The sequence below is a fragment of the Bradyrhizobium sp. BRP56 genome (assembly GCF_020194035.1).
Classification (GTDB): domain Bacteria; phylum Pseudomonadota; class Alphaproteobacteria; order Rhizobiales; family Xanthobacteraceae; genus Bradyrhizobium; species Bradyrhizobium australafricanum.
This window is the reverse complement of sequence record NZ_JADYVV010000009.1, coordinates 54598-112268: the sequence shown is the minus strand read 5'-3', so window position 1 is coordinate 112268 and position 57671 is coordinate 54598. Positions and strand designations below refer to the sequence as shown.

The window sequence follows — 57671 nt, the reverse complement described above, 5'->3', positions numbered from 1 at the left end:
GCGTCGGCGTCGCGCTGCAGCTCCTGCAGCTTGACCAGCGCCTGACCGTCGACAAGGATCTGCTGTTCGACCGCCTTCTGCTGATCCTCAAGCGCCTTCTGCTGATCGCGCTGCGCCTCATATTCCGACCTCGCGGTGTCGATGTTCTTCTTCCGCTCGATCTCGATCTGTCGGTTGAGATCGCTGAGCTGGCTGAGAGCCATCACGAGGTCTGGATGACGATCGCCCAGCACCCCGCGCTTCTGTGCGATCTGGTCGTTGAGCGCGGAGCGCTGGGCGCGCAGCGCACTCAGCAGGTCCTGCTTGACCGGCCCGTCGACATTGGCCTTCAGGTCGCGCTGCAGCTGCTCATAGCGGACCTTGGCCTCCTCGGTGCGGGCGCGCGCGGCGGCGACCTGCTGGGTCAGATCGGTGACGCGCAATTGCTGCGTCGTCGATTCCTTGCCGGCGTTGACGATCCGGTGCTCGAGCTTGAACTTCGCAACGGCATCTTCCGAAGACCGCAGGCGGTCGTTCAATGTCTTGAGCCGGCTCTTCAGCCAGTCGGCGGCTTCGTCGGTCGCCACGCTGCGCGTGCCACGCTGGCTGGCGACGAACGCCTCAGCCACCGCATTGGCGTAATAGGCCGCGCGCTGCGGGTTGTTGGACGTGAACTTGATGGCGATGACATAGGTCAATCCGCGCCGGGAGATGTCGAGCCGGTTGCGAAAGCGGTCGAGCAGGCGCGTGGGATCGGTCCTGCCGCCGGAGATGTCGCTGTCCTCGGCGACCTTGAGCTGCTCGATCAGCGGCCCGAGAAATCCGTCGGATTTGGCGATCTCGACATAGCTCTGCAGTGCTGCGGCATCCTGACCGATCCCCGGCAGGACGTCCTGATCGGTGGTGACGCGCTGCTCGCGCGGGTCGACCACGACGAGCGCGGTCGCGGCATAGCGCGCCGGAATCAACATCAGCAGAATGACGCCGACCGCGAAGATCACCGCGGCGAGCATCAGAATGCGTTGACCGTTCTCGCGGAAAAAGGCCACCACGCCGGGAATGCTAAGCACGCCCTTGGTGGTTTCCGCAGAGGATCGGCTGGTCGGCACGCCGGCAGCTTCCCACGACGCGGCGGGTTCCGTGGGTTCGGAACGTCTCGGGCCTACGCGGCTACCGAACTTCATGGGGCTGTTACTCGAATTCAACTGACAGTACTGCTCCAACGTAAATATCTATGGTTAATCCACGGTTACCCCCTCCTCATGCGGACGTAACCAATTAGTTAACGAGCCGGCTGTACCCTATGTGTGAAACAATGGCTCTCGATTGCTGGCAATGTCTGATCGCACTAAATGAGCAGTAACCTCAACACGCGCTACTCGGTCTACGAGCGCGCTTCGCGTGATAAGTACGCTCGCAATAGCGAGGGAGACGATTCCATTCCTTCGACGGGTGAGGAAGCCGTGCTCCATTACAGGCCAAGCACAGAATTGCGCGAGGCATCGACCGCATCACGCGATCAATCGAACGTGGGCAAGCCAAAGCTGCGTGTCGTCCTGGTGCAGACCCAGGCGGAGAACGCCGGCGCGCAGGAGATATCGCGGCTCGTCGGCGCGGGCCTCACCGCGCGCGGCTACGACGTCGCCAACCTGTTCTTCTACCGCAAATCAGATTCCTTCGACGAGCCGCCCAATACATTCTATTGCGCGCAGACCCGCCCGGGAAATCCCCTGGCGCTGCTGCGGATGCTGTGGACGCTCGCGGGTCATCTCAGGACCATCAGGCCCGATGTCGTGCTGACCTTCCAGCACTTCGGCAATCTGATCGGCGGAGGCGTGTCGCGGCTCGTCAGCCGCGCTCCTGTCATCGCCAATCAGGTGTCCTCGGCGATGTCGATGAGCATGCCGGTGCGCGCCGCCGACATCTTCATGGGCTCGACCGGCTTCTTCCAGTGCATCACGCTGAACTCGCGCGACATGGAACGCGAATACGCCCGCTACCCCGCGACCTATCGCGCGCGCATGACGCACGTCCCGCATGGCTTCGACGACAAGTCGCACAGCCTGCCGAAGAACGTCGCGCGGCAGCAATTCAAGCTGCCGCCGGATCGCACGCTGCTCGGCTGCGCAGCAAGGCTGCATCCGCACAAGCGGCTCGATGCGGCAATTCGCCTGCTGGCCGCCGACCAATCCTGGCATCTTGCCCTCGCCGGACAAGGCGCGGACGAGGAACGGCTGCGAGCCCTGGCGAGCGAGCTGAAAGTCGCGGACCGACTGCACTTCATCGGCGAGATCCCACCGCGCCAGATGGCCGAATTCCTGGCGTGCCTCGACGTCTTCGTATTTCCGACGCAGGCCGAAACCTTCGGCCTTGCCGCTGTTGAAGCCGCGAGCGCCGGCATTCCCTGCGTCGTCAACGGTCTTCCCGTGCTGCGCGAGGTGCTGTCCTACCAGGGACAGCCTGCCGCGGTGTTCGTTGACGCTGCGAACGAGGCCGAGTTTTCGGCCGCCGTGTCGAAAGTCCTGACCGATCGTTTGTTGAGCGACCAGCTGCGGCAAAGTGCCGTGGGCCTGAAGTCGCGTTATTCGTTGGATGCCATGATAGAGGAATACGTCCGCATTCTCGGCAACGCCGTAGGAGTGGACGCGCACTAGGAAATTGGGCTGGACATGATTATCGAGTTTCGCTGCGATCGCGCGCAGGCGCGACTCTGGATGCGTCGCGAGACGCTGCGCGTCAGCGATCAGGATATTCCCGTTCAAATCGCCTGGACGACGACGCCGGGGCCGAGCCCCGCCGGCCTCGACATGCTGTTCGAGCTCGAACGCATCGTGCTGCGCAAGGGCAAGGCGGGCGATGCCGACAGGCTGAAGACGATTGCGGAACGGCCGCGCATGGGCAACCCCGATGTGGTGGTCGACTTCACCACTGCCGAGCGGGACCCGAACTGCTCCGCCAGGCTCTATCTCCGTCCACGCTTCAACGGACAAGCGGGCGAAGCCGCCGCACTGGCCGCCATTCTCGCCGGCGACCTGCCGGTGATTGAAATCGTCAACGAGCTCGACGGCACGGTGATGGACCGCGGCCATCCCTCGGCGGAAATCGCCGCCGGCCTGAGCGGCGGGCTCGAAACGGTGATGGCGCGCACCTTGTCCATGCTGCCGCCGATCTTGTCGGGGGCTCCGCGGCTGGTGCCGCAATTGGCTGTGCCGGCGGCCAGCGCGCCGCGAAATCCCGCGCCCTTTGTCGTGCGCGGCGTCGCGACCTCGATCGCGAAGGAAATCTACCGTCTCTGCTGCTATGCGCCGCATTGGCATGTCGGTTGGCGCTACGCCGACAACGCGGATATCTGGCGGACCGGTGACCTGTCGGGACCTGCCTGGAACGTGCTCGGCGATCCCGGCAACCACTTCTATGCCGATCCCGTCCCGGTGAAATGGCAGGGCAGGACCTTCGTGTTCTTCGAAGACCTCGACCACCGCACCGGCAAGGGCATCATCTCCGCGATCGAATTCGACGGCAACGGTCCGGTCGGCACCGTGCTGCCGGTGCTCGAAGAGCCCTGGCACCTGTCCTACCCGTTCCTGATCGAGAACAACGGCGAACTGTGGATGATCCCGGAAAGCACCGCGCATCGGGACGTCCCGATCTACAAATGCGTCCGCTTTCCCGACAAGTGGGAACGGCAAGGCACGCTGCTGACCGGGCTCGAACTCGCCGACGCGACCATCACGCAGCATGACGGCCTCTACTACATGTTCGGAGCCTGGCGCGACGGCACCGGCGGCTATTCCGACACGCTCGCGATCTATTACGCCGAGCAGTTGTTCGGCCCCTGGCGGCCGCATGCGAGCAATCCGATCCTGATGGATCGCGCGACGACGCGGCCGGCTGGCAATTTCGTGACCATCAACGGCAGGCTGTGGCGGCCGGTGCAGGACTGCACCAACGGATACGGCGCGGCGCTCGGACTTGCGGAGGTGCTCGAACTGTCGCCGACCACCTACCGACAGGCCGTGCGCCATCTGCTCAAGCCCGGGCCGCTGTGGACCGGACGCAAGCTGCACACGCTCAACCGCTGCGGCCGGCTCGAGGTGATCGATGGCTCGCGGGTTCAGCCGAAGACCACCGCCTTGCTGAACAGCCTGCGGTCAAGCGACCAGTCGGCGCAGCGGGAATGGCAAGGCACGCTGGCGAAGCCGATCGCACGACGGCTCCACTAGCGCCTCGGTCGGCCCGGTTCAGTTCAGGTCGGCACTCAGCACGCCGCCGAACTGCTCCCATGAGCTTCCGGTCCAGCGTTGCAGTTGAAGCTGCGTATAGGCCATGCTGTTGTCCGGACCTGTGTTGATGGCGATGCCCGGCATCAGGGTCGGCAGCACGAGCCCCCTGATGTTGCGCGCCTGCTTCACGATGTTCTCGCGCGACAGGTCGTCGCCGCACTGCTTCAGCACCTGCTCCAGGATCTGGCCCTGCTGGGTGCCGAACAGATAATTGTTGTCGCCGATATCGGCGCCGGGAAGATACTTCTCGAAATGGGCGCGATACCATTTCATGCCGGGATCGTCGGCCCACTTCTTGTCGTTCGGATCCTTGGTGATGGTCGCCACCACAACGCCCACCGCCTTGTCCGCGCCCGCCGGCACGATGGTCGCGGACACCGAGCTCGACACATAGTTGACGATGGTTAGCGGCGACCAACCGATCTCGTTCGCCTTCTTGATCGCCTGGGCCGCGAATTTCGGCGTGCCGGCGATCAGGAACGCCTGCGCACCCGACGCCTTCAGCATCACCACGCGGGATTCGATGGTCGGCTCGGTGACCTCATAGGGAGACGTCACCACCTTCTTGTCGAAATCGGCCTTCAACACCTCCTTGAACGCGGCGACGAAATCGCGGCCGAGATCATCGTTCTGGTAGAGGATCGCGATCTTCGCGTCGGGCGCCGTCTGCGTGATGTATTTTGCGTAGATCTTGCCTTCGGTGTTGTAGCTCGGCAGTCCCGTGGTGGTCAGCGGAAATTCCGCGAAATTCGCAAACTTGGTCGCGCCGCTGACGACGAACAGATGCGGCACCTTCTTCGCGGTGACGTATTTGATGGTCGAGCCGATGCCGGGCGTGCCGAGCGGGCTGAACAGGAACGCCACCTCGTCGCTCTCGATCAGCTTGCGGGTCTGCTCCACGGCCTTGGGCGGCGTGTAGGCATCGTCATAGGTGATGAGGTTGACCTTGCGGCCGTTGATGCCGCCGCGGTCATTGACGGAATGGACGTAGGCGATCAGGCCCTTGCCGGTGTTGCTGAGCGGAGACGCCGGGCCGCTGAACGGGAACGTCGCCCCGACCTTGATCTCCGATTCCGAGACCCCCGGAGTTTCGGCGCGGACCGGAGCCGCGGCAAGCGCCGCGAGCATCGCAACGGACACGGTAAACGTCTTCAACAACATCAAATTCTCCCTGAGCGTTTATGAATTGACCAACTCGTGCGACCGGCGCGCGGCGCTACCAGGCTTCGCCGAACGGCCTGATCTCGACATTGAACGACCACGCGCTGCGATCCTGATGGGCGACGTGCCAGACCTCGTCGGCGATCGCCCGCGGCTTGATGAAGAAGTCGTCCGGCCGATCCGGCCAGCGCTTCCGCGTCCACTCCAGATCAATCACGGCATCGATCACGAGATAGGCGACGTGCACGCCTTGCGGCCCCAGATCGCGCGCCATCGCCTCGGCGAGAATTCGCTGCGCTGCCTTGGTCGGCGCGAACCCCGCGAAGCCAGCCTTGCCGCGCAACGCCGAGGTGTTGCCGGTCGCAACGATGGCGCCCTTGCCGGCAGCGATCATCGCCGGAGCAAATCGCCTTGCCAGGTACAACAGTCCCATCGTGTTGACCTGGAAGTTGCGATTGAGAATCTCCGGATCGATCTCGCGGAAGGTGCCGAACGCACCGCCGACGGCGTTGTGGATCGCGACGCCCGGGCTGCCGAGATCGCGCTCCACGGCCGAGGCCACCGCCTCGACCTGCGCGGGATCGGACACGTCGCATCGATAGGCCTTTGCGCCCGGCAGCTGCTGCTCGAGCGCGGCGAGACGCGCCTCGTTCCTCGCGAGCAGCGCGACACGATAGCCGCCCTCGGCAAACCTCCTGGCGAGCGCCGAACCGGTGCCGGGCCCAACGCCGGATATCAGACAGACAGGTGCGGTCATGTGATCAACCCTCCGCGTTGCGGCCTATGGCCTTCATGGTCAGGCGGCCGCCTTCGACAGCAGCTTCTCGACATAAGGCTTGAGGTCCGGCCTGACATGCTCGTGCGCGATCAGGCGATCAAAGTGAGCGAACATCAGCGGATACTCATCCTGCACGCCCGGGTGCAGGATTTTCGCCAATCCTTGCTTTTGCAGCTGTTCGGTCCGCGCATGTTCATTCATGAACAGCGCGAGTTCGGCGGCAAAGCAGATATCGGCAATCGAGATGCCGTTCCCGACCAGCGCCTCCCGCCGCGGCGACAGCGCCTGCTCGATGCCGGACGCATAGATCGCGAACGCATCCTTGGCGCGGGCATGAATGGCCGCATCGACGGTGCCGCCCGAGAGCGCCAGCAGATAGATCTGCGAGTCCCGCGCGAACACCAGGCTGACATCGAGAAAACTGTCGATTCGCGATGCCTCATAGGCGTCGCGCCCGTAGAGCGGGAACTTCGCCTCGCCGAGCCGCGCCACGGCGCGCATGATGCTGTTCGATTCGAAGATCCCGACCTTGCCGTCGGCGCCGAATGCAGCCGGCACATTGCCGAACGGCTGTGCCGCCATGAACGCATCGGTCTTGAAGAGCTGCGCGCCAGTCAGTCCGACCCGCCCGGTCCGGGCGAGCGCCGACAGCGAGGCGCGTTCGTCCTCTGCCAGCGGACGCGCGTCGTAATCCCACAGCCAGTCCCGCAATTCCTTGCCGGACGCGCCCCTGACCTCGACGTCGACGCCGCAGAACCGCGCCGCGATGGTCGCCTTCCAGACCCGTGGGTTCGGCAGATAGGAGAAGATGCGCAAGGCGGCCATCGTGGCTGCTCCTGATACTGTTGCCTCAGGCGGCTAGCTTGAGAATCTTGACGACGTCGCCGGGCTCGCGGATCGGCTGCGGATTGGCCCGGGTGAAGATCGACAGCATGGCGTTCTTACCGATCAGCTCGAACCGGTCCTCGCCGACGCCGACATCGGCAAGCCGCCGCGGCAGGCCGAGCTCCACGATGAACGCCGCAAACGCCTCGCCGGCATCGCGCCCCGGCGCGCCGAGCGCGGCGGCGATCGATTGCTGGGCTGCCTCCGTCGCCGGGCGGTTGTAGCGCAGCACGCTCGGCATCATCACCGCCGTGCAGAAATAATGCGGCACATCGCAGGTGCCACCGAGCACATGGCCGATGGCATGACTGGCGCCCATCGGCACCCGCGACCGCAATCCGAACGCCGACAGCCAGGAGCCGAGCTGGCAGCTCAGCCGCGCCGCCGCGTCGTCGGGGTGGGCCTTGGTGCGCAGCAGGCCGTCGTGCAGATAGCGCAGCCCCTGCTGGCACACCGCATCGACCAGCACGTTGGGGCGGCTGGAGCAGATCGCCTCGATGCCGTGATCCATCGCCCGCGTCCCGGAGCCGAGCCAGAGCTTCTCCGGAGTATATTTCGTGATCGCGGGATCGAGGATTATGCTGCGCGGCATCATCATTGGATGGTTGAAGATCTGCTTCAGCTTGCGGCTGGTATCGGTGACCAGCGCGCCGGAATTGTATTCGCCGCCGGACAGCGTGCTGGGGATCGCGATCATCCGGACCTTCGGCGAGCGGAACGGCCCGAAGCGCCGATCCGGCGTGGTCTCGAAGCCGTCGAGGCCATCAGGCTCGAAGATCTCGTGCTCCATGCACATCAGCACGATCTTCGCCGCATCGACCACCGAGCCGCCACCGATCGCGACGACGAGGTCCGCCCTGGCCTCGCTGGCCTGCCGCACGATCTGCGTCACAACGTCCCGCGTCGTGTGCTGCGGCACGCCGTCGAAGGTCGCGGCATGACGATCGCCGAGCGCTTTGCGGATCTTCTCGATCTCGTCGGTCGTGGTGTTCAACGTCCGGCTGGCGATGAGATAGACGCGCTTGGCGTCCATCCGCTCGACCTCCTCGCGCAGCGCCTCGGCCGCGGGTCTACCGTAAATCACGGATTCCATGGTGGGGTATTGATGGCTGCCGACGATGCGCATGCTTTCACTCCCTCGATGTATCCGTGAGCTCCTGGCTTCAGGCCGACAGCTTGGTGAAATCGGGCTGACGCCGTTCGGCGAAGGCGGCAAAGGCCTCGCGCGCTTCGGGCGTCGTCAGCCGCTCCTTGAACAGCAAGCCTTCCTCGGCGATCTGCGCCGCGATCCGCTGCTGCTCGCGCATCAGCTTCTTGGTCATGCTGAGCGAACCCGCCGGCCGCTTGGTCAGCGCGATCGCGGCGTCATGCGCCCTCTTGCGCAGATCGGCCTGCGGCACCACGGCATTGGCAAGGCCGGACGCCAGCGCGCCCTGCGCATCCATCGGCTCGCCAAGCGCAAACATCGCATAGGCACGCGCATGCCCGATCCGCAACGGCAGCAGCCAGCTCGACGCCGCTTCCGGAACCAGAGCGAGGTTGACGAAGGGCGTGATCAGCCGCGCGTTCTCCGCGAGATAGACCAGGTCGCAGTGCAGCAGCATGGTGGTACCGACGCCGACCGCATTGCCCTGCACGGCGGCGACGAGCGGCTTGCCGACCTTGCTGATGGTCTCGATGAAGCGATGCGCAGGGCTATCGACCGCGCTTTCGCCGCGTGCCTGGCTCGCGAAGTCGGCGAGGTCGTTGCCCGCGGTGAAGCTGTCGCCGTCGCCCTGGAACAGGATGACGCGGACGGCCGGATCCGCCTCCGCCTCTTTCAGCGCGTGCGACATGGCGTCATACATGGCGCCGGTCAGCGCGTTCTTCTTCTCGGGCCGCTGCAAGGTCAGCGTCATGACGCCGGCGGCGATCTCAACCTTGACATGCTCGGTCATGGCACTCTCCCGTCAGGCGACCGCGCGGGCCGGCATGGTTTCGAATTTGCCGTCGAGGAAGCCGGTCAACCGCTGCCGGATGATCGCTTCGGCCTCGGTCATGATGCGATCGATCAGCTCCTTGACGGTCGGGATGTCATTGATCAGGCCGACCACCATGCCGCAGCTCCAGGCGCCGGCATCCATCTCGCCGTCGATCATCACCTTCGGATAGACGCCGGCGACCTGCTCGTGGATATCCTCGATCTTCAGCCTGGCGCCCTTCTCGCGCTCGATCTCGAGCAGCTCATCGACGCCCTTGTTCTTCAGCACCCGCTCGGTGTTGCGTAGCGCGCGCATCACGAGGCGGGTGTCGAGCTCGTCGGCGTCGAGCAGCGCCTGCTTCACATTGGGATGAACCGGCGCTTCCTTCGTCGCGATGAAGCGCGTGCCCATGTTCATCCCGGCAGCGCCCATCGACAGCGCCGCGACAAGGCTGCGCGCGTCCGCCATGCCGCCCGAGGCGACGAACGGGATCTTCAATTCGTCCGCTGCGCGCGGCAGCAGGATCATGTTCGGGATGTCGTCCTCGCCGGGATGGCCACCGCACTCGAAACCGTCGACGCTGACCGCGTCGCAGCCGATCTTCTCGGCCTTCAGCGAATGCCGCACCGAGGTGCATTTGTGGATCACCTTGATGCCGGCCGCCTTCAGCGCCGGCATGTACTGCTCCGGGCTGCGGCCCGCGGTCTCCACTGCCTTGACGCCGGCCTCGCGGATAACAGCGATGTATTCGGGATAGGGCGGCGCGGTGAAGCTCGGCAGGAAGGTCAGGTTCACGCCGATCGGCTTGTCGGTCATGTCGCGGCAGCGCGCGATCTCCTTCGCCAGCAGCTCCGGCGTCTTCTGGGTCAGGCCGGTGATGATGCCGAGGCCGCCGGCGTTGGACACCGCGGCCGCCATCTCGGCGAAGCCGACAAAATGCATGCCGCCCTGGATGATCGGATGCTGGATGCCGAACAGTTCAGTGATTGCTGTCTTCACAAGTCTCTCCCGCGTTTCCGCTCAGTGGACGATTTCGAACAGGCCCGCCGCGCCCATGCCGCCGCCGATGCACATGGTCACCACGCCGTATTTCGCCTTGCGCCGCCGGCCCTCGATCAAGAGGTGACCGGTGAGCCGCGCCCCGGTCATGCCGTAGGGATGGCCGATCGCGATCGAGCCGCCATTGACGTTCAGCTTCTCCGGATCGATGCCGAGCTTGTCGCGGCAATAGATCACCTGCACCGCATAGGCCTCGTTGAGCTCCCAGAGATCGATGTCGTCGATCTTGAGGTTATGCCGCTTGAGGAGTCGCGGGATCGCGGCAACCGGGCCGACGCCCATCTCGTCCGGCTCGACGCCGGCGGCGACGAAGCCGCGGAAGATGCCGAGCGGCTTCAGCCCCTTCTGCGCGGCAACCTTGTCACTCATGATCACGCAGGCCGAAGCGCCGTCCGACAGTTGGCTGGCGTTGCCGGCGCTGATGGTCTTGCCCTCGAACACCGGCTTGATCTTGGCGAGCCCGTCCGCCGTGGTATCCGGCCGCGGCCCCTCATCCTTGGCCAGCGTCACCTGCTGATAGCTGACCTCCTTGGTGTCCTTGTTGACCACGGCCATTTTGGTCGTGATCGGCACGATCTCGTCGTTGAAGCGGCCGCCCTGCAACGCGGCGCCGACGCGGCGCTGGCATTCGAGGCTGTATTCGTCCTGCTTGTCGCGCCCGATTCCGTAGCGCTCGGCGACGACTTCCGCCGTCTCCAGCATCGACATGTACATCTCGGGCTTCATCGCCATCAGCTCGTCGTCGACGGCGTGGAACCTGTTCATGTGCTCGTTCTGCACTAGGCTGATCGACTCGATGCCACCACCGATCGCGATCTCGACGCCGTCGAGCATGACAGAGCGGGCGGCGACCGCGATCGCCTGCAGGCCGGAGGCGCATTGCCGGTCGATGGTGGTGCCGGCGACCGTCACCGGCAGCCCGGCGCGGATGGCGCCCTTGCGCGCGACGTTCATCACCATGGTGCCCTGCTGCATGGCGCAGCCCATCACCACGTCCTCGACCTCGCCGGGCGCGATGCCAGCGCGCTTCACCGCCTCGGCCATCACATGGCCGGCCAAAGTCGGGCCGTCGGTGTTGTTGAGCGCACCGCGATAGGCCTTGCCGACGCCAGTGCGCGCGGTGGAGACGATGACTGCATCTTGTGACATGCTTGCCTCTCTGAATCAGGCGACCGCGTCGAGCTGCGCGTAGCGCAGCACGTGATAGGCGGGATCGCCGAACTGGATGTTGATGGAGGAAATTCGCTTGAAGTAATGGCCGACATTGAGCTCGTCGGTCATGCCCATGCCGCCATGCAGCTGCACCGCCTGGTCGGCGACGAACTTGCCGGCATAACCGATCTTGGATTTGGCGCCGGAGGCGAGCCTGGACACGCCGGCCTCATCGTCGCTGAGACTGAGGCTGAGATGCTGCATCAGCGACAGCGCCTCCTGATGCGCGATGAACATGTCGACCATCCGATGCTGCAGCACCTGGAAGCTGCCGATCGTGACGCCGAACTGCTTTCGCGTCTTGGAATAGTCCAGGGTCGCCGCGTTCAGTTCGCCGATCGCGCCCACCGCCTCGGCGCAGAGCGCGCCGATGGCGCGGTTGCGGCAGGCCTCCAGCGCGGCGACGCCCTCGCCCTCGTTACCGAGCAATTCCGCGCGCACGCCGCGCAGGCTGATCTCGGCCGCCCTGCGGCCATCGATCGTCCTGAAGCTTAGCAGGTCGAGATTGGCGGCGCGGCGATCGACCACGAACAGGCTGACGCCGCCGCGATCGTGACGATGACCCGCGGTGCGCGCGGAGACGATCAGATAATCCGCCCATGGCGCGGCCAGCACCGCCGTCTTCTCGCCGGTGAGCACATAATCGTTGCCGTCGCGGCGCGCCGTGGTGGTGACGGTGGCGAGATCGAACCGCGAGCCCTTCTCGGTCCAGGCCAGCGCCCAAAGTTTCGTGCCTGCGATGATGTCGGCAATGAACGCTTGCTGCTGCGCGTCGGAACCTGCCTGTTCGATCAAGCCACCCGCAACGACGACCGTCTCGACGAAGGGCTCCACGACAAGATGCCGGCCGAACTCCTGCATGATGATCATGGTCGACAGCGGCCCGCCGCCGAGCCCTCCGACCGCTTCCGAGAACGGCGCGGCGAGCAGGCCGAGCTCGGCGAATTCAGCCCATTGCCTGCGGCCAAAACCCTCCTCGCTCGCGACGATCTTGCGGCGCGCGTCGAAATCATACTGGTCGCGCAGCAGCCGCTGGACGCTGGACCGCAACAATTCCTGCTCTTCCGTGAACTGGATATCCATCCGATCCTCGTTGCTTGTGGCTAGAGACCAAGCACCGCCTTCGCGATGATGTTGCGCTGGATCTCGTTCGATCCGCCGTAGATCGAGAGCTTGCGCGAGTTGAGGTATTTTTCCGACGCGGTGTGGCCGTAGTCCGGGCCCGGCATGAAGTGATTGGCGCTGACCGGATGCTCGCGGATCGCAAGCCCATAATTGCCGATCGCCCGATGCGTCAGCTCGGTGATATCCTGGAAGATTTCGGTGCCGCGGATCTTGAACAGCGAGGCCGCCGGTCCCGGGTCGATGCCGCGCGCCATCTGGGCGACGACGCGAAGCTCGGTCGCCTCCAGCGCCAGCACGTCGAGCTCGACGCGGGCAATGTCCCTGATGAATTCCAGATGCGCCGGATCGTCTTCCGGGATCTCTGCCTTCACGATCTTCTTCAGCCGCGCGATGTAGCGCGTCGAGCGGCCGATGCCGGCCATGCTGGTGCGCTCATTGCCGAGCAGGAATTTGGCGTAGGTCCAACCCTTGTTTTCCTCGCCGATCAGGTTCTCGGCGGGGACACGGACGTTCTCCAGGAAGACGTCGTTGACCTCGTGCGAGCCGTCGATGGTGATGATCGGGCGCACCGTGACGCCCGGCGACTTCATGTCGATCAAGAGGAACGAGATACCCGATTGCGGCTTGGCAGTGGGGTCGGTGCGGACCAGGCAAAAAATCCAGTCGGCGTGCTGCGCCAGCGTGGTCCATGTCTTGTGGCCGTTGACGATGTAATGATCGCCATCGCGCACCGCCTTGGTGCGCACGGTGGCGAGATCGGAGCCGGAGCCCGGCTCCGAATAACCCTGGCACCACCAATCCTCGCCGGACAGGATGCGCGGCAGGAACTTCTTCTTCTGCGCATCGTCGCCGAACGTGTAGATCACCGGGCCGACCATGGTGACGCTGAACGCCAGCGGCGGCATCGTGCCGGCGCGCGTCGTCTCCTGCTCGAAGATGAAGCGGCGGGTGATCGACCAGCCGGGCCCGCCATATTCCTTAGGCCAGAGCGGCGCGATCCAGCCCTTCTTGTGCAGGATGCGATGCCACAGCAGCATCTGCTCCTTGGAGAGATCGGTCTCCGGATTGGCGACGCGCATCTCCGCCGGGTAGTTGTCCTTGATGAAGGCGCGAACCTCATCGCGGAACGCCGCATCTTCAGGGGATAGCGCGAGCTCCATCTGCAGTGCTCCCTACCACTTCTCGCCGAAGGGCCGGATTTCCAGCTCGAAGGTCCAGGCGCTCTTCGGCTGCTGATAGAGCTGCCAATAGGCGCCCGCGACCGATGCCGGCGGCATCAAGAGATCGGGATTGTCGAGCGCGTTCGGGCCGAGCGCCTCGATGCGGCGCTGCCTCACCCATTCGGTATCGACGCCGGAATCGATGATCAGATGCGCGACATGGATGTTCTTCGGCCCCAACTCGCGGGCCATCGCCTGCGCCACGGCACGCAAGCCGAACTTGGCGCTGGCAAACGCGGCATAGCCGCTGCCGCCGCGGAGTGACGCGGTCGCGCCGGTGAAGAAGATGTTGCCCTCGCCGCGCGGCATCATCAGCCGCGCCGCCTCGCGCCCAGCCAGGAAGCCGGAGTAGCAGGCCATCTCCCAGACCTTGCGGAACACCCGCTCGGTGGTCTCGAGGATCGGGAAATTGACGTTGGCCCCGATGTTGAAGATGCAGACCTCAAGCGGCGCATGCTTGTCGGCGTCGTTGAGGAAGGCCGTGATCTCCTCCTCCTTACGCGCATCGAGCGAACGCGCATGGATCTCGCCGCCGGCAGCCTCGATCTCCTTGACCAGCGGCGCCAGCTTGTCGCCATTGCGGCGGCCGGCGAAGATCGTAAAGCCTTCGGAGGCGAACTTCTTGGCGATCTCGCCGCCGATGAAATCGCCGGCACCAATGACGGCCACCGTCCTGTTTCGCTTCTGCATGGTGTACTCCGGTCTTGTTTGAGTGAACTGGCTCGCGGCGACGGCTCAGTCTCAGCCGCGCAGCGATTCCGCCAGCTTGTGCTTCAGCAGCTTGCCCGTCGATGTCGCGGGCAGCGCGTCCATCAGGATAATCTCCGACGGACGCTTGTACGAGGTGAGTTGCGGGGCAATATGCGCCATCAGGTCCTGTACGGTGGCGGTCGAGCCCTTGATCAGCTGCACAAAGGCGACCACCTCCTCATTGCCCTCGACCGGCCGGCCGACCACGGCGCACTGCACCACAGCGTCGTGCGTGCTCAGCACCGCCTCGATCTCGGCCGGATAGACGTTGAACCCGGAGCGGATGATCATCTCCTTGGTCCGCCCGACGATATAGAGCGCATCATTCTCGAAGCGGGCCAGATCCCCGGTGTTGAACCAGCCGTCGGGATCGATCGCCTTGGCGGTCAAATCGGGCGCGCGGTAATAGCCGCGCATCACGTTCGGACCGCGGACGTGAAGCTCACCGACTTCCCCTGCCGCAACCGGCTTGAGGTCACGGCCGACCAGTTTTGCCTCGAGGCCCGGCATGACGGTGCCGACCGCATGATCCGCACGCGGATTGTCGGGCCGGACGCCGGAGATGCCCGGCGAGCATTCGGTGATGCCGTAACCGTTGAGCAGCGGCAGCCCGAGCTCCTGCTCGACCCGGGATTTGAGATCGAGGTCGAGCGGCGCGCCGGCCACCGAGATCACCCGCAACCGGCCGCGATCGAGCTTCGGCAGGCCGGCATTGCGCCGGTATTCGAGCAGACGCTGATAGGTCGCGGGCACGCCGTTCAGGATCGTGATGCCCTCTTCAGTCATCGCCTCGACCAGCGCGGCCGGATCGTATTTCGCCACCAGACGCACGGTGGCGCCGATCATCAGGGTCATGGTCAGCAACGAGATGCCGACGATATGCGAGATCGGCAGCACGCAATACTGCACGTCGTCGGCCGCCATCTTTCGGAAGCTTGCCGTCGCCCGGGCGCTGAACAAGAGATTGCGATGGGTCAGCATCACGCCCTTCGGCGTGCCCGTGGTGCCGGAGGTGTAGATGAGGACCGCGACCTGGTTGGCGCCGCCGGCCTCGACCGGCTCCGCCACGGTTGCCAGGTTCAAGCCGGTGACGGCGATGCCGCGGAGCGGCCCGACATCCTGCACGGCGGCCTCGTAACGCGCGGCATGCGTAGCCGCCTCCTGCGAGACCTCGGCGGTCAGCAGCACGCGGCGGGCGCCGCTGTGATCCCTGATCTGGTCGAGCTCACGCGGCGACAGCCGGGGATTGACCACGATGGACCAAGCATCGAGCCGGCTCGCCGCCAGCAGCAGGCAGGCGAGCGGGATCGAATTCTCGCTCACGATCATCATGCGGTCGCCGGCGCGGATGCCGAGCGCCCGCAGCGCCTCGGCGACGCGACTGACCGCCCGATCGAGCTCGCGGTAGGTCAGCCGCATCTTGTCGTCGATCAGCGCCGGATGATCCGGCGTCGCCCCGACGTGGTGATCGATCACCTCGTGGATGCGGTTCGGCAAGCCTTCCACACTTCCTTCAAACTGGGTCGACGCCTGCACTGAAACCTCCCTGTGACAGCCCTTTGGGCCTGATTTGTTGTATTGAGGAATTTTCCCGCTCAGGCGGTCTTGCGCCGCCCCGCGGCCAGCTGCGCGACGATCTCGTCCTCGACCTCGCGCAGCTTGTCCTTGCCGAAGAAGATCTCGTCGCCGACGAAGAAGGTCGGCGAGCCGAACGAGCCGCGCGCCACCGCGTTGCTGGTGTTGTCGATCAGCTTCTTCTTCACCTCGTCCTGCTGGGCGCGGGCGATGATGCGGTCGATATCGAGGCCGGAAGACAGGAACGCTTCGCGGAACACCTGCGGATCGTCCATCTTCTTGGGCTCGGACCACATGTGGTGATAGGCAGCGCGAAAGTACGGCTCGAACAGCCCTTCGAAATCGGCAGCGACGACGCCGCGCATCAGCATCAGCGTGTTGACCGGAAAGAACGGGTTGGTCTTGAACGTCGTGATGTTATGGCGGCGCAGGAAGCGCTCGGTCTCGAGCGCGTTGTACTCGGGCTTGTTCTTGATGCCGCGCAGCGACTCGCCGGGCGACATGTTGCCGGTCGCCTTGTAGACACCGCCGAGCAGCACCGGGATGTAGTCGAACTTCACGCCGGTGCGCTTCTCGATGTCGGGCAGCGCGAGTTCCGCGAGATAGGCGTTCGGACTTCCAAAATCGAAGTGGAATTCGACCTTGAGCGGAGCTGCCATGGAACGCCCTTCCCTTCGAGTGCCAGCAGCCGTCAGCCGCCGCGTTGATCGAGCCGAGACCTTAAGTTCTATTTTAGAACTGTCAATATGATATTTGTCATCCAATGACCAAGTCACGGCTGCAGGCGAGGCATCCTATTGAAATGACATTAGTTCTGTTTTAGAATTTAATCGGTGATGTCGGCGCAGACCGCAGGAGATGCTGATGAAATGGGATGCCCTCGAGGAGGAACCGTGCTCGGTGGCCCGCACGGTGGCTGTTATCGGCGACCGCTGGAGCCTGCTGGTCCTGCGCGAATGTTTCCTGCGCATCCGCAGGTTCGATGACTTCCAGGCGTCGCTCGGGATCACGCGGCATCTGCTCGCCGACCGGCTGAAGAAGCTGGTGCGGTTCGGCGTGCTGCGCAAGATCCCCTATCAGGAAGCGCCGAAGCGCTACGAATACATCCTGACGCAGAAGGGGCTCGACCTTTATCCGATCATCATGTCGATCGTGCACTGGGGCAACGTCCACATGGTCGATTCGCGCGGCCGGCCGATGCTGCACGAACACAAGACCTGCAAGAAGATGTTCGATCCCGTCATGGTCTGTTCGGAATGCGGCGAGCCGCTGAGCGCGAAGGCGGTCCACGTGCATCCGGGCCCCGGTGCGCGGAAATCATCACCGGTGCACGCCAAGGCGCAGGAGCGAGCCAAGCGCGCCGCTGACTAGACCTGGATGCTGTTCGCGAAGCCGGCGCCCCGCGCTCGCGGTTGCTCAGTGTGACGGCGCAGCCGTCAGCGCGACATTGCCGCCAAGCAGGCAGCCTACGGGGCGGCCGCCGGCGAAGCCGATGCGGACCCGGATCTCGGACAGCCGCCCCATCGCCCTGCCCTGTAGGATACGAATCTCGTCGTCATCAGGAGCGACCAGGCCGTAGTCGAGTAGGCCGAACGCCAGCGCCGCGGCCGCAATGCCGGTCGCGGCATCCTCACGATAGCCGGAGGAGCGCGGGAATTGCCGCGCCTCGAACAGGCGAGCTCTTCGGTCGATCACGGCGAATGGATAGAGCCCGGTCGATCCGATCCGGCCGCAGACGGCCTCGACGTCCCCTGTCGCGGGATCGAGGGCATTCAGCGCTTCGGGGGAGCGCATCGGAACGAGTGTCTTGATCCGCGATGTGACGGCATTGCACGGCGTCGCCGCGTCGATCGCCTCCAGCCCGACAGCGAGCGCCCGCAGCACGTCATCGCGTTGCGCCGTGGTGAGCGGAACGGTCTTCCCGACCGGCTGGGTGATCTGGACACTGGGCTCGCCGTGACGATCCCGGCTGATGAAGCCGGTGACCGGACCGCTGCGCGTCGAGATCCGGATGGTGTCGCCCGGCAACCTTCCCTGGCGCGCAAGCAGCCAGAGCGCACCGATGGTCGCGTGGCCGCACATTTCCATTTCGTGGTTCGGAACGAAGAAGCGGAACGTGGCGTCGAAGTCGTCGCTCTGTGCCGGCAGCACGAAGCCGGATTCGTGACCATGGCGGCGGGCAACATCCTGCATCTCGGACGCGCTCATGCCGCTTGCATCCACCACGATCGGACAGGGATTGCCGCCCCGCCCATCCACCGTGAACACGCTGACCAGTTCGGCTGTCGTCATGATGTCCCTCGCCTGTCTCGCCGTCCCTACTTGACCAGCGTCGCGCCGGTCTCCGGATGCTGCAGCCAGCCGAGCAGCGCCTCGTGGAAGCGCGCCGGCGCCTGGATCTGCGGCGAATGGCCGAGGTCGGGGAATTCGATCAGCTGCGCATGCGGAATCCGCTTCACGGCCTCCTTGCCCAGCACCGGATAATTGCCGAGCGTCTTGCGGATCTCCGGCGGCGCGGTGTCCTTGCCGATCGCGGTGGTGTCCTTGTCGCCGACAAAGAGCAGCGTCGGCGGCTTGATCTGCTCGAATTCGTAGAACACCGGCTGGGTCGCGATCATGTCGTAGAGCCGCGCCGAGCTCGACGCCACGGCGGCGCGGCCCTCTCCGCGATACATGCCGGCCAGCATCTGCACCCACGTCTCGTAGGACGCATCCCAGGTGTCGGCGTAATAGGTGGCGCGCTCATAGGCGCGGATGCTGTCCGCGGTGACGCGCGTCTCACGCTGCATCCAGCCGTCGAGGCTGAGCCACGGCACGCCCTTGGCCTTCCAGTCCTCCAGCCCGATCGGATCGACCAGCACCAGGCGGTCGGTGGCCTCCGGATACATCAGGGCATAGCGCATCGCCAGCATGCCGCCGGTCGAGTGGCCGACCATGATCGAATGCGCGATCCCGAGCGAGGCGAGCAGCGCGCGGCTGTTGCCGGCCAGCTGCTGGAAGGTGAACTGATAGCGTTCAGGCTTGCTGGATTTGCAGAAGCCGATCTGGTCCATCGCGATCACGCGATAGCCGGCGCCGCTGAGCGCCTTGATGGTGCCGTCCCAGGTCGCGGCACAGAAATTCTTGCCGTGCAGCAGCACCGCGGTCTGGCCGTTCGGCGTCGCCGGCTTGACGTCGAGATAGGCCATGTCGAGTTCCTGCCCCTGCGAGCTGAAGCGATAATGCTCGACCGGATAGGGATAGTCGAAGCCCTGCAGCTCCGGTCCATAGGCCGGCTCGGCGGCCGATTGCGCCCATGCGTTGGACGATCCGAGCGCAACGGTCGCGGCGACGGCAAGGTGAAACAGGGTTTTCAGGTGCATCTCGACAAATCCAGAACACGGGGACGACTTGGTGATGCCGTAGCCGAACGCGTGGGCGCCATCCAGCGCCCAGCGATGATTTGTTCGTGATCCCGCGTGAAACTACGCCGGATCGAACGCCCGGATCGGCGGCAGATTGCCGTTGAAACGCTCGACCTCGACGCTCGTCAGCTGGCCGGTGCAGCCCTGCGCGAAGGATGACGTGCCGATGTCGCGCGTCAGCACGTTCGGATTGCCGTGCACGCAGAGCGGCGCTTCCTCCTCGGGATCCATCGGATCGTACCAGGCGCCGGTCGGCAGCTGAACCACGCCGGGCGCGATGCCGTCGGTGACATGCACCGCGGCGAGGCAGGCGCCGCGCGCGTTGAAGATGCGGATGATGTCGCCGTCGGCGATGCCGCGCGGCTTGGCGTCGCGCGGGTTCATGCGCGCGACCTCGCGGCCGCGATGCTTGGCGTCAAGCGAGTGACCGCCGAAGTCGAGCTGGCTGTGCAGGCGCGTCACCGGCTGGTTGGCGACCAGGAAGCACGGCGCGCCTGATGTCGGCGTGTCGGTCTTCGCGAGCCAGACCGGATGGCCCGGACAGTCGGCATCGCCATGGCTAGCGATCTTCCGCGAGAAGATCTCGATGCGGCCGCTCGGCGTCGGCAGCGGGCGCGCGACGGGGTCCTCGCGGTATCGACGCAGCGAGCCGCCATCGTCGAGATGCTGCGGCACGACCAGGCTGCCGCGCGCCCAGAACTCCTCGAAGCTCGGCGCTTCGAGCCCGCGCGCGGCGAGCGCCTTGCGGGTCGGCTCAAAGAGATGTTCCAGCCATTGCCGCGAGGTGCGTCCTTCGGTGAAGGGCTCGCGGGCCCCGAGCCGCTCGGCGAGATCGGCGAAGATCTCGTAGTCGTCGCGCGCAAGGCCGAACGGCTCGGCGATCCGGTGCATCGCGACCATCAAGGGATCGTTGCTGGAATAGCCGATGTCCTCGCGCTCCAGCGTCATGGTCGAGGGCAGCACGATGTCGGCGTGACGCGCCGTGGCGGTCCAGGCGAGTTCGTGCACCACCAGCGTGTCGAGCCGCGCAAACGCCCTGCGCAGGCGGTTGAGGTCCTGGTGATGGTGGAACGGATTGCCGCCGGCCCAGTAGACGAGGCGGATGTCCGGATAAGTCCGCGTCTCGCCGTTGTAGCGATAGCTGGTGCCGGGATTGAGCAGCATGTCGGCGATGCGCGCCACCGGAATGAAGTCGGCGACGCCGTTGCGGCCCTGCCCGAGCGTCGGTCCGGGCACCGCGTTGACGCGGCGGCCGTAATAGCCGATCGCACCGAGCGAATAGGCGTAGCCGCCGCCGGGCAGGCCGATCTGGCCGAGCGCCGCCGCCAGCACCATGCCCATCCACACCGGCTGCTCGCCATGCTCGGCGCGCTGCAGCGAATGCGAGACGGTGATCAGCGCGCGACGGCCGGCAAGCCGGCGCGCGAGCGTCTTGATAGTGCCGGCATCGATGCCGCAGATCGCCGCGGCCCATTCGGCGCTCTTGGGCACACCGTCGCTCTCGCCGGTCAGATAGCGCAAAAACACCGGCCAGCCCTCGGTGTAGCGATCGAGGAAGGCCTGGTCGTGCAGGCCCTCACTGACGAGCGTATGGACGATGCCGAGCATCAGCGCGGTATCGGTGCCGGGTGTCGCCGTCAGCCATTCTGCGCCGGCCTCGACGGGCAGATCGTCGCGCAACGGACTGACCAGGACGAACGCGCAGCCGCGCCGGTGCGCGGCTTCCATCGCGCCGCGCTCGACATGCTTGCTGATCGAGCCGCCCGCCACCATCGAGTTCTTCAGTGCCATGCCGCCGAACGCCAGCACGATGTCGGTCTCGGCCGCGATCTGCTCCCAGGTGACATTGCGCTTGGTGATGTCCTCGTAGCCGGTCAGGATCTGCGGCAGCAGCACCGAGGACGCGCCCGAGGAATAGGTGTTCACCGAGCGGACATAGCCGCCCATGGCGATGTTGAGGAAGCGATGCACCTGGCTCTGCGCGTGATGGAAGCGGCCCGCGCTGGACCAGCCGTAGGAGCCGCCGAACACCGCGCCGGGGCCGATCGTGTCGCGGATCCGCGTCAGCTCGCCGCCGAGCAGGTCGAGCGCCTGCTCCCAGCTGACCGAGACGAAGTCGTCGCGGCCGCGGCGATCGTCCGGACCGGGCCCACGCTCGAGCCAGCCGCGGCGGATCGCGGGCTGCGCGATGCGCGCCTGATGGCGCAGTGCGCCGGGGAAATTGTTGATGATGCGGTTCGGATCGGGGTCGGCGGCATAGGGCCTGACTTCGAGACCCGCCTTGCCGAGCCGCGCCGAGAACACGCCCCAATGCGAGGTGTGCGGCTTGAAACCGTCGGACAAATCGAGGCCGGGATCGGGGTGGCCAATGGTCTCGCTCATCGATGCTCCTTCATCCCAGGCCGGCGCCGCGCCTGTAGCAACATTCCCGCCAGTATAATGATCCAATCGGCGCACGGTACCCGCTAACACGGACCGCACCGTGCCTTGCCGGCATGACTGCGGGCGACGGCGGCGGAACTCCCCGCCGGGGCCGCGCCGCCAAAATATCGAAAACAACCCCATGCAAAGGAGCCGACGGCCGCCGGCGCTCGAATGGCGACTTGACACGTCGGGCAAATCAGCGGCACACTTCCAATATTCCGAAATCGTGTAACCGCCCCCCTCGCCCGCAACAGCGGGCGCGCGGATGGCGCTTGCCGCCCAAAACCCTCCCCACAATTGACATCGCACCGGCTGCCGCAGCGAGCGATCGTCTGCGCGTTTGCCGCGCGCGTTCCAGGGACTATCGACATGACACCTGCACCCGAAATCACCGTGCCGACGATGCCCGCCGCCCCTGCGCAGACCCAGGCTGCCGCAGCCCCGCGGATCAAATTCTCCTCGCACGGCTTCTGTATCGACCATCCTGATCCCGAGCTCGGCGCACAGCTGATGGCGAACGCGCTGGGGGTCGCCGACCGCGACGCGATGGACGGCATCCTGCGGCAATTGGTCAAGGCCAGCGTGAGCGGCGGCAAGCCCTGCGAGGTCAACCTCGCCTTCATGATCTCGATGGTGAGAAGCATCGGTCCGCGGGATTCCGTCGAGGCCATGCTGGTGGCGCAGATGGTGTCGGTTCATGTGATGGCGATGCGATGCGCGCATCACCTCGCGCACGCGAAAGACCTCGCCCAGCACGACAGCGCCGCGCGCGCATTGGGCCGGCTCGCGCGCACCTTTCCCGCCCAGATCGAGGCGCTGAACCGCCACCGCAGCCATGGCGAGCCCGCCATCACCGTGCAGAACGTCAAGGTCGAGGACGGCGGCAACGCGATCGTCGGCAACGTCACGCAGCATGCGCGCGTGATCGTGTCCGACACCAGCCCGGCATCGGCGGCGCGGAATGCGCCGAGGGCCGCGGGTTCGAGGCGACGGCGGAATTCCGCCGATGCCGGGCGGGACGCTCAGGCATGAGCGGCCACATCCAAACGACCGGCCCGATGCTGGCGAGCCGGCGTTGCGGCGCCAGGACCCGCTGCGGCGGTTCTTGCCGCGCGCCGGCCGTGCGCGGCAAGACGCGCTGCCGCATGCACGGCGGCGCAAAGGGATCCGGCGCGCCACGGGCGAACCGGAACGCGCGCAAGCACGGCCGGTTCACGGGGGATGCGATCGCCGAGCGAAGGCAGATCCGGGCGTTGTTGGGAGACGTGCGGAGGATGCTGGAAGGGATGAAGTGATTGCGTTTCGCAAATGGCCGCACGCCTCAACGACCAATGGGCCGCCGGGCGCGAAATCCCGCTGGCCCATTCCCGCTAAAGCATGATCCGGAAAAGTGCGAAGCGGTTTTCCCTCGCGACAAACGCGGGACGCGTTTGCGCGGAGATCATGCTCGAACAAAGAGCTAAAGCGCGATGACGATTCAACCTAATCTCATCGCGCTTTAATGGATCATGAGGGCTGCGGCGATGCCGAACGCCGTGAGCGTTGCAACGGCCAAACTCATCAGGGTTATCGCTACAGGCCTCGGCATACGTTTAAACCCGCTTACGCAGTAAAAGCTTGCCGGTTGCCGGACATTGCGCGTTCCGCGAAGACGACGCACCCCGTAGCGGCCCCGCGAGCAAAGATCCGGATTCCCGGCGGTCAGTGCACGAAAGCCAGCATCAGCGCAAAGGTGACCAGCGCGTAAGTGCTGGTGACGGTGATGCCCAAATACAGACGCTCCATTCCGGCCTCCTGACCTCAAGGCGCCGCCCCCGCGCCATCAACTTAGCGCCCGCTCCGGCACCGGGCAGCTGGAATTCCGGGTCATGGTAAATCTACGGGACCGTCCATCCGGGCTAGCCCCTGTAAGCTGCCGGCGCCGATCCTGTGGGCTCTTTGCATCCGACTGAGGAAGTACCCCTCTCTTTCCAATTGCCGGCCTGTCGGGCTTAGCACCGTACCGGACGTGAAGGCGGAGGACGGCGGCTGCGAGATCGTCGGCAACGTCACGGCCAAGCCTCGTTTATTCGTCTGGTTGGAAGCCCTCCGGCATTCGAGGAGGACCGTCATCATTCGGCTGATTGCAGGCCGGACAGGGCGCACCGGCGCCTCCGCAAGCGCAGGCGCGCGGACTGGTCCAGGGCTGGTCCTGATGGTTCTCACACACCCATCTTGTGTCGTCGCAAAAAATGCAGCGAGGCTTGCTCATAGATCTTCTCGCACCCCACGAAAGAACGGATGCCGCACCCTGCCCTCGGCGGATTTGGCGCGGTACTCGATTTCGGCCAGCACCTTCGGCTCGACCCAGATCGCCTTGTGTGCAATGCGCTTGGTGTAGGGCTGCGTCTTGCGGATCAGCGGCGTCAGGCGTTTGCGGAGATCGGCGGCCGAGGCCTTGTCGAAGCCGTGGTCGACCTTGCCGGCGTAGATCAGCTCGTTGCCCTTGCGCCGGCCGACGTAAATTCCGTCCCATTCGTTGTCGTCCAGTGCAAAGCCGGCGATAGTCAACGTCTCGCGCTGGGCGCAGGTTTTCTTGACCCAGTCCCGGCTGCGAGTGCCAGTCGGATACACGCTGTCGGCAACCTTCGACACCACGCCCTCATAGCCGAGCCTACAGGCATGCGCGAACATCTTGGGGCCGTCCACCTCGAAGCTTTCGCTGAACTGGACCTCGGTGCCAGCGACGAGCTTCTTCAGCAGCGCTTTACGCTCCTTCAGCGGCAGCTTCCGGAGATCGCGGCCATTGAGATAGAGCAGATCGAAAGCCACTATCACGATCCTGGTCGACTTACCGCGCAGCTCGTTCTGCAGCACGGAGAAGTCGGTCTTGCCGTTTGCCGAGGGAACGACGATCTCGCCGTCGATGATGGCTGATGATGCGGAAATGTGCCAGGCGTCTTGGACCACCTTCTTGAAGCGCCTGGTCCAGTCGTTGCCACGCCGGGTGTAGATCTTCACGTCTTCATTGGCGATGTGAGTCTGAACCCGGTAGCCGTCGAACTTGATCTCGTGAATCCAGCGTGCGCCGCGTGGGACTTTCTCGATCGGCGATGCCAGCGCCGGCGCGATGAAACCGGGAAAGAGCGCCTTGGTCCCGATCGCCTCGGGCTTCCTACGCTGAAACGCCACAACGCAACTCCACAAACAATAAGCTGATTCAAACTGGCGCAATCGCAATCGTTCCGACGCGGGTCCGCAAATGGAACGGTCGATCATAAACCGAGTTGGCCCTCATCGACAGGGAGGCCGGAATGGCAAAGAAAGCGAAGAAGCAGACCGCGCGCGGTCGCAAGCAGGACCGAGCGCGCGTCGCCGGCGGGCAGGATTACGAAGTGCGCTATGAGGCGAAGAAGACCGGCAAGTCGGCCGCATCGGTGAAGAAGGCCGTCAAGAAGATCGGCACCAGCCGGAAGCGAGTTGAGCGCCGGCTCGGGTCGGCGATGAAAAGGTCGTTAGGAACGGCACCTTCGAAGCGACGTTAGCAATGTGCTGCTCGCGGCAGAGCGGCATCATGGATGAAAGTGCCCCGGCTCTTGCCCCCGAAGACCGGGGCACATTCTCGATCAGTTTGAGCGGCCCCGGCTGGCACCTCGCTGGGGCACCGAATCGGCCTCGGCATGTCCTCTCGCTGGGGCCGTTTCGCTTCGGGGAACACGCAGCAGTCCACGACGTTGAGTCGCCACGTGGGACTACTTGCCGGCCTCAGCACTCTCCCCGGGAGCTGGGGTCTTTTTTGTCGCGAGTCGTAAACAGCTTCTCCAAAGTCTCAGCCTGCTCTTTTGTCAGCTTCTCGGCGAACGCGCCGTTCTTTTCTATCTGGGCTGGTCCTTTGAGTTCGCTATCGTAGACCATCCATCCGTTGCCACCCTGCCGAACGAGGAAACGTCCCCGCATCGGGCGTCCAATAAATTCCATCTGCAACCACCATCTGCGAAATACGAGCTCGTCGATTAGCTCGAAGGATGGAGCGCCCGGCATTGAACTATGTGAATCGTGACGATCAACTTTGGACAAGCGCCACTTGGCTTTCGCGGCGAACTGAAAACGGCCCCAACCGGGGGGCCGCCAACCCGAACGATACGGGTTTTCCTCTGGCAGTCGGGGGGGCACCTTGGCTGACCAGAAGCGCCAATTAGACGCTGATCCCCTCTCGATGGTTCCTTGCCTGACGCGCATATTCGGGAAAAGGTGGCAATTGGACAGTTGCGTAAGCAACAGCTCCGTCGGATCGCACCCCGACAATATTTGATGACTGGCCTAATTAACCTGGGATATTTCCATCCCATGCAAACCGCTGCAATCCACGCGCCGTGATCGTTGAGTTGATGCCGGAGAGAGCTTTGCACGCTAAGCCATGGTCCGAAGAGGACGAACAGCAGTTGCTAAAGTTGATGCGAGAGACAGCCATGACGCAGTTCGAGATCGCCCGGAAGCTGGGACGCACGGAAGCTGCGGTAAGCAATCGGCTCACGGTCATCAGAAAGCGGAAACAGGTTTTCGGTGCCCAGTCCTCTCGAAGGACGACCGGGAAATAGGAACCAAACGGCCGAGTGCCGGTTTTGGCGAGAAGGAAATCATGGCAATTCGGCCTCGGTGCGCTCGGACTGCGCTGGGGCCGTTTTTGCGAAGAGCCGCCACTGGGGTGGGCTACACAGGCCTAATTTTCGGTTTCAGCTTACGATCGATCAGCATCTCGGCCCGGCGCTTTGCTAGTTCTGCCAATCGTGTGCGCACGGTATGGCGGGTCGTTTCTCCGCCGATCTCAATGATGATCTCGAACTGATCATCATATAGGCGTTTTACTTCGAACGTGACGCCCCTGTGGGTGAAGGTGCTTGGCATACGCAAGGGATAGCAAATCGATGTGCTGTCCTTGCACCGGGATGCTACGGGAAATTGTCCCACTGTAGGAATGGAGCCATGCAAGGCCACTTGCGCAGGGTGGCCTTAATCTCCCGCGTCGCTGAGTAGCGGACTTCCTAGGTTGAGGCCTTCATGGTCCGCTCGACCTCATCAGCTAGCTCCCGGTGGCGTGCCGCCAGCTTGGCAAACAGCTCTTTCTTTGTCGGATTGGTCGCCAGCTTGCTGATCAGCTCGCACTCTTCCGCTTCGACGCGAAGCTTCTCTAAGTGCGCCTGCATGTCCTTCATTTTGGGCTCCCGATGCCGAGACCATATTTGTGGAACTCATGCGACGCGTCAACCGTGCGCTAGATGCGAAAGCCGGCGGTGTACCGTCGGGCGCTCAGACTATCGGGCGCTGTCCTAGTTAGGACACTCGCAGAGGAGAATTAGGACACCCTGCATCCAACCCTGGATGCCTACGCTTGATCTGGGTCAATTATCGCCACCATGAGCAAGCTCTCTTCGTGGAATGGTCGAGGAGCGGCATGCTGCGCATTTGCCTTGGTTCGTCACCGAGCCAGGTCAAACCGACGCGCTCACGTTGGGCATGGGCGTTTTCCTAGTCCTGTTCATGGGGTTGGAATTGTCCTATTCCGCATCCTGTGCAAGCCGACGCAAATGGTGCCGGCGGAGCAGAAGACTAAAGCCACGTTCGTCGCGACGCTTTGCGTGCTCGCCATGTTTCAGCCCGGCACCTTCTTCTGGGTTGGGGCCGTGCTGGTCGCGATGACTGACATTCCCGACTTCACCCCGGTATTCCACCGGATCGCAGACGCCGTGAGGCGGATCGAAAGGCGACGGAAGGGCGCCCCGCGTTAAGCATCCGGACGATTTCTTTACCTTTGGTTTACGCAAGTTAATTGACTGGCTCACGCTTTGGCTCGATCATCCGGGCACTGGGCAGGGCGGTTTCATTAAGGACAATTTTTTGAGGCCCAGAGGGGCTAGCCCGATTACCGACAGCGGCGGCTCGGCAAGCAATGGGAATGAGGAACGGCCTCAGCACTGCCTCCAAGGGTGCTGGGGCCGTTTCTTGGGGTATCAGACTTGGCCGCCGTTGTTGTCGGCATCGCTTGGTTGAAGTCCTGCGCGCGCCCTGTCGATGAACGCAGGAGCGCCAGCGCCAAGATAGAAAGCTGTGATCGCGCTATTTGCGTCAGGGCCACGGGAATGAAACCGGCGAGTACAGCGAGAGTTGCGCGCATTAATAGATGGAAGGCTTGTTGTACGGAGGCGGACACGATCCACCGTTGTCGGATGCCGCCTTGACAGCGACAATCACCTCGACGGCCACGCTACCGAAAACACTCGCTTTTCACATCAATAGGGCGATAGCCACTATCGCGATGGGGCTCAGCCCGAGCGCCACGATGAGCGCGCTAAAAGGTAGGTCCCTACTCATGACACAACCCCTGCGTTTGGGGTTGAAATCCTATTCCTGAATGTCGGATGGCCACTAGTGCAATTTGTGCCACCGCGCTGAGGCGGCCTTACTCTCTCGCGTCGTCTTGGGACAAATAGGGGTCTGGCTTTCCTAAAAGCCGGAATGACAAGCGTATCCGCTCCTGAGACCTAACGAACTGTTCAGCGGCGCGTTGGTTGGCCGCCTCCATGCGGCGCATTAAGGCTTCATAGCGAGCAAGCTGGAACCGGTAGTCATCCCACATGGCCTCGCCTCCGGCTGCGATATTAACGCAGGTTAGGAAGCGGGGGTTCCGGGGATGGTTCACGTCTAGAAGCCGATAATGCTGGTCACCAGTCCGGCGAGCATGGCGGCACTAAAGATCGCCACGCCGAGACAGACTCGAGCGGCCATCGAATAGGGGTCGACATGGGGGTGGTTGGTCATGGCGCGCGGCCTAGATCGGCGCCCGTAAACCTGGAGACATCAGCCAATCCGTCAAATGAGCGGCTGTCTCGTCTTGCCGCGCCTTTCTAATCAGGGCTTCTTTTTTGGCTGATGGGGGGAGTGCCTTGGCCTGCGAGCGCAGGCGCATCGCCTCGTCGGCTAGACGTTCTTCCAGAGATTGGGTCTGCTTGAAACGACGCCGCTTGCTGGTCATGGCGCTGCTTCCTGCTGGTGTTGGGCGGGAGCGCTACCGGGGGCGATCTCATCACCGATAGATGCCGCTGGCCGTGCGGTGATGTTCCGTTAACGAATCGGAAGGTGCGACGTTCCTAGGCCCTGCCGGAACTCCATTCACGCACGGAGAAGACCGGGTTCCAGCACTGGTCGATCGGATCTGACGCGCCTTGAGGGGAATTAGGATAACTGATGCCGGCGGACTTCTCCGAGCCTCATGTTGAGCGCCAGGACGTGCTCGGCGGCAAGACGTCGCTGAATTATGCTAGCGGCCCATCCTTCCGGGATTTCGTCCAGCACGCGGTCGACCGCTTCGTCGCGCGAGGTCGCGGCGAGCCAGATTTGGATCTCGCCCTCATCGGTCGTCACACGGACTAGATGAACCTCGGTCGCCTGTTGCATGAGCAATAAAAGCGGAATCGAGAGAGTCGTTTCAACGTTCTTCGCTTAAGTTAAGCCTGGAACCGCGATTAGGGCGCTATCCCTGACATGCCTACTTTAATGCGGACGCGAAGGCCGTGGCGCAAGCTCCCTGTATGTTCAGGCTCGGTCAACACGACGGCGTCGAGTGCAGCCTCATGGCGTTGGCGGCGATATCGTTCGTAGCGCTCATCGCAGGCATAGGCGCCCTGTTGATCGGCTGAGCCTGTCATCTCATGGATTGATCCAACCGCCTTGGCCTCAGCGTGTACCCCCTCGTTGGGGCCATTCTTTGGCGCGTGACTTCAGTGTGTGATCTTGAGGTGGCCGGCCACCCGATCCTCGTTGTTCGCCAGTACCTCATAATCGTCTGCGAGCTTGAGGTAGGCCCGACGTATTCCGTCGTCCGCCGCGTACGACGACAGTGTGCGATATTCTTCTGCTACGTGTCTGTGCCTGGCCGCCTCAGCAGCGTAATCGTCCGAAGTCATGAGCATGGGCTCCCTGACTGACCTGACCCTACCAAATCATGTTGGCTAAGCGAACAGGTCTTTGCCCGGCTGCAGCATTCTCACGAACGTCTCGATTTCGTGGTACTCGAGCCAGCCCTGATCCTTGGCGTACTCCAAGCCGGCCCACTACTCAGCCGGCGTCGCCTTGTCCTGGCAGAGCATCGGATAGTTGATCTTCTCGATGTAGATCCGGCCGTCCTGGATCGGCTCGAAGGCGCGGGCGTGCTCCATGATCCGGCGCGCGGCTTTCTCCGGGTCGGAGTAGGAGCGGTCAGCCACTTTAAGACCGGGCCAGATTGGCAGGTCGCCTGCCTTCGGGATGCTTGTCGATTGTCCGCTTCGCTGCAGCGATCGCTTCCTGAGTGCGTTGATAGGTCATTGTTCTGATGGTTTGGCCGCCGGCGATCGGCGTGACTTCGACCAAGAACCCACCGCCGGGTTGCTCGATAATCACCAATCGGTGCGCTAGATATTCAAGTTCATCCGTCACGTTAGTGAACTCGTTCTGGATTTCGGAACAAGTGGGTAAGGCCTGGAATGTTCCAATGGTGAGGTGGGATTTTGGGCGCAGCATGCTCTGCGACGGTGTCAGCGCTCTCCCGGCCACCAGGTTGAGGGCGGGTTCATGGCGGAGATCTTAGTCGTCCGCAGTGCCACAAGATGCCTGCGCTTGAACGGGTAGCCGGAGCGTCGCGAGCACTGCTTGCAGCGCATATAGCGCTCCAGCTCGTGGATCGGCGTCCACTTCGGCCGCCTCACGATATCGAGCGCGACCGTCTGATGCGTCTCGCAGCCGAGGCACTTCACTTCGAGGTAGCGGAAACCGGCGTTGAGTGCATCGCCGAGCGCGGGCGACGGCTGGGCGGGCCCCTGAAAAGCGAGCATGCGGGCGTTCCATGCCCGGCAGGCCGCACCATCTGCCTCGAGCCGGGCCTCCTTGGCGCGCTCGGCCAGATGCCTGACCGTCGCTCCGAACATGTACTCCCGAGACTTAGAGCCCATGCTGGTCACAAAAGCCGGATTCTCCTGTCGTTGCAAATTCCAAGATATGGTGGCGCGGAATCGGTCCTGACTACCGAAATCAGGCCGGCAGTTGTTGTACTGGTTGCGGTCCGCGGCAGCGAGTCGATCGTTGTGCAATACGATCTGATCTCCGCTGTGGCAGCGATTTCAAGAAGACTCTGCAGCGCCGCAACATCGACGGCGAGTGCCACCGGCAATTGAATCCGCCGGCCTGTCCTACGCATCTCAATCCGGAATTCGTTCTATTTTCAGAAACAAATTTCCGGGCGAAACGGGCGCCCGAGTGTGTCATCACAGCGGAATTGTTTGTTCGATAGACGGCACGACCCAGGATAAATTTCATGATTGTGCGGGGACTTCTTTTTGTCATCCTCAGCATTTTTCCGGGCGGCGCAATTGCCAGAAGCTGGTTTCTCAATGGCCTCGGGAGCAGCGGCATTTATCACATCTGGGAGTTCGGCGACGATGGCCTGGTGTCGAGCCTGACGCCGGCGCTGTCGCCGCCCGATGGCGTTCTTCATTTGGCGTGGCCATCCGCGATCGCGCCGGATGCGCATACCCGGCGCCTTTATGCGTCGGCCTATACGACGGACTGGTTTGAGCTGCGGCTCTGGACGTCGACAAACGAAGGAGCCTGGATCCCGCAAGGAATCGCCTTCCAGTCGGACGCGTCCGAGCCCGGCGGGATCGGCCCGGCGCAGGTGGTGTATGAGCCCGGAGCAGCCGAGCCGTACATGATCTATTACCTCGACCGTGCGTCGAAGCAGATCAAGCTCGCCACCAGCGTCGACGGCATGACATTCACGCGCCACGGCGCCGTGATCACGCCCTCACTGCCCGAGGAAGCGTCCGGGCTGTCGATCAGCTATGCCTGCCGGCGCGCGAACGGCGAATATGTCATCTTCTATCACGGCTACTACAACAACACGCAGAATGCCGTTGCGCTGGTTGCCACGGCAGATAGCCCGCACGGCCCGTTCACGAAGAAGACCATCATCGCGCGGCCGGATGGTTTTGCATCGACGCTTTCCGCCCACCGTCTCAATGCAACCGCCACCGCTGACGTCGCGGTGCCGCTGGGGATTCCGCTGCTGGTCGGTGGCGGCACGGCAAGACAAGAGGCCAACGTCGCAATCAAGCAGGACGAGACGACGATCTGGTTCGAGCGGCCGTTCGTGTTCGATCACGTTTCGGATCGTCTGGTTTCGGTCTCGCGAAACAAGGTGGAGCTGTCCTACGCCCAGGAGCAGCCGGACGGCAGCTGGCGCGGAGTTTTCTCGCTCTACAATCCAGACCCTAACGTCGCTTCGGAATATACGACCGAGGGCAGCGCCCGATCCCTGACCGCGCCATGGTCGTATGCGAGAACCGGGTTTCGCTTCAAGCCATGGTATCGCGGCGGAGAGAATTCGACCGAGAACCCGACGCCGCTTCTCAGCAACGACGCGTGTTCAAGCTAGAATGGCAGGCGCATCGTGACTGCGACTTCGATGCTGCAGACGACGCCCCCGCTTCCGTCGTGACCGTCCGCGGTTCGGCTGCGGCTGACGAGGCAGCCGCCGGGCTGACCGAGGGCCATCCGCTTCAGCGCGACTATTGGTGGAGCTGTTCCTGGAGCTGTTCCTGGAGCTGTTCCTGGAGGCCGTTGCGCAATCGAGGACGATCTGCCAGTTTTCAACCTTTAATCAACGGGCGATCCATATCGCGGGCACAGAATGCGACAGGTCTGCCGGCGTGAGGCCAGGACCCGGACACGGAGCGCGTGAAGACGTCTGATGCCCGAAACAGGAGAATCTCAAAAATCCAGTTCGACCGCCTTGCAGCGCGCCTTCGCGCAGGCTGTCGCGCTGCATCAGCGGGGTCAGCTCGCGGCAGCAGAAAAGATCTATGAAGACATGCTCCGACAGCAGCCGGACAACTTCGATGCGCTGCATCTGCTGGGCCTGATTTCGGCGCAGACCGGCCGCAGCGAGCGCGGCGTCGACCTGATCCGGCGCGCGATCAGGCTCAACGGCAACGTGGCGGACGCGCACAGCAACCTCGGCAACGCGCTGCGCGCGTTGCGTCGCTTCGACGAAGCGCTCGCGAGCTTCGATGTGGCGATCGCGCTCAAGCAAAACCTCGCGCCGGCGCTCTACAATCGCGGAATCACGCTCGCCGACCTTGGGCGCCACGAGGAGGCGCTCGCAAGCTTCGATCGCGTGCTCGCGCTGGTGCCTGACCATGCAGATGCCCATCGAAACAGGGGCGCCGCGCTGAGGAAGCTGCAGCGGCTCGATGAGGCGCTGGCGAGCCTGGACAGGGCGATTGCGCTCAAGCCCAACGATGCCAGCGCCCACAACGATCGCGGCAACGTGCTCAACGACCTCAAGAGATTCGATGATGCGCTCGCGAGCTACGACCGGGCGCGGGGAATTGCCGGCGCGTGCTACAATCGCGGCAACGTGCTGGTCGAACTGGATCGTCTCGAAGAGGCAGTCGCGAGTTACGACAAGGCGATCGCGCTGCGGCCCGACTATGCCGAGGCCTACAACAACCGCGGCTCGGCGCTGTTCAGGCTCAGGCATCATGAGGCGGCGCTCGCCAGCATCGACAAGTCGATCCAGCACAAGGGCGACGATGCGGCTGCCCACGCCAACCGCGGCAAGGTTCTGTCCACTCTGGCGCGCTATCCCGAGGCACTCGCCGCCTATGACAAGGCCGTCACGCTCAAACCGGACCAGGCCGACATCGAAGGCTATCGCCTGCACGCCAAATCGCACATTTGCGACTGGGCCGACTTTGACGCCGAGTGCGACCGGCTTATCGAGTTGATCAGGACCCGGAACGCGACGACGCCGCCATTTCTGTTTTGCAGCGTTCCTTCATCGACCGCCGACCAACTGCTGTGCGCCACGCGGTGGACCGCGAAGAATCATCCGCCGTCCTTGAGCCAGCGCTGGCGGGGCGAGCGCTACGATCACGATCGAATTCGCATCGGCTATTTCTCGTCGGATTTCTGCAACCACGCGACATCGCTCTTGATGGCAGGGATGTTCGAGTGCCACGACCGGTCGAAATTCGAGACGGTGGCTATCTCATGGTCGCCCAGCGACCCCTCGGAGATGCGTCAACGGCTGGAGGCGTCGTTCGATCGATTTGTCGAGGTCCGGGACATCAACGACGATGAGGTCGCCGACCTGATCAGACAATTGGAAATCGACATCCTGGTCGATCTGAAAGGCTTTACCGGGGGATCCCGCACCAGAGTCCTTGGCCGCCGGCCTGCCCCCATCCAGGTCAATTATCTGGGCTATCCGGGAACACTCGGTGCCCCGTTCATCGACTACATCATCGCCGATCGTACCGTGATCCCGGACCACCATCGCGAATTCTACAGCGAAAAGGTGGTCGCCCTGCCCGACAGCTATCAGGCCAACGACGACAAGCGCGTCATTGCCGATCGCGTGTTTACGCGCGGCGACGTCGGGCTGGCACCGACGGGCTTCGTGTTCTGCTGCTTCAACAACAACTACAAGATCACGCCTGGCATGTTCGATCGGTGGATGAGGATTCTCGGCCGCGTCGAGGGCAGCATGTTGTGGCTCCTCGAAGCCAACGCCGACTCTGCCGCAAATTTGCGAAAGGAGGCGGTCGCGCGTGGCGTGGCTGCGGAGCGCCTTGTGTTCGCACCGCGTATGTCGTTGCCCGACCATCTCGCACGCCATCGCCTCGCCGGCCTGTTCCTCGACAGCACGCCCTACAACGCCCACACGACAGCCAGCGATGCGCTATGGGCCGGCCTGCCGGTGCTGACCATTCTCGGCGACACGTTTGCCAGCCGGGTCGCGGCGAGCTTGCTCCATGCGGTCGGCCTGCCCGAGCTCATTGCGGAATCGCCGGAGGCTTATGAGCGCATGGCGGTCGATCTTGCGACCGATCCCGAGAAGCTCGCGGCGCTCAGAACCAGGCTGGCGGCCAACCGGCTGACGGCGCCGTTGTTCGATACCAAACGTTTCACCCGGCATATCGAGGCCGCCTATACCGCGATGTATGAGCGTCACCGGGCGGGCATTGCGCCGGACCATATCGTCGTCCCCGCGTGATCGTTGCTGGCTAGTGTCCCGAATCCGAAGTTCGCATCATTTGCCGCACCTTCGGAGCGAACTTCGGATTCGATAAGGACACTAGCAAACTTATGATTCCAGTGTGCTTTATGAATGCGAAGTTCGTGAAAGTGGCTGCCGCGAAATCGCACGAACTTCGCATTCAGCACACCAGCTGCAGTCGCTCATCAACCCCTTGTTCCAGCCTCGAGCGGCCACGTCGCCACCGCCAGACGAACGGAGCGCTGAGAGCGAAGTCAATCCCTTGACGGCCGGCCGGTCGAGACAATAGATGACAATCATCATATAATTACCCGACGCCCGGGCAGGTTCGAATCCCGGCCATGCCGGTTCGCACCAAGGGCGCGACAGGAGAGCCATGCGTCGAATTGTTGTGACGGGCCTGGGGACGGTGTCTCCGCTGGGCTGTGGCACCGAACTGGTGTGGTCGAGGCTGCTTGCGGGGCATTCAGGGCTTCGCGCATTGCCGGAATGGGCGGCGGCGCTGCCGGCGCGTGTCGCAGGACAGGTTCCTGACAAGGCCGGGGATGCCGAGGGCGGCTTCGATCCCGACCTGGCGGCCCCGCGCAAGGACCAGAAGAAGATGGACCGGTTCATCCTGTTCGCGCTGCTGGCCGCGTCGGAAGCGGTGGCGCAGGCCGGCTGGATGCCGGCCGAGGCGCTTGCGCAGCAGCGCACCGCCACCGTGATCGCATCCGGGATCGGCGGGTTTCCCGCGATCGCGGAAGCCGTGCGCACGGCGGAGAAGAGCGGCCTGCGCCGGCTGTCGCCGTTCACCATTCCATCCTTCCTGGCCAATCTCGCGGCCGGGCACATCACCATCCGCTACGGCTACAAGGGTCCGATCGGCGCGCCGGTGACCGCCTGCGCGGCCAGCGTGCAAGCGATCGGCGACGGCGCGCGCCTGATCAGATCAGGCGAAGCCGATATTGCGATCTGCGGCGGCGCGGAGGCCTGCATCGATCCGGTCAGCCTCGGCGGCTTTGCGGCGGCGCGAGCGTTGTCGACGTCGTTCAACGACACGCCGGCGCGGGCGTCGCGGCCGTTCGACCGCGACCGCGACGGCTTCGTCATGGGCGAAGGCGCAGGCGTGCTCGTCATCGAGGAGCTCGAGCATGCGCTTCGGCGCGGCGCGAAGCCGATCGCGGAGCTCATCGGCTACGGCACGACGGCGGACGCCTATCACATCACCGCAGGCCCGGAAGACGGCGACGGCGCCCGACGGGCGATGGAGGCGGCGCTGCGGCAGGCCGGGTTGCGGCCCGGCGAGATCCAGCATCTCAACGCGCATTCGACATCGACGCCGGTCGGCGATCTCTCCGAGCTCGAGGCGATCAAGCGCGTGTTCGGGCGCGCGGGAGGAATTGCCGTCAGCGCGACCAAGTCGGCGACCGGACATCTGCTCGGCGCGGCCGGCGGCATCGAGGCGATCTTCACCATCCTGGCGCTGCGCGACCAGGTCGCGCCGCCGACGCTCAATCTGGAGAACGCCGATTCCGCTGCACAGGGCATCGACCTCGTCGCGAACGTTGCGCGGCCGATGGCGATCGAACACGCGATCTCGAACGGCTTCGGATTTGGCGGCGTCAACGCCAGCCTGGTGTTTCGACGGTGGTCCTGAGCCGGTCGGGCTTTGCGCGCAATGGAAAGATACCGCGAGTGTCGCGTCATCTACAAAAGCGGAACTGCCGATTGATTCGAATTGCCTAACCGCCCACCGCTGCGTTGCGCACGCCAATCCGTTCCCCGTCCTGCTTGCGGACGTAGAGATGACGTTCCAGCACGGATTGCATGTTCTCGAACATCGAATAGAGATCGTCGCAATAAACCGACGGATTGTCGAAGCCGTTCTTCGTGGAGAAGCGGTGCGGAAGATAGCCTCCGCCGCAGGCGTTCATGAACTTGCACTGCCGGCATTTCTCGCAAAGATTGACTGACGCATCGCGTGCGGCTTTCCAGCGCGGCTCGTTCCTGACGTCGTCGATCGCGTGATCGAAGATGTTGAACCGCGTGTTGGTGAAACCGTCACCCGCAATCCGCAACACGTCGTGGGCCTCCACCGTGCCGTCGGTCATGACCGTGCAAAGCTCGACCGGCTTGTGGCCCACACCTTCAGTCGGCGCGTTGTTGCCGATCAGGGCCGCAACCATGTCGGAAATGATGCGGACATTCGATGTCGGCTTGGTGCGATTTGCTTCCAGCCACAGGTCGAAAAGGCCGTTATAGAACGGGGCAATGGACGACGGCTTCTCGTCCACCTTGGCGTCGGGAATCATGATGTCGTAGTTGGCGATGCCGCACGCCGCGAAAAAATCCGCGTATTCCTGCGGCGCGTAGGCCGGGTTGCAGACCGCGAGGGCGATCACGCCGATGTCGCGCGAGACCAGCATGCGGGCGGCACGTTCCACGGCGGCATGGGTGCCGGTACCCTGAAACGTCTTGCGGTGAGCGTCGTGAATATGTGCCGGCCCATCGATACTGATCGCGACCGAAATATTGCGGGCCTCGAAGCAGTCGAGCCATTCATCATCAATCAGGACGCCGTTGGTCGTCACCGCGATGGGGATCTCGCAGCCGGTCCGGGATGAAATGCCCTCGCAGCCCTCCGCAAAACGGTGAAAATTATCGACACCCCAAAGCAGCGGCTCACCGCCGTGCAGGATCACGGGAAAGTCGACGAGGGAGTATCTGGCGACGTGCTGTTCGAGGCGCAGCAACAGCTGTTGCAGCACCTCCGCACTCATCAGCTTGGGCTTGTCATAGACGGCCGCATCGCGAAACCAGTAGCAATAGGAGCAATCGATGTTGCACCTCGCCGCCACCTTGACCAGCAACTGCGTGATCGGCTGCTCCTGGAACGCGACGGAATTTGAAGCGTCAACCGACATACGGATACCAGCAAGCTGCGATCGGCCTAGATCATGATGCGTTTCCACGGAACCGCATCATGATCTCATCTGTTTGTTTGAGCATGATCTCCGCGCAAACGCGTCCCGCGTTTGTCGCGAGGGAAAACCGGTTTCCACTTTTTCGGATCATGCTCTAGTAGCCCCTGACGAAGCCACCTCGTCGGAACGCGCCTGCTCCGGGATAATATCCGCCGGCCCTGCGAAATGCGCCGGCGCCCGGATAGTAGCCGCCGCCTCTGCGAAAGCCGCCCGCATAGGGCCCCCTGGCAAAGGCCCCGCGCCTGAAATAAACCTGAGTTGCCTGAGGCTGTTCGGAAACCACCCCCAGCTGGAAGCCCTGTACGTCTTGAGAGCTCTGTTCTTGCGGGCTCTGTTCCTGAAAGCTCTGTTCCTGAGCGCTCTGTTCCTGAAGGCTCTGCTCGCGCACACCACTCAGCAATGCGTCGATACCCTGATGATCGCTTTCGATTGTCGCACCCGGCCCGTGCAGTTGCAGCAGGCTCGCCAAGACCGTCAGCGTGATCGCCATCGTTGAGCTCCTTTTCGCGATATCGCAATCAAACGAAATGTCGGCGCGTGCCTTACGCCGGTCGAGCAACTGAAAGTATAGCAGCGGATTTGCAGCGGAGTCTAGCTATCGCGTCTGATGCTGCGCCGATCAGTTCGCGAGGGGTGAACAACCAGGGCACGCTCTCGCGCGAGCCCGTTCCGAAAGACCTGCGCAATCGTTCACGAATGTGATCGCGGCCAACGGCACCGCATCTGAATCGGGAGCCGCAGGCATGCGCTCGAAATGGCCGCTTTTGCGTGCCGAAGCGGGTCAGTTCCGGGTTTGCGGATGAGGGCTCAATGGCGTGCCAATCGGAACGAAACTGCGAACTCTTATGTGATTGAAATTGCAATGCGACCTTTAACAATACCCGATTGAGGCGTGCGTCCGCACTCACAATTCCCCGAGCCCATTGGAGCGCGATGACTTTTCTTCGAATCGTCATCCCGCTCTGGCCCTTTGATTTGACACGATCTTTTCGGACAACCGCTACACGCTTTTCCGGATCATGCTCTAGTGACCGGCGGAGCGTCGGTTCATTTCCTCAAGGGGCTCGCGCAGGGCATCGAACTGGGTGCCGAAACCTTTCCAGTCTCCCGCCTTCAATCGCTCCATCGCCTGATTGTAGTGATCGAGCGCCTGCTGCGCCGGGCTCGCCGTCCCGCCCGCAGGGGACACCGTTTCCGTTGCGTTTGAAACCGCCGGCACCGCACCGGGCTCCGCGAACAACGCGGCCAGGGCGTCAGCGAGCGTCTCCTTCATCACGACGTGCTCACCGTAGGCCGCGATCACGCGTTTCAGCTCCGGCAGGTGTCCAAGCTCGGCGCGCAAATAGAGCGGCGAGACATAAAGGATCGAGTTCTCGATCGGGATCACCAGCAGGTTCGCACCGCGTATCACCCGCGAGCCCATCTGATTCCACAGCGTGAGTTGTTGCGAGATCTCGGTATTCTGATTGATCCGTGCCTCGATCTGAAACGGCCCGTAGACAAGTTTGTCCTTGGGGAACTCGTAGACAATCAGCTTGCCGTAGTCGGGGGCGTCGCAACGCGCCGCGAGCCACGCGATCATATTGTCGCGACGGCTCGGTACCATGGGAAGCATCAGGAAGAACTCGGCCTGCGGCTCGCCGGGCAGCCGCATGATGATGTAATAGGGGGTCATCACCGAAGTGCCGTCGCCGCCCGGCTGTCGCGGGAACTGCCAGAAGTCCTCGCGGTTGTAGAATATTTCGGCCTGCTCCATGTGGTAGGTCTGATACAGCCGCGCCTGGATCAGGAACAGATTCTCCGGATAGCGGATATGCTTCTGCAAATCCGCCGGCATGGCCATGAACGGCTTGAACAGGTCCGGGAAGATGCGCTGGTAGGTCGCTGCAATGGGGTCGCTTGGGTCGATCAGGTAAAAATCGACCGTCCCGTTATAGGCATCGACGACAATTTTCACCGAATTCCTGATGTAGTTGAGATCGAGCTCCGGCACGGGCTGCGCTGAGGGGAAATAGGAGCTCGTGGTGTAGGCATCCTGCATCCAGAACAGCCGACCGTTGCTGACGACCAGATAGGGATCATGATCGAGCCTGAGGAATGGGGCGATCGTGCGCACCCGTTCCGTAATGTTGCGCCGGATCATGATCCGGCTGTCGGCCGTGATATAGCTTGAGAGGACCAGATTCGCGTCGTTGAAGTAGTAGGCGAACAGCGTTCTCCATCCCAATGCTCCGATCGGCACACCGCCGCTGCCGTCATAGGCCGCATAGACGTTGTCCTTCCCCTTCGGATAATCGAACTCCGGGATGCTGGCCTTGACGATGACGTAGTCGTCGCTCTCTTCGCCGAAATAGATGCGCGGTTCGTCGATCCTGGGGCCACCGTCGGCAACGGGCGGAATATCGCGCAAATAGAAGAACGGCAGTCCTTCCGTGCTCTTGCGGGTGACCGGGCTCATCACCGCGCCGTTGCCGTGCGTAAACAGCACGTGGCGGTTGACCCAGGTCTGGGCGTTCGCCGGCAGCAGGGAGGCCCGGAGTTCGCGGGCCGAGAGCATCACGCTCTGGTAGGAGCCGTCGAGCCAATAGCGATCGACGTCAAGATCGTGGAATTTGTAATAGGTACGGATCTCCTGCAGCTGCGCGTAGGTATTCGACAGCGGCAGCCAGTCCCACAGCCGGATGTTGTCGATGGTCGCCTTGTTCGCTTCCAGCGTCTTGAAGGTCAGCCTCTGTTCAGCGGCAAACGGCTTGGTTGCGATCCGGTCGAGATTGTAGGCCTGCCTGGTGAGCGCAATGTTGCGTTCGATGTAGGGCTTCTCCAGCTCCAACTCCGTCGGCTTGACGACGAAGTGCCGGAAAAGCGAAGGGACGAGGCTCGACAGCATGACAGAGCCGACGCCGACGAGGATGAACGCGGCGGCAAGAAGCCGGTAGGTGCACGCCCGCAAATTGGCCCATGCGATGAGCGCCGCGATGATCGAAAGCCCGATCATCAACCACAGAGCCGGCAGCCCCAGATGGACATCGGTGTAGCTCGCCCCGACCACGACACCATTGTCGCCGTAGAGCAGCAGATAGCGGTCGAGCCCATAGGACCAGGCTTTCACCGCGAACAGAAGGCCAATCAGCGCCGAGCCATGCGCGATCACGGTCGGCGAAATTGAACGGTTGTGAACATCGTATTCGATGTCGCCGCGCACCCAGTAGATCGCTCCGGCAAACAGCGCGCCCAGGATAATTGTCAGCAGCATCCAGTTCTTGATCGCGATATAGGCGGGTAGCGAAAAGAGATAGAACCCAATGTCCTTGTTGTAGAGCGGATCCTGCGCACCGTAGGGCACGTGGTAGAGAAACTGCAGGAAGATGTTCCAATTGCCGACTTCGCCTGCGGCAACCAGCACGGCGAGCACGCCCGCACCGAGCGCGACAAACCGCGGCCGGGCTAATTGGTCGCGCAGCTCTACGAACGGATCGGGCGGCGCCGTAAAACCGGCGACCTTCCCCGGGGCGACTCGGTTCTGTAGCGGCTGCTGCATGGCAAACAGCACCGCCAGGACTCCGTTCAGCGAGAGGACGACGGTGGTCACTGCGAAGACGGAGAGAAAGACGATTGCCTTGGCGCCGATCGCCGTCAGGAAAACCTGTAGGTAGCCGATCGATGAAAACCACAGCCAATCGACCAGGAAGTCGCTCGCGAACGAGAGCAGGATCAGGCAAATCGTGATGACGATGGCCGCAACGATCAGCCTGACCACGCCACTTTGCCGTGGTCCTTTCCGGCCGGGTCCGGTAATCCCGATCGTCATGGCTTCATCATAGCGGAAACGAGGGACGCCCGCCGCTTGTTTCGTGGTGGGGATTGCCCGCCAAGATTGCCCGCCAAGGCGCGATGAGGGCTCGAAGCTGCGTCACCGGGACGCAAATGAGCACAAGGCGGCAACTGCTCAGGCGGCCGGCGTGATCAATCAGTCGTCGAGCAGGAAGGCTCGCAGCGAATGGAGCCGTATCGTAAAATGTCGTGGAATAGCGAACATTTGGCGCTCCCTAGGGGAATCGAACCCCTGTTTCAGCCTTGAGAGGGCTGGAAACAGTTTCCGCCGGAGTTCGCAGTCGTTCGTCATAATATAGCCTTTTCAACAGTTTAGATAGACATCGTTCTTCGTTGTTCGGCTCTGTACGCCGATGCTTATTCGACGGATATTCGACGACTCCGGGTTCGGATGCCATGACAAAGACGCTCACTGAGGCTCAGATCACGACTGCCAAGGCGCGCTCGAAACTGGAACTTGGCGTACATTGGCGCCGCCTCGATGCCGGGGCGCATCTTGGCTATCGCAAGGGCAAGCGGAGCGGCGTTTGGTTCGTGCGCTGGCGCAATCACCATGAAGGAGCCAACTACAAGCAGGCGCCGGTCGGCATCGCCAACGACGTCAACGACAAACTTGCCGAAGGCACGCTGACTTTCGAGCAGGCGGTGACACAAGCGCGGGAACACGTCACCCGGTCCAGAACAGAAGCGGCGGCCCAAGCCGCCGGACCGGCACCCACCGTGCGGACGGCTGTAGAGACATACATCAGGGAACGTAATGCCCGTGATAGCCGACGGGCCGGTCGCGAGGTTCGATCCGATGCTGGTCACCGCTTACGGCGTTACGTTCTTGGTCAAGAGCAGCGTGGTAGCCAGGAAGCCGTTGAGGCCGCCTCTCTCGCCGCAGTCCATCTACACGCGCTACAGGAAGATGATCTTTTGACGTGGCGCGAGGGCCTTCCTGTAGAATTAAAGGCGACGACAAAACAGCGGCTCATAAACGACCTGAAGGCCGGGCTGAATGCAGCATGGCCTCGCCTGTCGGCGGAACAAAAGAAGCTGAACCCGACATTCCCTTCGATTGTGAAAGACGGGTTTAAAGCTGAGCGCATCGATGATGATGATGAGGCATCAGTCGCCCGAGATAACCAAGTCCTTACGGATGCGCAAATCGGCACCCTACTTCGAGCCGCGCGCGAGATCGACGATGAGCAGGGATTTGAAGGCGACCTACATCGCATTGTCGTGTGCCTTGCAGCCACGGGTGCGCGATTTGCGCAGGCGAGGCGGATGCGCGTCAGTGATGCACAACGGGAAGAGCAGCGCTTGATGGTACCAGGTTCCTACAAGGGACGTGGTGGCAACGGTGGCTCCGTTCCAGTTCCGGTGGGCGAAGATGTCATCGAACTCCTGTCGCCAGTCATTTTAGATCGCCCAAAAGAGGCGCCGTTGTTCGAGCGATGGAGCTACGAGCAGGAGGCCGGCAGCATCGTTTGGAGAAAGTCAGAACGCGGTCCTTGGAAGACGGCAGAACTTACTCGTCCGTGGCACGCCATCCGCGATCGCGCAGCGCTACCAGGAGCCATTCCCTATGCGTTGCGACATTCCAGCATCGTTCGCGGCTTACGAAACCGGCTCCCTATTCAACACGTTGCTAAGCTGCACAACACTTCCGTGAAAATGATCGAGCGACATTACGCGAAATATATCTCAACGGCGTTGGAAGATCTCGCGCGGGCGGCAGTTGTCCCCCTAGTACCGCGGCACGCCGAAAATTCGGTTGGGCGTGGATGATCAATGAGACGCGATCGCCAGCGAACGCTCACTCTTAGTGGCTTCCACCACACGCCTGATAGTATCAGGCTTCAAGACTCGCGGCTTTTCCGGACTGAGCCAATGTAGGAGCCAATTCGCGATCGATACGGTAGCCGTGCCATAGTATCAGCTTCCGCACCTGCTCGCGTGGCCGTCATGAGGAGCTGCGAACCTGTCCAGTGTCGGCTGGTATCGTATCGACACCCACCAGAGCCAACAGAGATTGCACAATGACCAGACGACGGCGACCGACCGTCGTCGTGGTAACTCGACCATCCCCGATTAGTTCATAGATCTTGGTCCGCCCAAGACCTGTCGCTTCACAGGCCTCCGCGACGGTGCAGGTCAACCGCTGCGCAAACGGGAGGCGACGCAGATGGCTAGGCGCCGGCATATCTGCGACCGCACTACGTTCAACTTGGACACTGCTTTCGAAGTCCTGACCACGCCGTATCAAGATTACGTCTCCTCCATAATAGAACGAGCTAACCTGAGGCGCGCCGCATTCCACGTCAACGGAAGCAAAGGAGCAGAAGGGAGGGCATTAGCGAACGTCAGGAAGTGTCAGAAAAGACTCGGCTACGAAAGGCAACGTAGACTTTTTTCGTAACTAATATTGCAGGAATCAGTGGCGGCGACGGGTCGCATCGCCCAGTTCTTGCTTGCTCGACACGGCGTCCTTTTGCGCGACGGCGCGCAGGTGAGCGCGGGCAAAGCTACCATCGTCACTCCGCGGCTTGCGTAGGGCCGCATCGGCGAACGTGCGCAGACTTTTTGGCGTGATCGCGGGGCCGATACGCTCGATATGCGCGAGAGCGCGACCCGCGTCGCCGCTCGCCCGATCCCGTACCGCCTTTAGCTCGGCGATTCAATCCTTGAGCGACAGATCGCTCACGCCATTCTCGATCCCGTCATAGAGGCGCTTCAACTTCGCTTCGGCCTCGGTCGCCCGCCGCTCCATTTCAGCGACGTGCTGACGGAGCCGCTCAAACCTACTGTCCCGATAGCTGGCGGCCCCTAGGCCTCGTCTCGGTGAACGTGTCCGACCGCCGATATCGGATCGGCGGTCGATTTCAGGAGCGAGGAATCAACGCCGAGGGCGCGAAGTGCTCGCGCGGCCACGCCATGCGACATTCCAGCGACGATTCCGGCGACATGAGCACCAGCAACGGACCATGGTTTTTCCGGATTGCGGCCAGCTCTTGCATGATCTCCCGACCAGAGGGGGCGGCATCATAGATACCGGGACTTGCCGGCATCGGTATATCGCGCGGGGCATCCGCTTTCAGACCGATGGAACGAAGGGCTTCGCCGTACTGCCGTTCGATCGCGCCCTTCAGGGCATCGGGCTCCCCCCGCCCGGTCAAAGGCGAGGCGGGAGGTGCCGTCCGGAAGATCGAGTGAGGCCAGCAAGAAGTGTTCGGCCCCAGGCTCCCGCTGCTGATCCTGCAAGGCGTAAGTTTCCGCCCTCTCGCAAAGAAACTTAATGGTGCCCATGTCGTTGAGCTTCGATCCGATGCCTTTGAACATGACAATCCTCTTATATAGAGCTGTTGCGTGTCGCCACGTCTGAAAGTCGTTTGTGGGCGGCCTGTTTGGTGATCCCTAAAGCTTGGGCGATCGTCGACCACGACAAACCTTGGCATAGGGCCGAGCGGACGGCTTGGCGTTCGATCCTGTCCGCCAGTCGGCGCAAAGCTACGACACCGGCGAGCGCTTCCTCAGGGTCGGTCGGGAGAGAGGGAGGGAGATGTCGCGGCGATGTAGCCACGCGATTTCAAAAGATTCTCTGCCGCCGCACGGACTGGGGCGTCGTTGTCAACAACGGAAATCACAGGCATGGATAAGACGAGCCTCCTGAAGGAGGAATAGCGGCTGCAAGCATTAGCCGCCTTCGGCGAAAAGTGAGCTCGACTGATGAAAATTGTAAAATCATACTTCGGTTTGTTCAGGACGATTGGCGCGAATTCCCAACGTCTCAGTCATTCTGATCAAGTCGGCCAGCGACCGTGCACGCATCTTCCTCATTACGTGTCCCCGGTAGATCTTGACCGTAATCTCGGCGAGCCTAAGCTCGGCGGCTGCCTTGTTCATCATGCCGGTAGCGACCAGTTTCATCACCCCCTGCTCGCGCGGGGCTTGAGCTCTCAAATCGAGACTGGAGGTTCGCGACGATCTGCTGAGCCTCTCGTCTTTTGCGATCGCGTTCGGTCGCTGCAACCACGGCATCAAGCAGTTCCTGATCGCGAAACGGTTTGCTGAGAAAATCGACCGCTCCTTCCTTCATGGCCCTGACGGTCATGGGAATGTCACCATGGCCCGTAATGAGAATGATCGGAATATGTATGTTCAACCTCGCTAGCTCGGTCTGCTAGTCAAGGCCGCTCAAGCCTGGAAGCTGGACATCAAGAACTAGACAGCTAATAACGTCCGGAATTGTGCTCTGTAGCGTTTCGCGCGCCGATCCGAATGCAATGACGTCTAACCCTACCGATTGAAAAAGGTCGTAAGCGAGCGACGCATGGAGACGTCATCCTTGACGACGAAGACAATCGCCTTTGTCGAGGACTCAGCATTGCTGACTTCACCTGGCGAGTCAAATCGTCCTGTCACGAGACGGCCTCCTTATGCAGCGGTAGGGTGAACTGGAAGGTCGCGCCCGGTCCATTTTTGTGGACGATTGACAGCCGTCCTCCGTGGGCTTCCACGATCGACCGGCAGATCGAGAGGCCCATTCCAAGGCCACTCGATTTAGTGGTGAAGAAAGGATCCAAGACGCGGTCTGCGTCGTTCTCGGCGATGCCGACGCCGCAATCGGTCACGGCAAGCTGGATGTGCCCCACATCGTTCTTTGATGATTGAATCAGCAGTTCGCGCGTCCGGTCGGTAACTGCGTCCATGGCTTCGATTCCGTTCATCACCAGGTTAATGATAACCTGTTGTAGCTGAATCCGGTCGCCGAGGATCGTAGGCAACCCTGCCGTCAACTCGGTTCGTAGCGTCACTCGGTGGCTCACCAGCTCTCGTGTTACCAGCGCAATGACGTCCCTGACGACCTCATTGATTTTGAGCGGCGCCATCTCAATGTCGCCTTTCTTCGCGAGCGCGCGAATACGACGGATCACCTCGCTTGCCCGGCTTGCGTCTTCGATGATCCACTCCACCGAAGAGCGCGCAGCGGAAAGATCAGGAGCTTTCCGCCCCATCCAACCGAGGCACGCATCGGCGTTGCTGATAATAGCGGCGAGTGGCTGGCTTATTTCGTGGGCGATCGAAGTTGTCAGCTCTCCTAAGGTCGTTACACGCGTTACATGCGCGAGCTCCGCTTGTGCCTTTCGTAGTTCTTGTTCGGCTTGATCGGCGCGAATGGTCGCGGTGATGTCAGTGCTGACGCAACGGTAGCCAAGAAAGGTCCCGTTTCCATCGAAAAAAGGCTTGCCACTCGTGCGGACGTAGATCGGAGAGCCTGTCCGATTCACGGTGCGGTAGACGAGATCCCGAAACGGGAGATGGGCCTCCAACGTCGCCCGATGCTGCTGCCACTTCTCCGGCTCCTCTTCGACGTCGCACGCAATGTCACAGGGAAGCAGGCCGATCAATCCTATCTCCAAAAGTCCCGCAGCGCTGGTGTGCTCGGATAAACGAGTGACCTGATGATCCGGCCCAGTTTCCCAGAGCCAGTCGGAAACTGTTTCGGCGTAGTCGCGAAAGCGCTGTTCGCTTTCGCGCAGCGCGGCAAGTGTGTTTTCCAGGCGTTCCCTAGCTGCGTGTTGCTCGGTGACATCCATATGTGTTCCGATCAGCTCGCTGACTTTACCATCGTTGCCGACCACCACGTGCGCAACGGAGTGTATGCGTCGTATCCCGCCATCAGGTGGAAGGACACGAAAATCATATTCGAACCGCTCAGCCTTGTTTTCAATCGCCTGGCGCTGCACCTCCTCCAGCCGTGGCAAGTCGTCCGGATGGATGCGCGATCGAATGGTCTCGATCGATACCGGCTCTTCTGGGCGAAAGCCAAACAGACGATCGACCTCGGCGGAGCGATACACGAAATCTAGACCGTAGACGTCCCAGGACCAGCTACCCGTGTGACTGAGATGCTGGGCTTCGGCCAGATAGGCCTCGCTGCGGCGCAGCTGTTGTTCTGCTCGCTTAGCCGCCGTAATATCCGTAGCTGCCCCAACAAACTCGATCTCACCAGAGGCTGTTCTCGTAGCTCGCGCCTGCGCATGGATGTGCTTTACTGAGCCGTCCGGTAGCAGAAGCCGGTATTGGTGCTCGAAATCGCTCGGCTCTCGCATCGCGCGATCGATAGTTTCTTGAACCGAAGTCCTATCATCTGGATGAGTGCGCTCAACGACGAGCTGTGGCCCCAGCGGCACTGTCTGAGGATCTAATTCGAAAATCCGAAATGTCTCCTTTGACCAGAAGGCCTCGCCCGTAGTGGGGTTCCAGCTGAAACTGCCTGTGTGACTCAACTCCTGCGCCTGGGTCAAATGTGCTTCGCTCCGCTGCAGGGCAAGTTCGGTCCGCCTTCGCTCCGTGATATCTTCGCAGGCGATAAGGACAATCGGCTGCTCATCCGCCCAGAGCATGGCTTTGGCGCTTTCACGTACCCACAAGACCGAGCCCTCCTTCCTGACCTTCTGGACGTCCCAGGTGCGCGTTTGTCCGACATCCTCCAGGCACGTCCGAACGCATTCCCGAACGAACGCGCGATCCTCCTCGAGAAATACGTCCAGCACGGTTTGACCGATCAGTTCAGCACGAGCATAGCCGAGTTGCGTCGCGCCGAATGTATTGACGTCGAGGACAGTGCCCGCTTCATCGACCATGAAGTACATGGCCGGATTGTGCTCGAAGATGGCGCGCCATCGCTTTTCGCGATCCTCCAAATCGGTCGCACTCCGCTGGAGCCTGGCGGCAATCACACGCGCAGCCTCTCTTTCCTGACGGAGCGTACCGATAAGGTGCGCTCCCACAATCGAGGCAATAAAGAATGCAACGATCACCGGCAGATCTTGGGGGTCATCGATTCGTAGGCTGAATGCCGGCGGCGCAAAGTAGTAAGCGAGAGCAGCGAAGGTTACGATGCAAAGCGCGGACGACGCGATGAAGCTGCCCATCAGCGAAAACAGCAAGACCACTAACAAATAGGCGAACGCCGTCGCGGCGAAGTGCGCTTGAAGGTACAAGCAGGCCAGTGTTACCACGGCCAGCGTTATGCTGCCGAAGGCAAACTGAAGGGCTGAACGTTCTAAACCGCTGATTTGGCTACGCATTGTGATACCGTCCGGCCTGTTCTCCGGCGGGAGAGCTATAACTCTTTGGGCGCGTACTCGTAAAATCATGACAATACCGGGCGCGTCAGGTCAGTTGTCCGCGCAGTTCCGATCCAGGTGATTAAGTGGGTTTGCGGCGCAACCATCCCTTCATTTTGAGACCGTCCCGCATGTTGAGAGCAAGAAGTGTAATGTTTGTTGCGCCCGCGGCGAGCTCAATCGCCTGCACAGCATAGAACGTGGCATCGAATTCTGCCGCCTGAGCCTTCGACGCAAGGAAGAGCGCAGACGGAATAAGAATCAGGATGCCGTTTCCTGCAATGAACGGCATGCGCTTGAATTTGGCCCCGATCAGTCCGGCCCGGCGCCCCTTTGCCAAAATGACACCTGTACCACCGGTGGCAGCGAGCGCCGGAATCAGCAACAAGAAACCCCACGGTATGGTGCTCTTAACCGCTGCAATCGTGGCATGGGAGGCGAACAGCTCGCTGAGTGCCGTCGATAGCCAAAATGTGCCGATCGTTGCGATAGCCAAGGCGCCAGCGACAGGATGGATCAACTTGATCATGAGTATCTTCCCTTCCTAAAAACAGCAGGGCTAGGCAACGCAGATGCCTGGCACGGCAACTTTCTGGAACAGATGAGGGGAAGCTATCGCGGAGGTCGGATAGCTGGCGAGTTTTGCCAGGAAGTCAGGATGGGTGAAGGCCGCGCGGAAGTGTGCGGTGGATTCCCAGACGGCGTAGTTCAGATAGGTCGAGCCGTCACCGAGAGCTCTGTGCAGCTGAGTGGAAATGAAACCCGGCTGTCGCTTCATGAACGTTGCGTCATCCTGCCAAGTCTTGAGAAAAGCCGCTTCATCGGCTTTGGCGAGAGTGAATGGATTCACCAGGACGACCGAATTTGCGTCAATAGCGATTTGGCGGTCGATCGGGAAGGAAGGGTCGAGTGGGCGTAGCACCGACATGAGTGGCTCCATTGCTATTTGATATATGGTGCTTAATTGGTATTATGATTACATACCGGATTGACATCATGATGTCAATATAAATTAATGGTGACAAATGAAAAGAGCCAAGCGAACCCCCGAGGCTGACGCCCTTACCGACCTTATTCTCGATCTATTCAGGCTCGACAGCCTACTTCTGACGGCCGGCGACCGTCTGGTCGCCCCGCTTGGCCTAACAAGTGCACGCTGGCAGGTGCTTGGCGCCATTGTGTCCGCCGAACGTCCCCAACCGGTCGCTTGGCTCGCACGCGACCTCGGCGGCAATCGTCAAAACGTGCAGCGGATAATCAATGATCTGCACAGGGAGGGCCTCGTATCTTTTGAGGTCAACCCGCATCACCGACGGGCGCAGCTGGTCGTGCTCACTGCGAATGGACAGCGCGCCTTCGAAGCCGCAATGGAATTGCAGGCTCCCTGGATCAACGATCTTTCAGAAGGGCTGTCGGTCAAGGATATACGGATTGTCCATCGCGTGATCACGGCCTTGCGAGATAAGCTTGAGGGCAGCCGTGAGGACAAGTCGGCCTGACATGGCAAAAGCATTGTGCTCGGCCCGGCGCCCGTGATTCAACTTCCCAAACTGGGGCTTCGAATCATGCGCCATGAACTAAGGGACTACGAATGGGCACTTATCAAGTCTATGCTACCAAACAAGACGCGTGGAGTTCCTCGGGTAAACGACTGACGCGTCCTCATCTTCTGCGTCGTGCGATCTGGGGCACCTTGGCGCGATTTGCCGGATCATTTTGGTCCTTACACTACCTGCTATAACCGCTTTGTTCGCTGGCGTGGGCCGGTCTCTGGAGCCGAATCATAGATGCACTCGCCGCTGCTCACGATGCGGCGGTCCAGATGATCGACACCTCTATTGTCCCCCTTCATCAGCACGGAGCGTGCATCGCCAAGAACCAGAGGCAATCGATAGGACGGTTACGCGGCAGACCAGCAAGATTCGTGCGCTTGTAGATGGCAATGGCCTCCCCGTACGGCTGCCACTGACGCCTGCCGTCGTATTCGGTGGCCGGCATGACGCCGTATCCGCTCCTGCCGGTGCGGAAGATAACGACGCAGACCATGAGGGTGTTGGCGAGGTTCTATGCATTGGCGAAGGCAAGGCTTTGAGACATCTATCCGGCTCCTGTTCTGAGGCGGGGACCATCCCCGCCCGACAGGCACCAGTCGCGTGGTTGTCAGGGCTGCATGGCTCTCGGCTGGAACGTCGTTGCCGTCACAGTGCGGTGGCTGATCGGCTAGAATGGATTGTGAGTCGATGTGCGGTTGGGAGGCCGACATGGCGGAGTTCAAAGGGCCGCCGACCGTTCGCCGATCGCACCACCATGCTGGACATTGGCCTGTAGGAGCGGTGGATAGGAAGTTACTGCAAAATCTATTTCGATCGGACCGAGGTCTATGGCGCAAAGTCCGTCGTTCCCGATCATTTCTGCGCTCTTCTAGGAAAGCGACCGAGCCATCAGGCCGTCGGTCGATGAAGAGGCGGAAAGTTCCAACGTCGTCTACAAGGCGCCGAGAGCGGTTGTCTTGTCGCGTTTGGATCTCTTGGGCTGCCACGGCCAGTACGGCGCGTGAACGGCTGGAGGCTTAGCTCGCAGCGACGCGCGAGACTGGGACGAATACTGCGCCGATGGCGATTGGGCAGAGGAGACGGCCGCGGCACTGCGCTCATTCTTTGTCGAGGATTGGTATTGGCGCGGGCACCCGAAGTGCTGGCGATCCTCTACACGCGCGAGGAGGCGACGGACGAGATCGATCGCCGGATGCGTGATCGCGACGGCAGGCCGGCTTTGGTTCGACGGCTATGGATCCTTGATGAGCCTTCGGGCTTTGTTGGATGCCTGCGCTGACGTGCGGCACGTCACTCTCGACATCACGGCGCTGATCGGCGGCGGTTGGATCTAGTCGGGCGCCAGCATTTGCGCTGACAAGAGAGCTTCCGCTCCCCTTGATCCCCGTCGGCTGGCAACAACGGTCATTCTTGCCGAGGGCAGCACGGACATTCGGATATTACAACGGTCGCTCACGGCGCTATTTCCAGAGCGAAAAGATTACTTCTCGTTCTTCAACCATGCCGAACTGAGCGTGGATGGCGGCGCTGCCTATCTTGTGAATTTCCTAAAGGCATTTGCGGCAGCGCCGGCACCGTTGGCCTCGTAGCCGTATTCGAGAACGACACCACTGCACGTTAGACGTATCGGCAGGCCACCGCCTTGGGACTGCCAGACAACATGATCGTGGTGCTCCCGGACACGGAGCGGAAGAGATACGCTCTTCCTGCACGAGGCCTTCGCCTAGAGAATCGCCCCAATGCCGATTTTTTAAGATCACGTCGCGCGCCTTCTATTGCGCGGCGCATACTCAATTGGCAGCTTGGGCCAATGGCGATTTCCTGGTAGCAGCAGAATTCGTCGGCTCTGGTCTCGACAGCCTTTAGTCGGGAGTCTTTCAATCACTCGGGATCGATCCCGACCACAGCGGCTGCTGACGTTGGTTCTGTAGGAGACGCTGCGGGCGATCGAGCACGTTGCTGTAGTCGGAGTAGGCGCGCGCCAATGAGCGGACGGAATGGCGCCGTCTGATCGTCCGGTGCGCTTTGGAGGACGGCGTAGAGCTCCTACGAGGCTTTGATTACATACCGATGTACTTGCGGTGCATCTTTGTCGTGCCCCACCAAATATGGATATCTGGCATCTTCGACGAGGTCGGAACGGTTTAACTTGCCTGCTTTCTCTGCGATGGCGTGAGACTTTTTCGTAGCCATCGGCTGCGCCCTCGGGACCTCTAACCTTCGGCCGAAAATCCTTTCGGACCCAGATCTTTCATATATGGCGACAGGCATCGCTATCTCCTCGACAGGCCAATTCTCGCTCGCCCTTGGCTCATCGGGGGGGACCGATGCGCACGCCAAGAACTACTCATTACTGCTAGCCAACGGCCCAACGGTGCGGCTTGCGCCACTCTACGATATCGCCAGCATCCTTACCTACGACGATGTTGATCTGCAAAAGATGAAGCTCGCGATGAAGATTGGTGGGGAATACAAGCTTGGTCAAATAGGTGGCGGAAATTCGCCCGCGAAATCCGTTTCGATGCGGAAAAAGTCATTGCGGGACTGAACTCCTTGGCCGATCTGCTTCCGGACAGCGTAAGCGGCGTGTGCGCTACCGCGCAAGCGGAAGGGCTAGATAACGCCGTTATCCAGCGCCTTGCCGCAAAGCTGATCGAGCGAACCAAAGACTGCCAACGCCTTCTGAAAGGCCTCTAAGCTTGCACAACTCACGGTTCGCGGTCGACTAGCGACGGTAGGGAACGGTATTTCCGAGCCTGTGGAGTGCAGGCCGCGAGGCTTTACTCTCCGCCCTCGTAGAACAGTTCCAACGGCAAGCCGACCAGCGCCTTGCCGATCCAGTCGCGTGCGATCACGTTGGATGGGCCCATCGCGATCGCGGCGCGCGCGTCTCGATAGCAGCGCTCGATCGGACCGCGATGGTAGCCATAGCCTCCGGTCACGGTCAGCGCGGTGGCCGCGACCTTGTTGGCGACCTCGGCGGCGTGCACCTTGAATTCGGTCAGCGGAATCAGGATCTCGCTCTGCGGCCTGCCGGCGCGCCACAGCACGTCGAGTCGCGCTGCGAGCTCGTTGCGCCACGGCCGCAAGGTCTCGACCAGCACCTTGGCGGCGCCGAGCTCCTGCCGGATCGCCTGGTAATCCGATAGGCTCTTATTCCGATCCTTGTGCACGAAGCTCGTGGTGTGCGCCACCGCCGCGTTCAGCGCTCCGCGCGCCACGCCTTCCCAGACCGCGCCGAGCCCGATCAGATAAACCGGCGACACGCCGTCATAGATGATCTCCTTGCCCTGCCCCTCGGTGCCGAGCCGGTCGCGCCGTGGCACCCGCACATTGCTGTAGCGGATCGGACCTGAATGATTGGCCCGCACGCCGAGCGCATCCCAAGGCCGTGATTCGATCCCTTGGGCCTTGCCGTCGACGATGAAGAACACGATATCGGCCTGGTCCTTTGCGCCGGGCGTGCGCGTCTGTACCACATAGTAGTCGGCCTGACCCGAGCTGGTCGTGAACGACTTCTCGGCATTGACCAGATAATCCTCGCCGTCGCGCAAGGCTTCCGAGAGATTGTACCACCAGTGCCCGCCGGTGGCGCGCTCGCTGGTCGAATAGGTGCCGAGCAGACCACCATTGTTGGATTTGAGCCAGCGCTCCTTCTGGTCGGCGCTGCCGAACAGATTGATAGTTTGGGCCGCGCCGACATGCATCACATAGACGAGGCCGGTCGAGGCATCGGCTTGCCCGATGCGATACGCGGCTTCGGCGAAGTCGACGTGAGCGAGGCCGAGCCCGCCATGCTGCACCTCGTTCAGCACGCCGGTCCATCCGGCCTCCGACAGCGCGCGCAGATTCTCGCGCGGAAACCGGCTCTCCTTGTCGTTGCGATCGGCGTTCACCTTCACGGTGGCGTCGATCGCGGCGTCGAGTCTTGCATAGACGTCGTCGTCGATCTTTCGGGCGAGATTTTCTTGGGCCATGGTCGTTCTCCTGTCCGGGTTGATGTCAAGCGACAGCCTGGGTCGGCTGCCGGCTCGGATTGACTTGTGACGATCCGCCGAGATAGAGCGTCTTGATGTCGCCGCGCCGCCGCAGCTCGGCGGCGGCACCCGCGAGCACGCTGCGGCCGTTCTCGAGCACGACAGCGTGGTCGGCGAAGCGCAGCGCCACCGTCGAGTTCTGCTCCGCGAGCAGGATCGACAGACCCTGCTCGGCATTGAGCTGTTTGAGCGCGCGAAGAATCCCCTCCACGACGAGCGGCGCCAGCCCCATCGACGGCTCATCGAGCACCAGCAGCCGCGGCCGCGACATCAGGGCGCGGCCGATCGCTGTCATCTGCTGCTCGCCGCCGGAGGTCAGCCCGGCCAGCGAACGGCGCCGCTCCTTCAGCCGCGGAAACAGCGTGTAGACGCGGTCGAGATCATCTGCGGTCTCGGCGCGGGTCGCATCGCGCCCGATCGCGCCGGTGAAGAGGTTCTCCTCGACCGTCAGCGACGCAAAACAGTGCCGCCCTTCGAGCACCGGCACGATGCCGGCCCGCACTAGCGCGGCGGCCGATATGCCGGCAAGATCGTGGCCGTCGAACAGGATGCGGCCCGCAGTGATCTGGCCGCGACGGGCGGGCAGCAGCGCCGACACTGCCTGCAAGGTGGTCGATTTGCCGGCGCCGTTGGCGCCGAGCACGGCGACAATTTCGCCCGGCCGCACCACGAGCGACACGTCGCTGACGGCGCCGATGGCGTGATTGTAGGTCGCGGCCAGGCCGTCGACTGAGAGCAGGACTTCACTCATGGTTCGATCCGTCGAGTTACCGGCTGCGGGAGGCACAAGGCTCCCGCAGCGGCGCGATCGATTACTGGCTGACCGGATCGTCGCCGGAGGTGCGGGGCGTGATGCCATGCTCCTGGGCATAGGCGGCCGCGGACTTCTCGATGATCGGCCGCAGGGACGCCCAGTCCGGCGCGATCCAGTCCGACACCACCTTCCACTTCGCGCCATCCCACTGCTGGAAGGTGACGCGGCCGTCGCCCTCGTGATTGTCCCAAGTGACGTTGATCGAATGGAACAGCCCCTTGGCGCCGAGCGCCTCGACCCGCGCCGGATTCAGTTGCAGATGCTCAAAGCCCCAGCGCACCTCGTCGCCGGTCAGCGTGCGCTCGCCGAACTTGGCCTGCGCGATCCTGATCGCCTCGACGTTGAGGATGCCGTTCACGATGCCGAGGTTGTGGTAGACGCTGCCGATCCGCTTCTTGTCGTCGAGATTGCCCTTCCCTGCGCCATAGACGGTCTTGATCACCTCTTGCAGCACCGGATATTCGGCACCGGAGGCTTGCGTGGTGATCGCGATATAGCCTTTGGCTGCGTCGCCCGCTGGGATCACGTCTTCCTCGGAATTGGACCAGACATTACCGATGATGTGGTCGGCCGGGAAGCCGACCTTCTGCGCGGTCTTCAGCGCCACCGGATTCATCACGCCCCAGCCGCGCAGCACCACATAGTCGGGCTTGGCGCGCCGGATCGAGAGCCACTGCGACTGCTGCTCGTTGCCGGGATGCGGCACCTCGATCTGCTCGACGCTGAAATGATACTTGTCCGCGAGGAGCTTGTAGATCGGGATCGTCTCCTTGCCGTAGGGCGAGCCGTGATAGAGCACGACGATTTTCTTGTCCTTGAGCCTGTCGACGCCGCCTTCGCGGCTCGCGATGTAGTTCACGATACCCGAGGTCTCGCTGTAAGGATTGAGCAGCAGCGGGAAGACGTAGGGAAAGACGCGACCGTCGGTCGAATCGGTCCGGCCATGGTTGACGGTGATCAGCGGCACCTTGTCCTTGGTGATGCGGTCGATCATGGCGTAGGCGATGCCGACCGACAGCGGATTCCAGGCAGCGACGCCGAGCCGGTTCTTCAACCGCTCATAGACTTCGACGCCGCGCTCGACCTCGCACTGGGTCTCGCCCTCGTCCCAGGTCAGTTTTACGCCGTTGACGCCGCCGTCGCGGATATTGATTAGGTTCAGATAGTCGATGAAGCCGCCGAAGAAGCCGGTGCCGCCGGCGGCATAGGGGCCAACCCGATAGCTTTGCAGCGGAAAGAACTGCTCGTCGGCGTGGACCGCCGGTGCTCCAGCAAATGCAAGGACGCCCACTACCCCCAGCGCGAATTTCAAGTGTCGAAACCTCATCGTCAGCTCCTTGATGTGTCAGTTGCAGGAAACGTCTTGCGGAGGCCGGTCCACGCGGCCGACGCCGCGCGAAACCGGTCCCACAGCGCGATCAATCCGCGCGGCTCCGCGATCAAAAAGGCGATGATCAGCGCACCGATCACGATGCGCTGGCTCATCTCCAGCACGCCGGAGTCGAACACGCCACCGAGCAGAGCCGCGCCGAGCCGCGACAGGATCAGCGGAAACACCACGATGAAGGCCGCGCCGAGGAACGCGCCGCGCAGCGATGCCAATCCACCGATGATGATGATGAAGAGGATCTGGAACGAGCGATCGAGATTGAAGCCGGCCGGCTCGACTGTGCGCAGGTAGGCAAAGGCCCACAGCACCCCAGCGACCCCGATCAGGAACGAGGATACGCCGAACGCCAGCAGCTTGGTCCGTAGCAGCGGCACACCGATCACCTTTGCCGCGATCTCGTGATCGCGGACCGCGATGAAGTTGCGGCCGGTCTGCGATTGCAGCAGCAGCAAGGTCAGGATCGTCGCCACCGTCACGACGGCCAGCGAGAACAGGTAGCGGCCCGCCGCGCTGGTGAAGGAATAGCCGGCGATGGTCAGCGCTGGCGCATCGATCACGCCGGACGGATTGTCGTTGGAGAACCAGCCGAACTTGGTCAGCGCCCATTGTACGAAGAACTGCGCCGCGAGCGTCGAGACCGCGAGATAGAACCCGCGCAGCCGCAGGCTCGGCAGCCCGAACACGATGCCGATCGCGGCCGCGACGAGGCCGGCCAGCACCAGGTCGAGCAGCAGCGGCAACTCGGGCAAACGGAGATGCAGATTGTAGGCGGCATAGGCGCCGACCGCGAGGAACGCGGCCGAGCCGAGCGACACCTGCCCGGCATAGCCGGTGAGGACGTTGAGCCCGACCGCGGCGAGCGCCAGCGCGAGGAACGGCGTCAGAACCGCGTCCATCAAATAATCCGAACCGGCGAGCGGGATCACGCCGAACGTAATCACTGCGCCGATGCCGATCAGGATGCGGTCGATGACGGGGAGGGTCTGGCGCGGGTTCGAGGTTGCGTCCATGTGCTAGACCCTCTCGACCAGCTTCTGCCCGAACAGTCCCGAGGGCCGCACCAATAGGAATACC

At 62.4% G+C, this 57671-nt stretch carries 51 protein-coding genes, 1 tRNA gene and 2 pseudogenes (2 of these 54 only partly in view); 16 read left to right on the top strand and 38 right to left on the bottom strand.

Annotated elements, in window-relative coordinates:
- A protein-coding gene (locus I6F38_RS09115; protein ID WP_225160124.1) for a GumC family protein crosses the window boundary here: on the bottom strand, window positions 1-992 show its 5' portion. 946 nt of this gene lie to the left of the window's left edge; the window shows 992 of its 1938 coding nt (coding positions 1-992); the start codon lies at window positions 990-992; its stop codon lies off the left edge, out of view.
- Window positions 993-1331: 339 nt separating this feature from the next.
- On the opposite strand from I6F38_RS09115, the gene I6F38_RS09110 reads away from it, so the two are divergent.
- Entirely contained in the window at window positions 1332-2633 is a 1302-nt protein-coding gene (locus I6F38_RS09110) for a glycosyltransferase family 4 protein (protein WP_225160085.1), read from the top strand.
- Window positions 2634-2648: 15 nt separating this feature from the next.
- Window positions 2649-4202 (top strand): hypothetical protein, encoded by a 1554-nt coding sequence (locus I6F38_RS09105; protein ID WP_225160084.1) that lies wholly within the window; start codon window positions 2649-2651, stop codon window positions 4200-4202.
- Window positions 4203-4220: 18 nt separating this feature from the next.
- On the opposite strand, the gene I6F38_RS09100 is transcribed toward I6F38_RS09105, so the two are convergent.
- The 12 genes from I6F38_RS09100 to I6F38_RS09045 are packed head-to-tail and all read right to left on the bottom strand — an operon-like array spanning window position 4221 to window position 16647.
- Complete coding sequence (locus tag I6F38_RS09100) at window positions 4221-5423, bottom strand: ABC transporter substrate-binding protein (RefSeq protein ID WP_225160083.1); 1203 nt, start codon at window positions 5421-5423, stop codon at window positions 4221-4223.
- A 55-nt stretch (window positions 5424-5478) separates the two neighbouring features.
- Window positions 5479-6180 carry an SDR family NAD(P)-dependent oxidoreductase gene (locus I6F38_RS09095; RefSeq protein ID WP_225160082.1) on the bottom strand — a complete coding sequence of 234 codons (702 nt, stop codon included), beginning with the start codon at window positions 6178-6180 and terminating at the stop codon, window positions 5479-5481.
- Window positions 6181-6219: 39 nt separating this feature from the next.
- Complete coding sequence (locus I6F38_RS09090) at window positions 6220-7026, bottom strand: glutathione S-transferase (RefSeq protein WP_225160081.1); 807 nt, start codon at window positions 7024-7026, stop codon at window positions 6220-6222.
- Between the two features lie 25 nt (window positions 7027-7051).
- Window positions 7052-8212, bottom strand: a complete 1161-nt coding sequence (locus tag I6F38_RS09085) for an iron-containing alcohol dehydrogenase (RefSeq protein ID WP_225160080.1) — start codon at window positions 8210-8212, stop codon at window positions 7052-7054.
- Window positions 8213-8249: 37 nt separating this feature from the next.
- The gene (locus tag I6F38_RS09080) at window positions 8250-9023 is read right to left on the bottom strand and encodes an enoyl-CoA hydratase-related protein (protein ID WP_225160079.1); all 774 of its coding nucleotides are present in this window, start codon (window positions 9021-9023) and stop codon (window positions 8250-8252) included.
- 12 nt (window positions 9024-9035) lie between these two features.
- Window positions 9036-10046: a nitronate monooxygenase family protein gene (locus I6F38_RS09075; protein WP_225160078.1), complete on the bottom strand. Its 1011-nt coding sequence runs from the start codon at window positions 10044-10046 to the stop codon at window positions 9036-9038.
- A gap of 21 nt (window positions 10047-10067) precedes the next feature.
- A complete protein-coding gene (locus I6F38_RS09070; protein WP_225160077.1) occupies window positions 10068-11255 on the bottom strand; it encodes an acetyl-CoA C-acyltransferase in 1188 nt (395 codons plus the stop codon).
- Window positions 11256-11270: 15 nt separating this feature from the next.
- Complete coding sequence (locus I6F38_RS09065; RefSeq protein WP_225160076.1) at window positions 11271-12401, bottom strand: acyl-CoA dehydrogenase family protein; 1131 nt, start codon at window positions 12399-12401, stop codon at window positions 11271-11273.
- Between the two features lie 20 nt (window positions 12402-12421).
- The gene (locus tag I6F38_RS09060; protein WP_225160075.1) at window positions 12422-13603 is read right to left on the bottom strand and encodes an acyl-CoA dehydrogenase family protein; all 1182 of its coding nucleotides are present in this window, start codon (window positions 13601-13603) and stop codon (window positions 12422-12424) included.
- A gap of 12 nt (window positions 13604-13615) precedes the next feature.
- Window positions 13616-14353, bottom strand: coding sequence for an SDR family oxidoreductase (locus tag I6F38_RS09055; RefSeq protein ID WP_016845326.1), 738 nt, complete (start codon window positions 14351-14353; stop codon window positions 13616-13618).
- A gap of 51 nt (window positions 14354-14404) precedes the next feature.
- The gene (locus I6F38_RS09050) at window positions 14405-15949 is read right to left on the bottom strand and encodes a class I adenylate-forming enzyme family protein (protein WP_225160074.1); all 1545 of its coding nucleotides are present in this window, start codon (window positions 15947-15949) and stop codon (window positions 14405-14407) included.
- Between the two features lie 59 nt (window positions 15950-16008).
- Entirely contained in the window at window positions 16009-16647 is a 639-nt protein-coding gene (locus I6F38_RS09045; RefSeq protein ID WP_038387724.1) for a 2-hydroxychromene-2-carboxylate isomerase, read from the bottom strand.
- A gap of 205 nt (window positions 16648-16852) precedes the next feature.
- Between I6F38_RS09045 and I6F38_RS09040 the strand changes: the two genes are divergently transcribed.
- The gene (locus I6F38_RS09040) at window positions 16853-17359 is read left to right on the top strand and encodes a helix-turn-helix domain-containing protein (RefSeq protein WP_028334861.1); all 507 of its coding nucleotides are present in this window, start codon (window positions 16853-16855) and stop codon (window positions 17357-17359) included.
- A gap of 45 nt (window positions 17360-17404) precedes the next feature.
- Here I6F38_RS09040 and I6F38_RS09035 read toward each other — a convergent pair whose 3' ends face one another.
- From I6F38_RS09035 to I6F38_RS09025, 3 genes are all read right to left on the bottom strand, one after another.
- Window positions 17405-18280: a PhzF family phenazine biosynthesis isomerase gene (locus I6F38_RS09035; protein WP_225160073.1), complete on the bottom strand. Its 876-nt coding sequence runs from the start codon at window positions 18278-18280 to the stop codon at window positions 17405-17407.
- A gap of 26 nt (window positions 18281-18306) precedes the next feature.
- Window positions 18307-19350: an alpha/beta hydrolase gene (locus tag I6F38_RS09030; protein ID WP_225160072.1), complete on the bottom strand. Its 1044-nt coding sequence runs from the start codon at window positions 19348-19350 to the stop codon at window positions 18307-18309.
- A 102-nt stretch (window positions 19351-19452) separates the two neighbouring features.
- On the bottom strand, window positions 19453-21774 hold the full coding sequence (locus I6F38_RS09025) for a molybdopterin guanine dinucleotide-containing S/N-oxide reductase (protein WP_225160071.1): 2322 nt from the start codon (window positions 21772-21774) through the stop codon (window positions 19453-19455).
- Window positions 21775-22185: 411 nt separating this feature from the next.
- Here I6F38_RS09025 and I6F38_RS09020 point away from each other — a divergent pair, with 411 nt between their 5' ends.
- Window positions 22186-22848: a hypothetical protein gene (locus I6F38_RS09020; RefSeq protein ID WP_225160070.1), complete on the top strand. Its 663-nt coding sequence runs from the start codon at window positions 22186-22188 to the stop codon at window positions 22846-22848.
- Window positions 22845-23111 (top strand): HGGxSTG domain-containing protein, encoded by a 267-nt coding sequence (locus tag I6F38_RS09015; RefSeq protein WP_225160069.1) that lies wholly within the window; start codon window positions 22845-22847, stop codon window positions 23109-23111. Before I6F38_RS09020 ends, I6F38_RS09015 begins: the two co-directional genes overlap by 4 nt.
- Before the next feature lie 952 nt (window positions 23112-24063).
- Here I6F38_RS09015 and ligD read toward each other — a convergent pair.
- Window positions 24064-24987, bottom strand: a complete 924-nt coding sequence (gene ligD, locus I6F38_RS09010) for a non-homologous end-joining DNA ligase (protein ID WP_225160067.1) — start codon at window positions 24985-24987, stop codon at window positions 24064-24066.
- A gap of 122 nt (window positions 24988-25109) precedes the next feature.
- Between ligD and I6F38_RS09005 the strand changes: the two genes are divergently transcribed.
- On the top strand, window positions 25110-25340 hold the full coding sequence (locus tag I6F38_RS09005) for a DUF3606 domain-containing protein (RefSeq protein ID WP_225160065.1): 231 nt from the start codon (window positions 25110-25112) through the stop codon (window positions 25338-25340).
- A gap of 220 nt (window positions 25341-25560) precedes the next feature.
- Here I6F38_RS09005 and I6F38_RS09000 read toward each other — a convergent pair whose 3' ends face one another.
- Window positions 25561-25773, bottom strand: coding sequence for a hypothetical protein (locus tag I6F38_RS09000; RefSeq protein WP_092090308.1), 213 nt, complete (start codon window positions 25771-25773; stop codon window positions 25561-25563).
- Window positions 25774-26837: 1064 nt separating this feature from the next.
- Window positions 26838-27008 carry a hypothetical protein gene (locus I6F38_RS08995; protein ID WP_176937075.1) on the bottom strand — a complete coding sequence of 57 codons (171 nt, stop codon included), beginning with the start codon at window positions 27006-27008 and terminating at the stop codon, window positions 26838-26840.
- A gap of 372 nt (window positions 27009-27380) precedes the next feature.
- Here I6F38_RS08995 and I6F38_RS08990 point away from each other — a divergent pair, with 372 nt between their 5' ends.
- Window positions 27381-27581 carry a hypothetical protein gene (locus I6F38_RS08990; RefSeq protein ID WP_225160063.1) on the top strand — a complete coding sequence of 67 codons (201 nt, stop codon included), beginning with the start codon at window positions 27381-27383 and terminating at the stop codon, window positions 27579-27581.
- A gap of 1040 nt (window positions 27582-28621) precedes the next feature.
- On the opposite strand, the gene I6F38_RS08985 is transcribed toward I6F38_RS08990, so the two are convergent.
- Complete coding sequence (locus tag I6F38_RS08985) at window positions 28622-28825, bottom strand: hypothetical protein (protein WP_212056937.1); 204 nt, start codon at window positions 28823-28825, stop codon at window positions 28622-28624.
- 212 nt (window positions 28826-29037) lie between these two features.
- Here I6F38_RS08985 and I6F38_RS08980 point away from each other — a divergent pair, with 212 nt between their 5' ends.
- Window positions 29038-29223 (top strand): hypothetical protein, encoded by a 186-nt coding sequence (locus I6F38_RS08980; RefSeq protein ID WP_225160060.1) that lies wholly within the window; start codon window positions 29038-29040, stop codon window positions 29221-29223.
- A gap of 347 nt (window positions 29224-29570) precedes the next feature.
- On the opposite strand, the gene I6F38_RS08975 is transcribed toward I6F38_RS08980, so the two are convergent.
- From I6F38_RS08975 to I6F38_RS08960, 4 genes are all read right to left on the bottom strand, one after another.
- Window positions 29571-29756: a hypothetical protein gene (locus I6F38_RS08975; protein WP_225160058.1), complete on the bottom strand. Its 186-nt coding sequence runs from the start codon at window positions 29754-29756 to the stop codon at window positions 29571-29573.
- A gap of 147 nt (window positions 29757-29903) precedes the next feature.
- Window positions 29904-30056: a hypothetical protein gene (locus I6F38_RS08970; protein WP_176937076.1), complete on the bottom strand. Its 153-nt coding sequence runs from the start codon at window positions 30054-30056 to the stop codon at window positions 29904-29906.
- A 1-nt stretch (window position 30057) separates the two neighbouring features.
- Window positions 30058-30267 (bottom strand): hypothetical protein, encoded by a 210-nt coding sequence (locus tag I6F38_RS08965; RefSeq protein WP_225160057.1) that lies wholly within the window; start codon window positions 30265-30267, stop codon window positions 30058-30060.
- 98 nt (window positions 30268-30365) lie between these two features.
- Window positions 30366-30779, bottom strand: coding sequence for a hypothetical protein (locus I6F38_RS08960; RefSeq protein ID WP_225160123.1), 414 nt, complete (start codon window positions 30777-30779; stop codon window positions 30366-30368).
- A 362-nt stretch (window positions 30780-31141) separates the two neighbouring features.
- On the opposite strand from I6F38_RS08960, the gene I6F38_RS08955 reads away from it, so the two are divergent.
- From I6F38_RS08955 to fabF, 3 genes are all read left to right on the top strand, one after another.
- Entirely contained in the window at window positions 31142-32260 is a 1119-nt protein-coding gene (locus I6F38_RS08955) for a hypothetical protein (RefSeq protein WP_225160056.1), read from the top strand.
- Window positions 32261-32575: 315 nt separating this feature from the next.
- Complete coding sequence (locus I6F38_RS08950; protein ID WP_225160055.1) at window positions 32576-34885, top strand: glycosyltransferase family 41 protein; 2310 nt, start codon at window positions 32576-32578, stop codon at window positions 34883-34885.
- A gap of 379 nt (window positions 34886-35264) precedes the next feature.
- Complete coding sequence (fabF, locus tag I6F38_RS08945; protein ID WP_225160054.1) at window positions 35265-36527, top strand: beta-ketoacyl-ACP synthase II; 1263 nt, start codon at window positions 35265-35267, stop codon at window positions 36525-36527.
- 85 nt (window positions 36528-36612) lie between these two features.
- Here the strand turns inward: fabF and I6F38_RS08940 are convergent, their stop codons facing one another.
- From I6F38_RS08940 to I6F38_RS08925, 4 genes are all read right to left on the bottom strand, one after another.
- The gene (locus tag I6F38_RS08940; RefSeq protein WP_225160053.1) at window positions 36613-37794 is read right to left on the bottom strand and encodes a radical SAM protein; all 1182 of its coding nucleotides are present in this window, start codon (window positions 37792-37794) and stop codon (window positions 36613-36615) included.
- Between the two features lie 154 nt (window positions 37795-37948).
- Window positions 37949-38344 (bottom strand): hypothetical protein, encoded by a 396-nt coding sequence (locus tag I6F38_RS08935; RefSeq protein ID WP_225160052.1) that lies wholly within the window; start codon window positions 38342-38344, stop codon window positions 37949-37951.
- A gap of 534 nt (window positions 38345-38878) precedes the next feature.
- Window positions 38879-41662, bottom strand: a complete 2784-nt coding sequence (locus tag I6F38_RS08930; RefSeq protein WP_225160051.1) for a UPF0182 family protein — start codon at window positions 41660-41662, stop codon at window positions 38879-38881.
- Between the two features lie 229 nt (window positions 41663-41891).
- A tRNA-Glu gene (locus I6F38_RS08925) sits at window positions 41892-41963 on the bottom strand.
- Between the two features lie 118 nt (window positions 41964-42081).
- Here I6F38_RS08925 and I6F38_RS08920 point away from each other — a divergent pair.
- On the top strand, window positions 42082-43458 hold the full coding sequence (locus I6F38_RS08920) for a tyrosine-type recombinase/integrase (protein WP_018273347.1): 1377 nt from the start codon (window positions 42082-42084) through the stop codon (window positions 43456-43458).
- A gap of 1094 nt (window positions 43459-44552) precedes the next feature.
- Here the strand turns inward: I6F38_RS08920 and I6F38_RS43960 are convergent.
- The 5 genes and pseudogenes from I6F38_RS43960 to I6F38_RS08895 form a co-directional block, all read right to left on the bottom strand.
- Window positions 44553-44687, bottom strand: coding sequence for a hypothetical protein (locus tag I6F38_RS43960; RefSeq protein WP_256438780.1), 135 nt, complete (start codon window positions 44685-44687; stop codon window positions 44553-44555).
- A 724-nt stretch (window positions 44688-45411) separates the two neighbouring features.
- Window positions 45412-46092, bottom strand: a pseudogene (locus I6F38_RS08910) (response regulator).
- Window positions 46089-48764 carry a PAS domain S-box protein gene (locus I6F38_RS08905; RefSeq protein WP_225160050.1) on the bottom strand — a complete coding sequence of 892 codons (2676 nt, stop codon included), beginning with the start codon at window positions 48762-48764 and terminating at the stop codon, window positions 46089-46091. Before I6F38_RS08905 ends, I6F38_RS08910 begins: the two are co-directional and overlap by 4 nt.
- A 121-nt stretch (window positions 48765-48885) precedes the next feature.
- Entirely contained in the window at window positions 48886-49332 is a 447-nt protein-coding gene (locus I6F38_RS08900) for a hypothetical protein (RefSeq protein ID WP_097672831.1), read from the bottom strand.
- Window positions 49333-49362: 30 nt separating this feature from the next.
- Complete coding sequence (locus I6F38_RS08895; RefSeq protein ID WP_097672832.1) at window positions 49363-49743, bottom strand: antibiotic biosynthesis monooxygenase family protein; 381 nt, start codon at window positions 49741-49743, stop codon at window positions 49363-49365.
- An 85-nt stretch (window positions 49744-49828) separates the two neighbouring features.
- Here I6F38_RS08895 and I6F38_RS08890 point away from each other — a divergent pair, with 85 nt between their 5' ends.
- From I6F38_RS08890 to I6F38_RS08875, 4 genes and pseudogenes are all read left to right on the top strand, one after another.
- Window positions 49829-50302: a MarR family winged helix-turn-helix transcriptional regulator gene (locus I6F38_RS08890; protein WP_097672833.1), complete on the top strand. Its 474-nt coding sequence runs from the start codon at window positions 49829-49831 to the stop codon at window positions 50300-50302.
- Between the two features lie 66 nt (window positions 50303-50368).
- Window positions 50369-50777, top strand: a pseudogene (locus I6F38_RS08885) (IS5 family transposase); the annotation flags it as partial.
- Window positions 50778-51476: 699 nt separating this feature from the next.
- Window positions 51477-51635 carry a hypothetical protein gene (locus I6F38_RS08880; protein WP_225160048.1) on the top strand — a complete coding sequence of 53 codons (159 nt, stop codon included), beginning with the start codon at window positions 51477-51479 and terminating at the stop codon, window positions 51633-51635.
- Window positions 51636-52613: 978 nt separating this feature from the next.
- Window positions 52614-52904: a HipA domain-containing protein gene (locus I6F38_RS08875; protein ID WP_225160046.1), complete on the top strand. Its 291-nt coding sequence runs from the start codon at window positions 52614-52616 to the stop codon at window positions 52902-52904.
- Between the two features lie 232 nt (window positions 52905-53136).
- Here the strand turns inward: I6F38_RS08875 and I6F38_RS08870 are convergent, their stop codons facing one another.
- The 5 genes from I6F38_RS08870 to I6F38_RS08850 form a co-directional block, all read right to left on the bottom strand.
- On the bottom strand, window positions 53137-54333 hold the full coding sequence (locus tag I6F38_RS08870) for an acyl-CoA dehydrogenase family protein (RefSeq protein ID WP_225160045.1): 1197 nt from the start codon (window positions 54331-54333) through the stop codon (window positions 53137-53139).
- A 25-nt stretch (window positions 54334-54358) separates the two neighbouring features.
- Complete coding sequence (locus I6F38_RS08865; protein WP_225160044.1) at window positions 54359-55144, bottom strand: ABC transporter ATP-binding protein; 786 nt, start codon at window positions 55142-55144, stop codon at window positions 54359-54361.
- 61 nt (window positions 55145-55205) lie between these two features.
- Window positions 55206-56534 (bottom strand): ABC transporter substrate-binding protein, encoded by a 1329-nt coding sequence (locus tag I6F38_RS08860; protein WP_225160043.1) that lies wholly within the window; start codon window positions 56532-56534, stop codon window positions 55206-55208.
- Window positions 56535-56536: 2 nt separating this feature from the next.
- On the bottom strand, window positions 56537-57607 hold the full coding sequence (locus tag I6F38_RS08855; protein WP_016848255.1) for a branched-chain amino acid ABC transporter permease: 1071 nt from the start codon (window positions 57605-57607) through the stop codon (window positions 56537-56539).
- A gap of 3 nt (window positions 57608-57610) precedes the next feature.
- Window positions 57611-57671, bottom strand: the final stretch of a protein-coding gene (locus I6F38_RS08850; protein ID WP_018273351.1) for a branched-chain amino acid ABC transporter permease. It continues 830 nt past the right edge of the window; the window shows 61 of its 891 coding nt (coding positions 831-891); its start codon lies off the right edge, out of view — the gene reads right to left on this strand; the stop codon is at window positions 57611-57613.

Bases quoted from the DNA above. Each gene is read 5' to 3' on its own strand.
- I6F38_RS08985 (WP_212056937.1), bottom strand. From the start codon at position 28,825: ATGACCAGCAAGCGGCGTCGTTTCAAGCAGACCCAATCTCTGGAAGAA.
- I6F38_RS08875 (WP_225160046.1), top strand. From the start codon at position 52,614: ATGGCGACAGGCATCGCTATCTCCTCGACAGGCCAATTCTCGCTCGCC.
- I6F38_RS09025 (WP_225160071.1), bottom strand. From the start codon at position 21,774: ATGAGCGAGACCATTGGCCACCCCGATCCCGGCCTCGATTTGTCCGAC.
- I6F38_RS09040 (WP_028334861.1), top strand. From the start codon at position 16,853: ATGAAATGGGATGCCCTCGAGGAGGAACCGTGCTCGGTGGCCCGCACG.
- I6F38_RS09035 (WP_225160073.1), bottom strand. From the start codon at position 18,280: ATGACGACAGCCGAACTGGTCAGCGTGTTCACGGTGGATGGGCGGGGC.
- fabF (WP_225160054.1), top strand. From the start codon at position 35,265: ATGCGTCGAATTGTTGTGACGGGCCTGGGGACGGTGTCTCCGCTGGGC.
- I6F38_RS08960 (WP_225160123.1), bottom strand. From the start codon at position 30,779: ATGGGCTCTAAGTCTCGGGAGTACATGTTCGGAGCGACGGTCAGGCAT.
- I6F38_RS08990 (WP_225160063.1), top strand. From the start codon at position 27,381: ATGGTGCCGGCGGAGCAGAAGACTAAAGCCACGTTCGTCGCGACGCTT.
- I6F38_RS09095 (WP_225160082.1), bottom strand. From the start codon at position 6,180: ATGACCGCACCTGTCTGTCTGATATCCGGCGTTGGGCCCGGCACCGGT.
- I6F38_RS08900 (WP_097672831.1), bottom strand. From the start codon at position 49,332: ATGATCAAGTTGATCCATCCTGTCGCTGGCGCCTTGGCTATCGCAACG.
- I6F38_RS09085 (WP_225160080.1), bottom strand. From the start codon at position 8,212: ATGCGCATCGTCGGCAGCCATCAATACCCCACCATGGAATCCGTGATT.
- I6F38_RS09020 (WP_225160070.1), top strand. From the start codon at position 22,186: ATGACACCTGCACCCGAAATCACCGTGCCGACGATGCCCGCCGCCCCT.
- I6F38_RS09030 (WP_225160072.1), bottom strand. From the start codon at position 19,350: ATGCACCTGAAAACCCTGTTTCACCTTGCCGTCGCCGCGACCGTTGCG.
- I6F38_RS08930 (WP_225160051.1), bottom strand. From the start codon at position 41,662: ATGACGATCGGGATTACCGGACCCGGCCGGAAAGGACCACGGCAAAGT.
- I6F38_RS09015 (WP_225160069.1), top strand. From the start codon at position 22,845: ATGAGCGGCCACATCCAAACGACCGGCCCGATGCTGGCGAGCCGGCGT.
- I6F38_RS08855 (WP_016848255.1), bottom strand. From the start codon at position 57,607: ATGGACGCAACCTCGAACCCGCGCCAGACCCTCCCCGTCATCGACCGC.
- I6F38_RS09110 (WP_225160085.1), top strand. From the start codon at position 1,332: ATGAGCAGTAACCTCAACACGCGCTACTCGGTCTACGAGCGCGCTTCG.
- I6F38_RS43960 (WP_256438780.1), bottom strand. From the start codon at position 44,687: ATGCAAGAGCTGGCCGCAATCCGGAAAAACCATGGTCCGTTGCTGGTG.
- I6F38_RS09090 (WP_225160081.1), bottom strand. From the start codon at position 7,026: ATGGCCGCCTTGCGCATCTTCTCCTATCTGCCGAACCCACGGGTCTGG.
- I6F38_RS09070 (WP_225160077.1), bottom strand. From the start codon at position 11,255: ATGTCACAAGATGCAGTCATCGTCTCCACCGCGCGCACTGGCGTCGGC.
- I6F38_RS09080 (WP_225160079.1), bottom strand. From the start codon at position 9,023: ATGACCGAGCATGTCAAGGTTGAGATCGCCGCCGGCGTCATGACGCTG.
- I6F38_RS09065 (WP_225160076.1), bottom strand. From the start codon at position 12,401: ATGGATATCCAGTTCACGGAAGAGCAGGAATTGTTGCGGTCCAGCGTC.
- I6F38_RS08940 (WP_225160053.1), bottom strand. From the start codon at position 37,794: ATGTCGGTTGACGCTTCAAATTCCGTCGCGTTCCAGGAGCAGCCGATC.
- I6F38_RS09100 (WP_225160083.1), bottom strand. From the start codon at position 5,423: ATGTTGTTGAAGACGTTTACCGTGTCCGTTGCGATGCTCGCGGCGCTT.
- I6F38_RS08935 (WP_225160052.1), bottom strand. From the start codon at position 38,344: ATGGCGATCACGCTGACGGTCTTGGCGAGCCTGCTGCAACTGCACGGG.
- I6F38_RS08950 (WP_225160055.1), top strand. From the start codon at position 32,576: ATGCCCGAAACAGGAGAATCTCAAAAATCCAGTTCGACCGCCTTGCAG.
- I6F38_RS08865 (WP_225160044.1), bottom strand. From the start codon at position 55,144: ATGAGTGAAGTCCTGCTCTCAGTCGACGGCCTGGCCGCGACCTACAAT.
- I6F38_RS08955 (WP_225160056.1), top strand. From the start codon at position 31,142: ATGATTGTGCGGGGACTTCTTTTTGTCATCCTCAGCATTTTTCCGGGC.
- I6F38_RS08920 (WP_018273347.1), top strand. From the start codon at position 42,082: ATGACAAAGACGCTCACTGAGGCTCAGATCACGACTGCCAAGGCGCGC.
- I6F38_RS08860 (WP_225160043.1), bottom strand. From the start codon at position 56,534: ATGAGGTTTCGACACTTGAAATTCGCGCTGGGGGTAGTGGGCGTCCTT.
- I6F38_RS09060 (WP_225160075.1), bottom strand. From the start codon at position 13,603: ATGGAGCTCGCGCTATCCCCTGAAGATGCGGCGTTCCGCGATGAGGTT.
- I6F38_RS08905 (WP_225160050.1), bottom strand. From the start codon at position 48,764: ATGCGTAGCCAAATCAGCGGTTTAGAACGTTCAGCCCTTCAGTTTGCC.
- I6F38_RS08895 (WP_097672832.1), bottom strand. From the start codon at position 49,743: ATGGAGCCACTCATGTCGGTGCTACGCCCACTCGACCCTTCCTTCCCG.
- I6F38_RS08870 (WP_225160045.1), bottom strand. From the start codon at position 54,333: ATGGCCCAAGAAAATCTCGCCCGAAAGATCGACGACGACGTCTATGCA.
- I6F38_RS08995 (WP_176937075.1), bottom strand. From the start codon at position 27,008: ATGAAGGACATGCAGGCGCACTTAGAGAAGCTTCGCGTCGAAGCGGAA.
- I6F38_RS09045 (WP_038387724.1), bottom strand. From the start codon at position 16,647: ATGGCAGCTCCGCTCAAGGTCGAATTCCACTTCGATTTTGGAAGTCCG.
- I6F38_RS09000 (WP_092090308.1), bottom strand. From the start codon at position 25,773: ATGGAATTTATTGGACGCCCGATGCGGGGACGTTTCCTCGTTCGGCAG.
- I6F38_RS09105 (WP_225160084.1), top strand. From the start codon at position 2,649: ATGATTATCGAGTTTCGCTGCGATCGCGCGCAGGCGCGACTCTGGATG.
- I6F38_RS08890 (WP_097672833.1), top strand. From the start codon at position 49,829: ATGAAAAGAGCCAAGCGAACCCCCGAGGCTGACGCCCTTACCGACCTT.
- I6F38_RS09055 (WP_016845326.1), bottom strand. From the start codon at position 14,353: ATGCAGAAGCGAAACAGGACGGTGGCCGTCATTGGTGCCGGCGATTTC.
- I6F38_RS09005 (WP_225160065.1), top strand. From the start codon at position 25,110: ATGGCAAAGAAAGCGAAGAAGCAGACCGCGCGCGGTCGCAAGCAGGAC.
- I6F38_RS08975 (WP_225160058.1), bottom strand. From the start codon at position 29,756: ATGACTTCGGACGATTACGCTGCTGAGGCGGCCAGGCACAGACACGTA.
- I6F38_RS08980 (WP_225160060.1), top strand. From the start codon at position 29,038: ATGCCGGCGGACTTCTCCGAGCCTCATGTTGAGCGCCAGGACGTGCTC.